At 42.3% G+C, this 51,695-nt stretch carries 54 protein-coding genes and 2 tRNA genes (1 of these 56 running past the window's edge); 16 read left to right on the top strand and 40 right to left on the bottom strand.

Annotated features, from left to right (window positions below; all coding sequences use genetic code 11):
- Nucleotides 1–285: 285 nt before the first annotated feature.
- Nucleotides 286–1,065: a DUF3667 domain-containing protein gene (locus AC1D0K_RS22700; protein WP_477396251.1), complete on the top strand. Its 780-nt coding sequence runs from the start codon at nucleotides 286–288 to the stop codon at nucleotides 1,063–1,065.
- Between the two features lie 355 nt (nucleotides 1,066–1,420).
- Here AC1D0K_RS22700 and AC1D0K_RS22695 read toward each other — a convergent pair whose 3' ends face one another.
- From AC1D0K_RS22695 to AC1D0K_RS22605, 19 genes are all read right to left on the bottom strand, one after another.
- Complete coding sequence (locus AC1D0K_RS22695) at nucleotides 1,421–4,477, bottom strand: efflux RND transporter permease subunit (RefSeq protein ID WP_477441577.1); 3,057 nt, start codon at nucleotides 4,475–4,477, stop codon at nucleotides 1,421–1,423.
- Between the two features lie 4 nt (nucleotides 4,478–4,481).
- Entirely contained in the window at nucleotides 4,482–5,534 is a 1,053-nt protein-coding gene (locus AC1D0K_RS22690; RefSeq protein WP_477396255.1) for an efflux RND transporter periplasmic adaptor subunit, read from the bottom strand.
- 10 nt (nucleotides 5,535–5,544) lie between these two features.
- Complete coding sequence (locus tag AC1D0K_RS22685; protein WP_477396257.1) at nucleotides 5,545–6,906, bottom strand: TolC family protein; 1,362 nt, start codon at nucleotides 6,904–6,906, stop codon at nucleotides 5,545–5,547.
- 56 nt (nucleotides 6,907–6,962) lie between these two features.
- Nucleotides 6,963–7,571 carry a TetR/AcrR family transcriptional regulator gene (locus tag AC1D0K_RS22680; protein ID WP_477396259.1) on the bottom strand — a complete coding sequence of 203 codons (609 nt, stop codon included), beginning with the start codon at nucleotides 7,569–7,571 and terminating at the stop codon, nucleotides 6,963–6,965.
- 71 nt (nucleotides 7,572–7,642) lie between these two features.
- A complete protein-coding gene (locus AC1D0K_RS22675; RefSeq protein ID WP_477396261.1) occupies nucleotides 7,643–8,404 on the bottom strand; it encodes an SDR family NAD(P)-dependent oxidoreductase in 762 nt (253 codons plus the stop codon).
- A gap of 290 nt (nucleotides 8,405–8,694) precedes the next feature.
- A complete protein-coding gene (locus tag AC1D0K_RS22670; RefSeq protein ID WP_477396263.1) occupies nucleotides 8,695–8,841 on the bottom strand; it encodes an SDR family oxidoreductase in 147 nt (48 codons plus the stop codon).
- Nucleotides 8,838–9,035 carry an SDR family oxidoreductase gene (locus tag AC1D0K_RS22665; RefSeq protein WP_477396264.1) on the bottom strand — a complete coding sequence of 66 codons (198 nt, stop codon included), beginning with the start codon at nucleotides 9,033–9,035 and terminating at the stop codon, nucleotides 8,838–8,840. Before AC1D0K_RS22665 ends, AC1D0K_RS22670 begins: the two co-directional genes overlap by 4 nt.
- 889 nt (nucleotides 9,036–9,924) lie before the next feature.
- Nucleotides 9,925–10,278 carry a response regulator gene (locus tag AC1D0K_RS22660; RefSeq protein ID WP_477396266.1) on the bottom strand — a complete coding sequence of 118 codons (354 nt, stop codon included), beginning with the start codon at nucleotides 10,276–10,278 and terminating at the stop codon, nucleotides 9,925–9,927.
- A 25-nt stretch (nucleotides 10,279–10,303) separates the two neighbouring features.
- Nucleotides 10,304–11,500, bottom strand: a complete 1,197-nt coding sequence (locus AC1D0K_RS22655) for an ATP-binding protein (RefSeq protein ID WP_477396268.1) — start codon at nucleotides 11,498–11,500, stop codon at nucleotides 10,304–10,306.
- The gene (locus AC1D0K_RS22650; protein WP_477396270.1) at nucleotides 11,497–12,507 is read right to left on the bottom strand and encodes a PP2C family protein-serine/threonine phosphatase; all 1,011 of its coding nucleotides are present in this window, start codon (nucleotides 12,505–12,507) and stop codon (nucleotides 11,497–11,499) included. Before AC1D0K_RS22650 ends, AC1D0K_RS22655 begins: the two co-directional genes overlap by 4 nt.
- On the bottom strand, nucleotides 12,500–12,913 hold the full coding sequence (locus AC1D0K_RS22645) for an anti-sigma regulatory factor (protein WP_477396272.1): 414 nt from the start codon (nucleotides 12,911–12,913) through the stop codon (nucleotides 12,500–12,502). The genes AC1D0K_RS22650 and AC1D0K_RS22645 overlap by 8 nt, the downstream gene beginning before the upstream one ends.
- On the bottom strand, nucleotides 12,894–13,304 hold the full coding sequence (locus tag AC1D0K_RS22640; RefSeq protein ID WP_477396274.1) for an STAS domain-containing protein: 411 nt from the start codon (nucleotides 13,302–13,304) through the stop codon (nucleotides 12,894–12,896). Before AC1D0K_RS22640 ends, AC1D0K_RS22645 begins: the two co-directional genes overlap by 20 nt.
- Before the next feature lie 12 nt (nucleotides 13,305–13,316).
- Nucleotides 13,317–14,180: an STAS domain-containing protein gene (locus AC1D0K_RS22635; RefSeq protein WP_477396276.1), complete on the bottom strand. Its 864-nt coding sequence runs from the start codon at nucleotides 14,178–14,180 to the stop codon at nucleotides 13,317–13,319.
- Between the two features lie 236 nt (nucleotides 14,181–14,416).
- Nucleotides 14,417–14,656, bottom strand: coding sequence for a hypothetical protein (locus AC1D0K_RS22630; protein ID WP_477396278.1), 240 nt, complete (start codon nucleotides 14,654–14,656; stop codon nucleotides 14,417–14,419).
- A 298-nt stretch (nucleotides 14,657–14,954) separates the two neighbouring features.
- Entirely contained in the window at nucleotides 14,955–15,701 is a 747-nt protein-coding gene (locus tag AC1D0K_RS22625; protein ID WP_477396280.1) for a DUF72 domain-containing protein, read from the bottom strand.
- Entirely contained in the window at nucleotides 15,694–16,539 is an 846-nt protein-coding gene (locus AC1D0K_RS22620; RefSeq protein WP_477396282.1) for an SDR family oxidoreductase, read from the bottom strand. The genes AC1D0K_RS22625 and AC1D0K_RS22620 overlap by 8 nt, the downstream gene beginning before the upstream one ends.
- Nucleotides 16,540–16,701: 162 nt before the next feature.
- On the bottom strand, nucleotides 16,702–17,865 hold the full coding sequence (locus tag AC1D0K_RS22615; protein ID WP_477396284.1) for a DUF892 family protein: 1,164 nt from the start codon (nucleotides 17,863–17,865) through the stop codon (nucleotides 16,702–16,704).
- A 40-nt stretch (nucleotides 17,866–17,905) separates the two neighbouring features.
- A complete protein-coding gene (locus AC1D0K_RS22610; protein WP_477396286.1) occupies nucleotides 17,906–18,067 on the bottom strand; it encodes a hypothetical protein in 162 nt (53 codons plus the stop codon).
- 7 nt (nucleotides 18,068–18,074) lie between these two features.
- A complete protein-coding gene (locus AC1D0K_RS22605; protein WP_477396288.1) occupies nucleotides 18,075–19,016 on the bottom strand; it encodes a manganese catalase family protein in 942 nt (313 codons plus the stop codon).
- A gap of 172 nt (nucleotides 19,017–19,188) precedes the next feature.
- Here AC1D0K_RS22605 and AC1D0K_RS22600 point away from each other — a divergent pair, with 172 nt between their 5' ends.
- From AC1D0K_RS22600 to AC1D0K_RS22585, 4 genes are all read left to right on the top strand, one after another.
- On the top strand, nucleotides 19,189–21,399 hold the full coding sequence (locus AC1D0K_RS22600; protein ID WP_477396290.1) for a hypothetical protein: 2,211 nt from the start codon (nucleotides 19,189–19,191) through the stop codon (nucleotides 21,397–21,399).
- Nucleotides 21,396–21,542, top strand: coding sequence for a hypothetical protein (locus AC1D0K_RS22595; protein WP_477396292.1), 147 nt, complete (start codon nucleotides 21,396–21,398; stop codon nucleotides 21,540–21,542). The genes AC1D0K_RS22600 and AC1D0K_RS22595 overlap by 4 nt, the downstream gene beginning before the upstream one ends.
- 61 nt (nucleotides 21,543–21,603) lie before the next feature.
- Nucleotides 21,604–22,059 (top strand): low affinity iron permease family protein, encoded by a 456-nt coding sequence (locus AC1D0K_RS22590; RefSeq protein WP_477396294.1) that lies wholly within the window; start codon nucleotides 21,604–21,606, stop codon nucleotides 22,057–22,059.
- A gap of 5 nt (nucleotides 22,060–22,064) precedes the next feature.
- Nucleotides 22,065–23,270 (top strand): DUF2252 domain-containing protein, encoded by a 1,206-nt coding sequence (locus AC1D0K_RS22585; protein WP_477396296.1) that lies wholly within the window; start codon nucleotides 22,065–22,067, stop codon nucleotides 23,268–23,270.
- 1,038 nt (nucleotides 23,271–24,308) lie between these two features.
- On the opposite strand, the gene AC1D0K_RS22580 is transcribed toward AC1D0K_RS22585, so the two are convergent.
- Complete coding sequence (locus AC1D0K_RS22580) at nucleotides 24,309–24,485, bottom strand: histone H1 (protein WP_477396298.1); 177 nt, start codon at nucleotides 24,483–24,485, stop codon at nucleotides 24,309–24,311.
- Between the two features lie 235 nt (nucleotides 24,486–24,720).
- Between AC1D0K_RS22580 and AC1D0K_RS22575 the strand changes: the two genes are divergently transcribed.
- From AC1D0K_RS22575 to AC1D0K_RS22565, 3 genes are all read left to right on the top strand, one after another.
- On the top strand, nucleotides 24,721–25,365 hold the full coding sequence (locus AC1D0K_RS22575) for a hypothetical protein (RefSeq protein WP_477396300.1): 645 nt from the start codon (nucleotides 24,721–24,723) through the stop codon (nucleotides 25,363–25,365).
- 68 nt (nucleotides 25,366–25,433) lie between these two features.
- A complete protein-coding gene (locus tag AC1D0K_RS22570; RefSeq protein WP_477396302.1) occupies nucleotides 25,434–25,715 on the top strand; it encodes a hypothetical protein in 282 nt (93 codons plus the stop codon).
- 6 nt (nucleotides 25,716–25,721) lie between these two features.
- Entirely contained in the window at nucleotides 25,722–26,705 is a 984-nt protein-coding gene (locus AC1D0K_RS22565) for a recombinase zinc ribbon domain-containing protein (RefSeq protein WP_477441573.1), read from the top strand.
- A gap of 714 nt (nucleotides 26,706–27,419) precedes the next feature.
- On the opposite strand, the gene AC1D0K_RS22560 is transcribed toward AC1D0K_RS22565, so the two are convergent.
- Both AC1D0K_RS22560 and AC1D0K_RS22555 read right to left on the bottom strand, forming a co-directional pair.
- Entirely contained in the window at nucleotides 27,420–30,410 is a 2,991-nt protein-coding gene (locus tag AC1D0K_RS22560; RefSeq protein WP_477395264.1) for a hypothetical protein, read from the bottom strand.
- Between the two features lie 131 nt (nucleotides 30,411–30,541).
- A complete protein-coding gene (locus tag AC1D0K_RS22555) occupies nucleotides 30,542–30,835 on the bottom strand; it encodes a hypothetical protein (protein WP_477395261.1) in 294 nt (97 codons plus the stop codon).
- Nucleotides 30,836–30,996: 161 nt separating this feature from the next.
- On the opposite strand from AC1D0K_RS22555, the gene AC1D0K_RS22550 reads away from it, so the two are divergent.
- The gene (locus AC1D0K_RS22550) at nucleotides 30,997–31,773 is read left to right on the top strand and encodes a transposase (RefSeq protein WP_477395259.1); all 777 of its coding nucleotides are present in this window, start codon (nucleotides 30,997–30,999) and stop codon (nucleotides 31,771–31,773) included.
- 353 nt (nucleotides 31,774–32,126) lie between these two features.
- Here the strand turns inward: AC1D0K_RS22550 and AC1D0K_RS22545 are convergent, their stop codons facing one another.
- From AC1D0K_RS22545 to AC1D0K_RS22535, 3 genes are all read right to left on the bottom strand, one after another.
- Nucleotides 32,127–32,957 carry a carboxypeptidase-like regulatory domain-containing protein gene (locus AC1D0K_RS22545; RefSeq protein WP_477395257.1) on the bottom strand — a complete coding sequence of 277 codons (831 nt, stop codon included), beginning with the start codon at nucleotides 32,955–32,957 and terminating at the stop codon, nucleotides 32,127–32,129.
- Between the two features lie 688 nt (nucleotides 32,958–33,645).
- Nucleotides 33,646–34,383 carry an IS110 family RNA-guided transposase gene (locus AC1D0K_RS22540; RefSeq protein ID WP_477395268.1) on the bottom strand — a complete coding sequence of 246 codons (738 nt, stop codon included), beginning with the start codon at nucleotides 34,381–34,383 and terminating at the stop codon, nucleotides 33,646–33,648.
- Complete coding sequence (locus tag AC1D0K_RS22535; RefSeq protein ID WP_477395270.1) at nucleotides 34,346–34,708, bottom strand: hypothetical protein; 363 nt, start codon at nucleotides 34,706–34,708, stop codon at nucleotides 34,346–34,348. Before AC1D0K_RS22535 ends, AC1D0K_RS22540 begins: the two co-directional genes overlap by 38 nt.
- Before the next feature lie 450 nt (nucleotides 34,709–35,158).
- Between AC1D0K_RS22535 and AC1D0K_RS22530 the strand changes: the two genes are divergently transcribed.
- Together AC1D0K_RS22530 and AC1D0K_RS22525 are read left to right on the top strand one after the other, a co-directional pair.
- Complete coding sequence (locus AC1D0K_RS22530) at nucleotides 35,159–35,959, top strand: hypothetical protein (RefSeq protein WP_477395255.1); 801 nt, start codon at nucleotides 35,159–35,161, stop codon at nucleotides 35,957–35,959.
- The gene (locus AC1D0K_RS22525) at nucleotides 35,950–36,567 is read left to right on the top strand and encodes a hypothetical protein (RefSeq protein WP_477395253.1); all 618 of its coding nucleotides are present in this window, start codon (nucleotides 35,950–35,952) and stop codon (nucleotides 36,565–36,567) included. The genes AC1D0K_RS22530 and AC1D0K_RS22525 overlap by 10 nt, the downstream gene beginning before the upstream one ends.
- Before the next feature lie 27 nt (nucleotides 36,568–36,594).
- Here the strand turns inward: AC1D0K_RS22525 and AC1D0K_RS22520 are convergent, their stop codons facing one another.
- Entirely contained in the window at nucleotides 36,595–37,404 is an 810-nt protein-coding gene (locus tag AC1D0K_RS22520) for a TIGR02391 family protein (protein WP_477395251.1), read from the bottom strand.
- Nucleotides 37,397–37,951, bottom strand: a complete 555-nt coding sequence (locus tag AC1D0K_RS22515) for a hypothetical protein (RefSeq protein WP_477395249.1) — start codon at nucleotides 37,949–37,951, stop codon at nucleotides 37,397–37,399. The genes AC1D0K_RS22520 and AC1D0K_RS22515 overlap by 8 nt, the downstream gene beginning before the upstream one ends.
- Nucleotides 37,952–38,208: 257 nt before the next feature.
- On the opposite strand from AC1D0K_RS22515, the gene AC1D0K_RS22510 reads away from it, so the two are divergent.
- Entirely contained in the window at nucleotides 38,209–39,162 is a 954-nt protein-coding gene (locus AC1D0K_RS22510; protein WP_477395247.1) for a hypothetical protein, read from the top strand.
- Between the two features lie 464 nt (nucleotides 39,163–39,626).
- Here the strand turns inward: AC1D0K_RS22510 and AC1D0K_RS22505 are convergent, their stop codons facing one another.
- From AC1D0K_RS22505 to AC1D0K_RS22485, 5 genes are all read right to left on the bottom strand, one after another.
- Nucleotides 39,627–40,238 (bottom strand): hypothetical protein, encoded by a 612-nt coding sequence (locus tag AC1D0K_RS22505; protein WP_477395245.1) that lies wholly within the window; start codon nucleotides 40,236–40,238, stop codon nucleotides 39,627–39,629.
- 39 nt (nucleotides 40,239–40,277) lie between these two features.
- Nucleotides 40,278–41,258: a relaxase/mobilization nuclease domain-containing protein gene (locus AC1D0K_RS22500; protein WP_477395243.1), complete on the bottom strand. Its 981-nt coding sequence runs from the start codon at nucleotides 41,256–41,258 to the stop codon at nucleotides 40,278–40,280.
- A complete protein-coding gene (locus tag AC1D0K_RS22495; RefSeq protein ID WP_477395241.1) occupies nucleotides 41,248–41,625 on the bottom strand; it encodes a MobC family plasmid mobilization relaxosome protein in 378 nt (125 codons plus the stop codon). The genes AC1D0K_RS22500 and AC1D0K_RS22495 overlap by 11 nt, the downstream gene beginning before the upstream one ends.
- A gap of 224 nt (nucleotides 41,626–41,849) precedes the next feature.
- The gene (locus tag AC1D0K_RS22490) at nucleotides 41,850–41,990 is read right to left on the bottom strand and encodes a hypothetical protein (protein ID WP_477463104.1); all 141 of its coding nucleotides are present in this window, start codon (nucleotides 41,988–41,990) and stop codon (nucleotides 41,850–41,852) included.
- A gap of 167 nt (nucleotides 41,991–42,157) precedes the next feature.
- Nucleotides 42,158–42,427, bottom strand: coding sequence for a helix-turn-helix domain-containing protein (locus tag AC1D0K_RS22485; RefSeq protein ID WP_477395238.1), 270 nt, complete (start codon nucleotides 42,425–42,427; stop codon nucleotides 42,158–42,160).
- A 309-nt stretch (nucleotides 42,428–42,736) separates the two neighbouring features.
- Between AC1D0K_RS22485 and AC1D0K_RS22480 the strand changes: the two genes are divergently transcribed.
- Complete coding sequence (locus AC1D0K_RS22480) at nucleotides 42,737–43,438, top strand: hypothetical protein (protein WP_477395236.1); 702 nt, start codon at nucleotides 42,737–42,739, stop codon at nucleotides 43,436–43,438.
- 17 nt (nucleotides 43,439–43,455) lie between these two features.
- On the opposite strand, the gene AC1D0K_RS22475 is transcribed toward AC1D0K_RS22480, so the two are convergent.
- From AC1D0K_RS22475 to AC1D0K_RS22450, 6 genes are all read right to left on the bottom strand, one after another.
- Entirely contained in the window at nucleotides 43,456–44,118 is a 663-nt protein-coding gene (locus tag AC1D0K_RS22475) for a hypothetical protein (RefSeq protein WP_477395234.1), read from the bottom strand.
- A gap of 2 nt (nucleotides 44,119–44,120) precedes the next feature.
- Nucleotides 44,121–44,390 carry a hypothetical protein gene (locus tag AC1D0K_RS22470; RefSeq protein ID WP_477395232.1) on the bottom strand — a complete coding sequence of 90 codons (270 nt, stop codon included), beginning with the start codon at nucleotides 44,388–44,390 and terminating at the stop codon, nucleotides 44,121–44,123.
- Nucleotides 44,391–44,497: 107 nt separating this feature from the next.
- A complete protein-coding gene (locus AC1D0K_RS22465) occupies nucleotides 44,498–45,727 on the bottom strand; it encodes a site-specific integrase (RefSeq protein ID WP_477395231.1) in 1,230 nt (409 codons plus the stop codon).
- A 244-nt stretch (nucleotides 45,728–45,971) separates the two neighbouring features.
- Nucleotides 45,972–46,056: transfer RNA gene (locus AC1D0K_RS22460), tRNA-Leu, on the bottom strand.
- Nucleotides 46,057–46,107: 51 nt separating this feature from the next.
- A tRNA-Gly gene (locus AC1D0K_RS22455) sits at nucleotides 46,108–46,180 on the bottom strand.
- A 123-nt stretch (nucleotides 46,181–46,303) separates the two neighbouring features.
- Nucleotides 46,304–46,786 (bottom strand): regulatory protein RecX, encoded by a 483-nt coding sequence (locus tag AC1D0K_RS22450; protein ID WP_295715028.1) that lies wholly within the window; start codon nucleotides 46,784–46,786, stop codon nucleotides 46,304–46,306.
- 62 nt (nucleotides 46,787–46,848) lie between these two features.
- On the opposite strand from AC1D0K_RS22450, the gene AC1D0K_RS22445 reads away from it, so the two are divergent.
- Nucleotides 46,849–49,314, top strand: a complete 2,466-nt coding sequence (locus AC1D0K_RS22445) for a bifunctional UDP-N-acetylmuramoyl-tripeptide:D-alanyl-D-alanine ligase/alanine racemase (protein WP_477395228.1) — start codon at nucleotides 46,849–46,851, stop codon at nucleotides 49,312–49,314.
- A 210-nt stretch (nucleotides 49,315–49,524) separates the two neighbouring features.
- On the opposite strand, the gene AC1D0K_RS22440 is transcribed toward AC1D0K_RS22445, so the two are convergent.
- Nucleotides 49,525–49,722 (bottom strand): hypothetical protein, encoded by a 198-nt coding sequence (locus AC1D0K_RS22440; protein ID WP_477395226.1) that lies wholly within the window; start codon nucleotides 49,720–49,722, stop codon nucleotides 49,525–49,527.
- A gap of 128 nt (nucleotides 49,723–49,850) precedes the next feature.
- On the opposite strand from AC1D0K_RS22440, the gene AC1D0K_RS22435 reads away from it, so the two are divergent.
- The gene (locus tag AC1D0K_RS22435) at nucleotides 49,851–49,979 is read left to right on the top strand and encodes a hypothetical protein (protein WP_477395224.1); all 129 of its coding nucleotides are present in this window, start codon (nucleotides 49,851–49,853) and stop codon (nucleotides 49,977–49,979) included.
- 1,115 nt (nucleotides 49,980–51,094) lie between these two features.
- Nucleotides 51,095–51,685, top strand: coding sequence for a DUF502 domain-containing protein (locus AC1D0K_RS22430; RefSeq protein ID WP_477431613.1), 591 nt, complete (start codon nucleotides 51,095–51,097; stop codon nucleotides 51,683–51,685).
- Here AC1D0K_RS22430 and AC1D0K_RS22425 read toward each other — a convergent pair.
- A protein-coding gene (locus AC1D0K_RS22425) for a TCR/Tet family MFS transporter (RefSeq protein ID WP_477395220.1) crosses the window boundary here: on the bottom strand, nucleotides 51,682–51,695 show its end. Its footprint extends 1,225 nt past the window's final position; the window shows 14 of its 1,239 coding nt (coding positions 1,226–1,239); the start codon falls outside the window, past its right edge; its stop codon occupies nucleotides 51,682–51,684. The genes AC1D0K_RS22430 and AC1D0K_RS22425 overlap by 4 nt on opposite strands.

The raw sequence follows: 51,695 nt of genomic DNA, 5'->3' as shown, positions 1-51,695 counted from the left end.
CGATAAGGCCGCGGCGATGATTATCGAGGGGATGGAGCAAAACCGTTACCGGGTGTTGGTGGGCAAGGATGCTAAAATGCTGGACCTCCTTTATCGCTTGAACCCTGCGTATGCGGCAGGACTGATCGCAAAGAAAATGGGTGCATTACTTTCTTGAAAACAAAGATAATTCATATTCGATCATTGAATACAAAGGACCTGTGCTTACCGGATGTGACCATTGATTAACTGGATACAAAATTGTAAGTTTAAGTATTGTTAATGGACAACTATTAAAGAAAGCAAATGGGTAAAATGTTGAAAAAACCTGCTCATAAAGTAAATGCTACTATCATTTGCAAAAATTGCGGTAGCGAGGTGTCTGGCAATTTTTGCGGTAATTGCGGTCAATCTGCAAAAACCCATAAACTGAACATGCATTTTATCATCCATGATCTGCAACATGGACTGTTTCATTTTGATAAAGGGATTTTGTACACTACTAAGCAGCTCTTGACCAGACCCGGCCACACCATCCGAGAATTTTTAGATGGAAAAAGAGTCAGGCATTTTCAACCGCTGTCCTATGTTATTGTGCTTGCCACTTTTTATGGATTACTCTATCATTACTTAATTTTCGACCACCTTCACGCGAGTCTAATTGAGCCCAAGGACGATATAACCGGGGCTTCCGGGAAAATCATTACCTGGATAACTGAGCATTTTGCTTTTGACGGTCTAATCCTGATCATAACCAGCACCTTGGTTTCCTATGTCATTTTTAAGAAACGGAAATATGATCTTGCAGAACACCTCGTTTTGAATACATACTTAATGGGATTGTTTTTAATTGTTAGCCTACTCGTTTTCCCCATTGTTTATATTTTCGGTATCGCGGTAACTCTCCAATATGGCATAGTTCAACAGTTTTTTTTATTCATTTTAATGTGCTGGTGTTATTCCCAATTCTTCAACAATACTTCGAGAGGTAAAATAATCGGCCTCACTTTGGGTGCCTTTTTTATTGTTTCGCTTCTAAATTTGGCTATTGGATATTTTGCCGGTTGGATTGTAACGCAATTTTAGCGGTAGAAATAAAAAATGAAGTATTGCAAAACCTACGATTTAAGATTTATAAAAATGGCTTCAATTGTTCATTTGATTTTGTGGCAAAGTAACTCCTCAAGGGCATTGGTCCTCGGAATTTCATTTGAGACTTCTGCCAAAATCTGCAAACTAATAAGTAAATGGTTCGATTTTAGTCCTGCTGGGGCTCAAGGTAGATAGGAGAACCCTATGGAATTCGAACCGTCATTAAGCAACTTTCAATTCGCTTAAAATCCTTAATTGCACTACTAAATGGTTCGAATTATGTCCAGTCTGGGGAGCAAAAAATAGTTCGGTAGTAATCTTCATCCATCTTAAAATGAATTAGCTAAGCCTACTCCTCATCACTTTCCAGATGGGGCGGTATTAGTTTATACATTACCGGCGTTACGATCCTCGATAGTATAGTAGAACTGATCAGCCCACCGATCAATACAATTGCTAACGGCGCGATAAGGGGGTTAGGGTTCAGCGCGATGGGCAGTAGTCCACATATCGCCGTTATAGAAGTGAGCACAACCGGCAGAAAGCGGGTTTCGCCTGCCATACTGATCGCCTCATCTATGCTATGACCTTTCAAGCGTAACTGGTTGGTAAAATCTACCAGCAACAGTGAGTTCTTAACCTGTATGCCCGATAGTCCGATGAAACCGATGATGGATACCAATGACATGGGGTTGCCTGTGAAGAGCAGGAATACCACGCCGCCAAGAACTCCCAGGGGTATAATCGAAAGCACAATGATAATCCCTTTGAACGTTTTGAACTGCAGCAGCAATACCCCGATAAAAAGGAAGGTACTCAAAATAATCACCGACAGAAAGTTGCCTCCTAATGCATCGCCTTCCGATTCTGCTTCTCCGGATAGCTTGTAATAATAGCCCGGCGGCATTTTCAATTTGTTCAGTTGCGGAACGATGTCTTTCAGGACATCATTGGCCAAAACGCCTTCTTTAGTAAGGGATGTTACTTTTGCAAAACGTGATTTGTTGAAATGGTTGATAGCCGTGGGCGATGTCTCAAAGGCAATGGTGGTGATCTGATCAACCAGTACAGGGGTGCCCTGTACATTGTTCACATACAGGTCTTTTAAAGCATCCAGGTTAGAGAATTTATCCCTTGGAAGTGTGATTACAACGTTGCGCGAATCGCCCCGGTCATCAATATAGTCCCCGACAGTTAATCCCGCTACGGCCATTCGTATCACTTTGTCTATGTCACTGGTAAGTACCCCTAATGTTCTGGCCTTTTCTTTATCAATTTTTATTTTAACATCCGATTTATAGGAATTCAGTTCATTGTTGACGAAAAAAGTTCCTGGATGTTTTTTCAAAAGTTCTTCCACTTTAAACGAAAGAGAACGCAAGGTATCCTGGTTCTCTCCAAATACCCTGACTACTATATTAGCTTCAATAGGCGTCCCTTGCTCAAAGTCTTTAACTTCTATTCTTGCATATGGAAAATCCTTAAACTTTTTCCTCAACTGCTTGATCAGGTCAGTTTTTTCCTTGGGTTTAGCCTCTTCATCCAGTTGCACAAATACTTGGGCAAAATCAGGTTTCACATCCTGCTGATGAACATTGTAATAGATCTGGGGGTTGCCTTTGCCTATATTTGAGGTGTAATAAACGATCTCCTTGTGCTTCTTCAATTCACCCTCTACCAATCTGGTCACCCTGTCACTTTCGGGAATATCGGCCTGAAGTGGTAATTTGATATTGATCAAAAACATTGGTTTTTCGGAAGTTGGGAAGAGCTTGAATCCGGTTAAAGTGAACAGGAAAAAGGCAAGTCCGCTTAAGGCTAATGATATCCCGATAGTGGCTTTAGGCCATTTTAAGGCAAGTGGCATCACCCTGGAGTAGGATCTGGTCAGGAACCTTTGCAGGTGCTTTAAAAAGAAATTGCCTTCGCCATGGGTATGCGTTTTTAACATCCGGCTACCCAGGAAAGGAACCAATGTTAAAGCGACGATCATGGATGCCAAAACGCTGGTCATGACGGCCATGGGCAGGCTGCGGATAAATTCACCGGCCATATCTGGTAAAAAGGCCAGGGGTAAAAATGCGATAACCAATGTGGCCGTACAGCCAATAACTGCGATACCGATCTGTTGTGTTCCTTTGAATATGGCAACCGTTCGCGAATGACCTTCTCTGAGCCAGCGTTCAATATTTTCTACCACCACAATACTGTCATCCACCAGCAATCCTAAAGCCACTACAAGGCCGACGATACTCAGTTGGTTTAACGAAAAGCCCAGTAAGTTCATGGCAATGAGTCCCAGGGCTAAGGAGAGCGGGATGGAGATCATTACGATGAGCGACGCCCTGAAGCCTAATGGAAGCAGGGTAATAACCACAAGCAAGATGGCCAATCCGAAGTCAAACTCCAAATGGCCCAAACGTTCGGCTACCATATTGGCCTGGTCGAAGTTTTTGACCATGTGGATATTCTCCGGCAGGGTTTTGCCAAACGCTTCCAGTACCGGTAAATATTCTTTTTGAACGCTGGCTATGTTCACATTGTCCTTCATGGCCGCCGTAACCAGCACGCAACGATGCCCGTTTATCCGTGTGATGTGGTTTACCGTGCCGTCCTTATAGCTTACCGTGGCCACATCTTTCAAATAAATGATTTTGCCATTCGCATTATAAATAACCGTATTGGCCACATCTTCAATGTTCTTGAATTTACCGCTGGTTTTAACGTTAAAGATCTTGCTGTCAAGATTGATGCTCCCCCCGGGAATATCTGCAGCCTCGCTTTGCAAACTACCCATGACCACGTTAAGCGGAATCTTGAGTTGCGCGAGCTTATCCAATTGCATATCGATGCGGATCTCCTGCTCGGGCATACCAAAGTATTTCACCTCTTTCAGGTTGGTAATTTTCTCTAACTGTGTTTTTAAGATGTCTGCTTCATCCCGCAATATTTTTCCGGAAGCATTGTCTGACACCAGGGCCACCTGTATTACCTTTACGTCTGACGAGGAAACCTTTTCTGTTTTGATCAGGTAAATATCCTTGGGAAGTTCGCTGTTTTTCAAAGCATTGATTTCGGTGGATATTTCCTGGTATTTATTGTCCACATCTACACCGTATTTAAACTTAGGCTGGATAACCGCTACGCCGTCTTCTACGGTTGTGAGGATCTTTTCAATGTTCTCCAGTCCATAGATCTTGTTTTCGATGGGTTTTACGACCTGTTCTTCCATATCCTTGGGACTGGTACCAGGATAGATGACCGTGATGATATACTGCGGAGGATGGGTGGTCGGATCTTCCGAACGGGGCATGGTGAACAGCGTCAGCACACCGACAACTGCTACCAAAAGAAATATGACCAGGGTGAACTGATAATTCTTAACAGCAAAATTTGTGATCTTCATGGCCTTACTTAATGATTTTAATAAAAGACTGTTCGTTGAGGTAGGCGCTGTTGGAAACGACGATCTGGTCTATACCTTCCAGTTTATCCTTGAGGTACACGTTTTCGTTATCAAACTTCAGGATGGTAACCGGTACTCTTTTTACCCTGGTTGCGCTAATTGTAGTGAATACAAAACCTTTATTGCCGTCAGCTTCCACGAGGGAGGCGTATGGGATAACCATGACACTTTCATCCTGATGGGTGGCTATTTCCGCTTTCCCAAACATGCCAACCGCTGGCTTTATGCCGTTTAATTGCAGTTTCAGTTCAATCTGGAACGAGCCAAGTTCACGATCGGCCGCTTGCGATTTACGGAACACAGTGGCATCAAAGGTTTGACCCGCATAACCGTCGAGCGTTACTTTGGCGGTTTGTCCGGGCTTGATGATAGCCCATTCGCGATCGGTCACACCCACTTTAAGCGAATAACTGTTTCGCTGTTCGGTAGAGTTGGTCAGCAGCACCGGCGTCCCTCCGGCAATAACCTCGCCTTCGTTGGCTATTTTCTTGCTTACAAAACCGTCGGAAGCGGCATATATTTTAGAATAGCGCTCATTAAAAGCGGTTGCTTCTCTTGCCTTTTTAGCTACATCTAATCCCGTTTTGGTGTTCTGCAATTGTTCTAAGGTATAAACGCTGTCTTTGTAAAGATTCAATGCCCGGCTATAGTCACGTTGCGCCTTTTCTACACCCAAACTGGACTGGGCTAAACCAGCTGAAATTTCTGTAGAATTGAGTGTTGCCAGCAATTGCCCCTGTTTAAAGAACTGGCCTTCCTGTACCAAGATACGGCTGATCACGCCGCCTATCTTAAAGGCATATTTGGCTTCATCCTCGGTACTGACCAGGCCTGTAGCAGTAATCTGATCGGGTACGCCCAACGTAGACACCGGGGCAATTTTAACCGGTATGATATCCGGTTCCCCTATTGGATTTCCTTCCTTGTGTTTTTCTTTGCAGGAAGCCATTATGATTAACGCTGCTATGATAATGCTGAATAATTGTAAGTTTTTCATGATCTTATTTTTATTGAATGGTGAAACTGGCATTGGCGCGTTCGATCGCGGCGTCTGCGATCCAGGTGTCGTAAAGGGCAATATTGGCGTGAAGCTGGGCATCGATCCATTGGTTCTGGGCATCCAAAAGCTCAATGTAAATGGCCGTTCCCTGTTTGTATAACTTCAGCATATCTCCGTAATAGGTCTGGCTGGTTTTTAATTGGGACTGTGCCGCCTCGTATTGCGCGATAGCGCTTTGCATACCGGCCTGACGAACCTTGAGTTCCGTAAGTAGTTGCTGTTGTACATAATCGGTCTGTGAGGCCAGTGCATCGCGGTCGGCAAGGGTCTGCTTTACCCGGTAATTGTTTTTGCCAGAAGAAAACAGGTTCCATTCCAGGGAAACGCCGAATAAATAATAACGGCTTTGACTATTGAATTTCCAATCAAAAGCCTGCGAACCCAGATCGATAAAGGTTCCCAACTTAGGGATGATATAAGATCTGGCCAGCCCGGTCAAGTTGCCGTTGATATCTTTAGCTATCCTTAGTTTGGACAATTCTTCCCTGCCGCTCACACTGTTTCCCATAGGTTGTTCCCCAGCGGGAAGTGCCTTCATGTCATCCAAAAGGACGCTGTCTGTAAGCGGACGGTTAAGCAGGAAGTTAAAATAGTAACGTGCTGATTCTGCTGTTTTCCTGGCACCAATAAGCGAAGCATTGATCCTGGATACTTCATTCTGGCTCCTAAGCACAACGGTCCGGTTTACTTTACTGTTGTCATACAGTTTGGTATTGATCCTTTGACCTTCTTCAACCAGGCGGAGAGAGGATTGATAGATATCGGTAGCATTAACGGCTTTCAGATAATTGTAATAGGCCGTTTTGATCTCTTTGACCAGTTCTCGTTTGTAGAGCAATACCTCAGTTTTTTGCAGATCAACCTGTTGCTGCTTGATACACTTGTTGTATATCAGTTCTGCATTCAGAATGGGCAGCGTGGTGCGAAACTTAGCATCGTAAAAATTATCCGGATTGATCAGGATGTGCTGGTTTTGCAGCTGCGGAAATGAATTGCTCCCCGTCAGTTTGTTCAGTGTAGCATAGGCACCGTTAAGCAGATCGCCGGCAGGGAAATCTATCGTGCGTCCGCCATCGGCTTTGGTATAGGTCGTTGAAAAAGTTACGTCAGGCAGAAACATGCTTTTCGCTTCCTTCAGCGCGTAAATGTTTTTTTCGAGTACAAAGTTTTGTTGCTTGATACTCTCATTAGAAGCAAGGCCTTGCCGGATATACTCGTCCAGCCTGCCTTGGGCTTTTGCAATGGGTGCAGCCAGTAAGGCTGACCATAAAAGCAAAAGTTGATAGAATGTTTGATTTTGAAATTTCATATTTGATCATTGATTTAATTTTAAACAGTGTTCAATAATATTAAAAAAAAAAGGAGTTAGCTTTTTTCAAGCAGCTTAACAAAGCACTCGTAACCATGCTCCATCAGTTCTTCATTGGTCTTGTTCATAAAGTTGGTGGTACGGTCCTTGCAGAACAGAGCACAAATGCCATGAACTGCAGACAGGAACATGAAAGTCAAATACTCCGCGTCCATATCTTTGAACCTCCCTTTCTGCTGGCATTCCTTTACAACGCCCAGCAATTGGCTGATCGCTTCCTGGGCGATCTGAAATCCACCGGACTGTGGATTTTTGACAGGCTCTTCAACGATAAACATCAAGTTGTAATAATCTTTATTTTCCTGTGCGAATTGAATGAAAATACGTCCCACAGCTTTTAAACGCTCAAACGGATCAGCTACCTTGTCCAGTACTTTTAACTGGTTAAGCAGCAGCCGGAAGCCTTCTTTATGTAATTCGTGAAAGATCTCGCTCTTATCTTTAAAATAAAAATAGAGTGAACCCTGGCTGTAATTGATCTCAGCTGCGATATTGCGCATGCTGGTTTTGTCATAGCCCTTTTCTAAAAATATCTTACGCGCACCGTTAAGGATGCGTTTATGCATTTCCTGCTTCTCTTCCAGTTTTCGTTCTGCTATGCCCATTTTTAGATGATGATAAGATACAAATATATGATCGCCACTCGTGTAGCCAAATTTCGGATTGTTGTTTCTGCTTAATTCTGCATTCCGGGGCTGATCTTGCCCATAATGCTCACCGCGGCCTTTCTGTTCAATAACTTGAAACCGAATAGCATGAACCGGTTTTTCCAACCCTGGACCACCCTTGGTTTCTGCCTTTTTTGCAACGCTCTTATAAGTTCAATAGCAACATCTTTTACAGAAGAAACTACGAACTCGGGAAAGTCGCTCGTCTGCTTGCCCGCATGCGCATGAAAGTCTGAGTTGGCCGCGCCTGGATTAAAGCCCATTACGTAAATGCCTTGGGGCTTGAACTCAAGCCATAACGACTCCGAGAAATTGGCGACAAAACTCTTGGTGGCTGCATAAACGGAACCGCCAGGTAGCGAAGAATGAGCCAACAGCGAGCCGATATTGACCAGCGCATCCCCCTTTACAGCTTTCTGTAAAAAGCTATAAGATAAGGTTACCAAAGCTTGCATATTGAGCTGCATGGTGGCCAGCTGGTCATCCAGCGGGATATTCGTAAACTTGCCGTAAGTACCTGTACCTGCATTGTTGATGAGAACATCGTACTTTTCAGTTCCGAGATGCGCTGTTAGCTTTTGCAGATCTTCCGTGTTGTTCAGATCAGCAACCAGGATAGTGTGGCCGCTACCATTTAAACTGCTTAACGCCTGTTCGAGGCGGTCCCTGTTACGGGCTATCAGCGTTACATGGTAATGCTGTTGAGCCAGCTGCCGGGCTGTTTCGAGCCCGATGCCTCCACTGGCGCCTGTGATCAATGCTTTTTTCATGATGGTTGGATTTAAATTTAAACCGGGACAAATTTATTGAACAGTGTTCAATAAAACAAAGGTACTCATCTTTCATTTTAAAAGCTGACATTAAAAACAGATTTGCCAAAACATGCTGCTCCCCGACAGATATTAGGTATTCTACTTTTCAATTGTTTTCGAAGAATACCATTTATACGAAATTTCATAATGTGGGGCACTTAGGCTTTGAGCTTTAAATTAGACTTCATTACAGCAAACAACCCATTCAATCCTAGTCGAATGGGTTGTTTTAATTTATCTGAAGTTTATTATACTCTAAATCCGCCAGAAACTTCTATTCGTTGCGCATTAATCCATTTGGAATCATCTGAACAAAGGAATGCTACCACACTTCCAATATCATCCGGCAAACCAACTCTTCCTAAAGGTGTTTCTGATGCTAAGAATTTATTCAAATCGGAAATATCACGGACAGCCCCGCCTCCAAAATGTGTTCAATGGGACCAGGAGCAATGGAATTGACCCTTATTTTTCTGCTTCCCAATTCCAAAGCCTGATATTTTGATAATGAATCGATCGCCGCCTTCATAGGGCCGTAAGCGGAATATCCTTCAAATGAAAATCTTGCCAAACCCGAAGACGTGTTCACAATAGTACTTCCGTCCTTTGGATCTGCACTTGTTAATTTACAATCTATTCGTGTTTTGATTGGCTGTTTTAGCTGGGCATTGTTTCTGATACTTAGACTTCCATTTAATAATAAAAGCCCTGATAATTCAGGGCTTTTTATTTACATAAAATGTACGTATCGGCTAAATTCAGCCATTTAAACGTATAATTAATGATTTTAGTTTAATAACACCAGAACATTGACTCAATGTCATCCTTAATTTCAAATGGTATACTTTCATTCGTGATGTGAACACTACATATTGGACTGTCAAAAATTGTAACACATTCCACAATTTTTAGATTATTTTGGGTGAAATAATCTGTGTGTTTTTTTTAATCGCTGTTAAATACCTTACAGCAAAATTGAGTTGATTTGCTCGTGACATTTTCATTGATTTTAAAAAAAGAAGTTTAGGAATACATTCATCAATAGTCAATTAAAAAGGGCTAATTTTTCTTTTGAAACTAATAAATCACAATTTTCTAAAATTGTTTTAACACTTCAAAATGTTTTTTTTATTCGATAAAAACCTATCTCGTTACTAATTTACGATTGCTCAAATAAGTTAATATTTTCTTTTTTAAATTGAATTCTGCTATAAAAACCTGGCGGATTGGAAAGGCCATGCAAGGAAATTCTTTCCGTCTGAGATTATTGCAAATTTTTGGACCGGTAATGAGCCGTTCGGCTACTTTTATTTTTTACTATATCTGCCGGCTGTCCCTGAGCTACGATCTTCCCTCCATCTTCGCCACCACCCCGCCGGCGATCGATTACCCAATCACTGGCTGCGGTCACCTGGATATCATGCTCAACAAAGATTACTGCATTACCATAATAGTTTGCAGATGAATGAAGTTTAAAGCTATTCAGTAAATTTAAGGGCTTTGAGCACAATTTCTTTCAGTGCATCCAAATCAAATGGCTTTGAAAAAACAAAATCGGCACCCGCTGTAACGGCCAGCGTTTTAATATCGGCGTTGGCAGAGAAGTAGATAACAGGAATAGCTTTTAAAGCTTCCGCCGCTTTGAGATTTTGGGTCGCAACAATGCCACCTTCATCAGGTATCCAGTTATCCATCAGAATAACGTTGGGCATAAAAGCCGATACTCTTTGGATAAGATCACTGCAATCATAATAGGTTTGCACCTGCCAGCCTTCTTCCCTAAGTACGAAACTACAGATAGTAAGAATATCTTCGTCATCGTCAAAGATCATGATTTTGTACCCGTCATTATTCATTTTAAGAAGTTACTAAAGGTATCGTGAAATAGAAAGTGGAGCCGTGGCCTTCGGCGCTTTCCACCCAGATCTTGCCTAGATGGTCGGTTACGATTTTAGAGGTAATATATAAACCCATTCCCAGGCCGGTATGGCTTGTCAGCACATCCTTGGCCCTGTAGAATTTTTCAAAAACAGATGCCGTGGTTTCGGCAGTCATACCGCGGCCCTGATCGGTAATGCTCACGGTTACATGTCCCTCATCTGCCAGCGACGTACTGATCGAAATGCGCGTATTTCGGTCGGAATATTTACCAGCATTGCCCAACAGATTGGCAAGTACTTGTTCCATGCGCAATTCATCAATCATAATTTCTGCATCGGCAGAAAAATTAATAATAAATTCATGATGAGGCATGATATGCTGCATCACGGCTACCTGCCTTTGCAGGAAATCATTAAGACTAACAGGCAACATTTGGTATTGCAGGTTGCCATTTTCTATCTTTGAAATATCCAACAATTGCTGCACCAGAGACAGTAGCTTATTGGACTGCAGATCTATTTTAGCCAGCAGCCCACGTAAATGATCGCTGACTGGCTCCTTTGCCGCTTTAGCCATTTGTGTATAAGCCTTAAGCACCGTCATCGGTGTTTTAAGTTCATGGCTGGCGATAGAAATGAATTCTGTCTTCTTTTCATCTACTAATTTGGAACGGCGCAGCTCTTCATCTTTTTCCGAAGCAAGCCGATGCAAGGTGGCATTACGCTGTTTAATATCTTCATAAGCGTTTAATGGCTGTTCTTCTTCAAACTGCTTTTTTAGGATACTAATCTTAATGGGATCTAGTTTTAAAGAACGCGGCAGGCCGAGTTTCATCGTGATTATATTGACCGATTCTGTCTCAGATAAATTAAATTCAGGAACCAGCTTTTGGGCATAATAAAACCCCGCATCTGCATTGGTGAAACGAATATCCTTATCAAAGGACACCGAAGCCATCAGGCTGTAGCGTGTCTTCACCTGCTCCAGACCAATTTCCAATAGACCACCATCAGTGTGCTCGATAACCGTGCGGGCTATTTCTGACACCGCAGTAGCAAAGGTAGTTTGGGTAGCAACGGTTAATCCCAACCGCTCGGCGGCCCTCATGGACTTTTTATGAGCCAGCACCAGGTCCATCTCATTTTCCAATGAGATTAATACTACTTTGATCATTTTATTTTCGCGATTACGACCGACATGTCATCATTACGGCGGGCATGGTCTTTATATATAGCTGCCGCTAAGATAGTTAAATCATATTTATACATAAGCGGATAACGGGTCATTTCAATGCGGGTTTTGATTCCATCTGAGCAAAGCATCACCTGGTTAAACTCCTCTGCGGCATATTCCTGGTCATTCATGGTGTTTGGAATGTTGTGGCCCACGATACCATTGTAGGACATTTGGTTTTTAAAATTTACCGGCCCGAACATGCGCGCTGCAATATTGCCCACCCCAGCCGATGTCCAGATCTTGCGCGCAAAGTCATAGCTAACAATATTAATAACCGCTCCCCTGGTTTTTTTAATGGCGCTATGGATAAAGCGGATCGTTTCTGTAGGGCTATAATCCGGGAATGTTTTAAATGCCTTAGCCGCTTCATTAACGGCCAAATTGGCTTCCGGGCCGTGCCCCAGACCATCGGCAAGCATCATTTTCAAGTATTTATCCGTTGTTTTATAAACAAAGCCATCACCGCTGGTTTTTTCACCCGGCTTATAGACCACGATGGGGCGCATTACCACTTCGTTTTTTGCTTTAATTTTTTCGGGGTCACTATATACCCGGCTCAATACAATAGTGCCCCAACCAATCTGCGAATACAATTCAAACGTGTCCGACATTCTTTTCATACCGCCCAGCCCGTGGCCAAGAGTATTGGAGGTAGAAACACCATCCTGCATCATTTTAGCGGGATTGATCATCCCAGGTCCGTTATCAATGCTGATCAGTTCCACATACGGGTTGCCGCCATTGGGAAAAACTCCTATTAAAAGCTCACCGTCATCGCTATATTTGAAGAGATTGGAGGTCATTTCCGCAACGATCAGGTCAAGCTCATTGATCCTGGCCGGCGCGATGCCGCCGTCGGTGGCCATTCGGTGGATTTCTTTTTTTATCAATGAAAAATAACTCCGGTCATCCGCCGTAAAACTTACATGAGTTGCATCAACCATTCGCCCATTTTAAAATCGTAATCACTGTACCTTCTCCCATCTTGCTTTTAATTTCAAATTCGTTTACCAATCTTTTGGTCCCGGGCAAGCCCAAACCTAAACTTTTCCCGGTAGAGAATCCATCTCTCATGGCAGCGGCTATATCGGGAATCCCCGGGCCACGGTCTAAGAAAGTTAAACGGACGCCATTATTACGACCGCTGGACACCACTTCAACGATACAAACACCGCCGTCGGCGTAACGCATCATATTACGAACCAATTCGCTACAGGCAGTTAGCAAACGCGTTTGGTTAACCAATCCCATTTTAATCCTTACTGCTGTTTCCTTCACGCGGTTTTTTAAAAAGACCACGTCCTGCTCTTTTAATACCTGGATGGTATCTTTACTCAGTGATAAGGTCATCGTTGGTCTGGTCTTGGTCTGCGTCCTCTTCGGTCTCATTGATCATGGATTTCAGCAAATTCATACCTTTTTCCATATCCAAAGCGGTGTGCACGCCCTTCAGCGGCAAGCCCAGCTCAATTAATGTGATAGCAACTGCGGGTTGCATGCCTACGACAACTGTTTCAGCATCCAGTATTTTCGACATACTGGCAATATTGCCGATAATGCGACCCATAAAGGAATCTACTATGGACACCGCCGAAATATCAATCAATACACCCTTTGCACTGGTTTTATTGACCATTTGAACCAGGTCGGCTTCCAGATTCAGCGCCAGCCGGTCATAAAGGTCAACCTGAATCGACACCAGTAAAAAGGCGCCCATCCGGAGAATAGGAATTTTATCCATTAACTTGGTTCATTAATATTTTGTAGCTGTACTGATCTTTTTTACCTCCAGGCGCATCACCTTAAACGAATAGGCCAGCGCACTGGCTAAAGTTGCCTTGGTAATAATATTGGAAAGATCGATACCCAAATGCACAACTGTCTGCGCGATTTCAGGGCGAATACCACTGATGATACATTCCGCGCCCATTAAACGCGTAGCGCTTACCGTCTTTATTAAATGCTGAGCTACCAGCGAGTCCACTGCCGGTACGCCTGAAATATCTAATATGGCAATGCTTGACCCGGTTTCCACGATTTCCTGTAACAGGTTTTCCATAACCACCTGGGTACGGGCGCTATCTAAAGTACCTATAATTGGCAACGCTAAAATGCCATCCCAAACACGGATCACAGGCGTAGAGATCTCGGTGATCTCATCAGTTTGACGCAGGATTACTTCTTCGCGGCCTTTAATAAAAGTTTCAAAAGTCACCACGCTCAGGTTGTCCATGATGCGGTTGATCTTTTGACTTTCTTTAAAAAGCTTCATCGGGTCTTCCGGGATTTCCTGTTGTAAAACGTCCAGGATAGCCTCTTTCAGTGTGAATACAAAATTCCCTGTTTCGCGGGGGCTAAAACCCTGGCGCGCCCGCGTAATAGCTATACCTCCTAAGATTTCAATCACCGGGCTCCATTCATCTGAATCAAGATTAATGAAATTTTCTGTTGATAAATTATTGACCAGGGCGGTAATTAATTCCTCGGATTGGCTGCGCAATTCGTCGTTACTGATCAGGTCTTCACGCAGGCCTTCGTCAGCTAACTGGTTCTTCATCCAGAGTTCCAGGATGTTTTTTTTCTTATTTTTTAACAATTGATGTGTTTTTAGTGACATGGATGAAGTATACAGGTTAAATATATAAATATACGCTTGCTATACGATCCAAACTTGGCAAGTTGAAAGATTTTGTAAGGTAATCAAACAGTTCAATATTAGAAATGTTTTAATTTAATATTAAAAATTATTTCAGGCGGAATCTTGAATTCATTCAGAAACGCCAAATGTCCCCAGTTGAGTGTTCAGCACTTTTTTCATTATTTTAAGTTGTAAATTACATACTGATTGATGAATTATGGCTGCTGGTGGTGTACAAAATCGCCCAGTTTACTTATATCAGTTTTGTGTTTCTTCATTATCTTCTTTTTAGCCCTTAAGTAGTCCTGGGCATGGTCTAGCCTGTAAGCTTCAGCCTCTGCGGCACGTTTTCCGCGTAAATAAAACCAAATTCCGGCCCCTGCAGCCAATGCCCCAGTGATGGCAGCCGCGATGTAAAGCATTGTGTTGTCTTTTTTGTTAAAAGGATTTTTCATAGTCGATATTTTAAAGGTCAACAAGCGGCAACCCTTTTAGTTGTTGATTTATTTAAAAAGACAATTGTTTAGGTATGAGTTAATGTCATTGTCGCGCGCTCTTGTTAATCAGGAACTTTAGATCAAAAAAAACTTGCGTAACGGAATTATCCTGGGAGCACTAAGCGGGGCTTTCGCCGTAGGCCTATGGAAAGTAACCCTGAAAGCGCACCCTGCGCCGCCCTCGATAGATTTTACGAATTATTAAATTTAACTGGTGCCGGCTCATATCATTTTCACAGTGTGTGCCAAGCTACCCTCAAGGTTGCTGGACGAGGTTGTTTAGCGTGGTTAGGTTCTGCACAGCGTCACCCATCGTATTATTAAAATAAGCATAAACCGTTTTGCCTTCTTCCTGCCATTCGCTGATATAAGTACTGTATTCGGTTAATACATCGTCGGGGTAACTTCCTCGGTATTTTCCGCCTGGACCATGAAAACGGAGGTATATCGTATCGCCTGTGACATAATGTAACGGGGTGGCAGAAGCCGGGATATCCTGTAGGACAATACTAAGGTTACTTGACATAGCGAATTGGAGTATTTTTTCTGTATACCAGGAAGCATGGCGAAACTCCAGCGCTATTTTCCATGTCTCTTCAGGATCGGCCTTCTTCACACTGCTAATCAAATACTGTAGCTGCGGCATTAGGTTACCCTTTGCTGACGGCGGAAGCTGAACAAGCAAACAGCCTTTACGGTTTCCGGCGCTATTGATTGCCTCCATAAAGCGGATGATATCAGCCGGGTTAAATTCCAAGCCTTTTTCATGGGTTATCCCGCGCCAAAGCTTGAAGGTGAACCGAAAACCATCCGGCACGTCTTCCGCCCATTTACCAACTGTTTTAGCTTGGGGTATTTTATAAAATGACGAATTGATTTCAATACTGTTAAACAGGGAAGCATAATAACACAACCTGCTTTTTTCTTTAAAAGCTGGAGGATAATGTGTTTTGTTGGGCACAGGTAACACCAGGCCGCTTGTGCCGGCATAATAATTACCCATTAACTACTTCACCTCCATTTACATGGATGACCTGGCCGGTGATAAACGAGGCATCGTCAGAAGCAAGAAAAACATAGGCCGGACCCAGTTCAGATGGTTGCCCTGCTCTTTTCATGGCCGTTTCTGATCCAAATTCCTTAATCTTTTCTTTATCAAATGTAGCTACGATGAGTGGTGTCCAAACCGGGCCGGGTGCCACAGCGTTTACTCTGATCTTCTTTTTTACAATATTGGTGGCTAATGACCGGGTGAAAGAGGTGATTGCGCCTTTAGTGGAGGAATAATCAATTAGGTTTGGCGAAGATCGATAGGCGGTCACCGATGTTGTATTGATGATACTATCGCCGGGCCTCATAAATTCCAGCGCTTCGTTGGCAAAATAAAAATAAGCGAAGATGTTTGTGCTGAAGGTATCCTTCAGTTGTTTTTCATCGATATTTTTCGGGTCTTTTTGTGGTATCTGCATGCCCGCATTGTTAACAAGTATATTGAGTTTGCCCCATTTCTTAATAGTTTGCTGTACAGCCTTTTTGCAAAAGGAAGCTTTTTTAACATCGCCTCTTACTAACAGGCATTGTCTGCCTTCTGCTTCAACCAACTTTTGAGTTTCTTCAGCGTCAATATCTTCGTTCAGGTAAACAATTACAATATCTGCGCCTTCGCGTGCGAAATGAACGCTGACGGCGCGGCCGATGCCGCTGTCGCCACCGGTAATCAGGGCCACCTTGTCTTTCAGTTTTCCTGAACCCTGGTAGCTGGCTTTGATGTATTCCGGTGCCGGATTCATTTTGGCTTCAATGCCAGGCTGCCGGTTTTGTTTCTTTGGTGTCTTTGCCATAGCATTGCTTTTATAATATAACTATGCTTATTCCATATAGTTTCACTTATAGTTAAAACCGAATTTCGTAAGGCAGCGGTTAAAGAGGAAACGCCGGGTATTTCATAAAAAAAGGGCCGCTTAATTTTAAGCGGCCCAAACTACAATATCACCCTTATCATCTTAATCTTCTGCCGGTTCGGTGCTGGCCTCATAATTAGCCTGGCTCTCGGCAATCTCTGTTAATTTTGCATCTGCTGTTTTTTCTTCATCCAGCGTCAATACAAACAATTCAGCAATTTCATAATAGCCCAATGTTTTAGCCAGTGCGATCATGCCACCGTAGGAAGCTATTTCGTAGTGCTCTGCTTTCTGACCGGCAAAGATCAGTCCTACATCACGTTGGGCAGTTCCTTCCGCTGTAGCGCCGATGATCTCATCACCTTCGTCCACAATACCCGACATCGCTTCGCACTTCCTGCTTTCGGGCTCCAGGCCCAGGATCGCGAAAGCTTGTTCAAGACGTTGAACATGGGTTTCCGTTTCCGACAAATGCATTTCAAAAGCACTCTTCAGTTCAACGGAAGTTGCTGCTTCGGCCATATCCGGCAGCGTATCCACCAATTCCCGTTCGGCCCAAAGCAGGTCTTTTAGTTCATTCACAAAAAACTCCATTAGTTTGGAATTACCTCCCCCAGTTTCCTGCCATTCCTCTTCCTGTTCGATACTTTCCGGTTCCGGCGCATAAGCAGCCTGGTTTGGGTATTCACCTGCGGCGCCTTCGTATGATGGCTGCGCAACAAATTTGTTGGTAGCTGTTGGGTAACCAGGTTTTTCGCTCGTGGCTAATCCGGTATCGTCAGTGTCATAGTCATCATTGTCATCAGATGCCTCCACCTGGTCGCGTAAAGATCTAATAAGATCATGACTATCAATAATACCTTGCTGCTGCCTTTGTAAAATCTGTGTCAATTCGGAATCAAGATCATTCTCCGGATCCAGCGCATCGCGGTAAGCACTTTTAGCAGCATCTTCGCCACGCTCACACTCGTTCAGTACGGCTAATAGATCATGGCCTGTAAAAGTGGCTTTGATATCTATCCAGGCGCGGTGCAGGTCGCCAGAGGTACTGGTGCCATCGGCTGGTTCGATGCCATATTGCTGCGCAATAGCGGTCAGATCCGTTGCGTATTGCTGGCTTTCGCCGGCCAATTTGCTAAAAACGGAGATCAGGCCGTTGTCATTGTTTTCCAGGTCGGTGCCCGCTTTTTCAAAACCGGCTACGCGATCATTATTGATCTTGATGAGGTCATTGATCACATCGATCGATTTTTCAGATATTTCCATAGGTATAGTTATTATTTGTTGATGTTAAATTTACAGGCTATCAGCCCGCGCTGTTGTTATCCTCCAGTTCAGCGTACAGGACAGCCTGCGTTTTTCCATTGTCGAGTTTCACTACGATGCTATCGCCGATTGCATACACAACCTCGCCTTCACCTTCCTGTGAAAGCACACGCTGCCCTTTAAAGAACAAGTGCTCATCCATTGTTTAATTATTTAGCCACTGGTACAAAATTGCTCCATTGCGCAACACCTTTGGGTTCCGCATCTTTTACTTCTGCACTTTTTACGGCACTCATTTCTTTGTCCAGTTTATCCTTGGCTTTTAATTCTTTGCTGAAATCCTGCGGCAGTTTAGTTTGCCCTTCGGTTTCTTCCACTTGGGTTAAAGGGTTTTCCACAAAGATCCATTCCTTACCCATGCCCGGCATTTCACCTTCGTTCCAGGGGCCGCGCACGGCGCCATCTGAAAGGTTAAAAGCCTGTTGCGTAAAACGCGGATCGGCAGCCAATACGCCGGGCGGGAAATTAGGCTGGATGGTTTCCAGCGCCGCCTCGAACATTTTATAGTGCGCTACTTCGCGCGTCATCAGGAAAGACAACGTTTCGTGGATATAGGGGTCATCGGTAAATTTCATGAGGTGTTCATAAACCAGCTTGGCACGCGATTCGGAAGCCAGGTTACTGCGCAGGTCCACGGTCAGGTCGCCATTGGAGTGGATGTACGATGCGCACCAGGGAATGCCTTGACTATTGCGAGGCGTTACCCCACCGCCGGTAATCATTACAAATTGTGGATTGGCGGCCAGCGCTTCATGGATAATGCTTTCCTTTGCCGCTTTGCCGTTCATCACCTGCATGATCTCGGAGCTGTCGGCGGCATTTTTAAGTTCGCCGTTGACGCCTTTCAACAGCATCTGAATTGTTGCACCAACGATTTCCAGGTGACTGAATTCCTCGGTGGCGATATCCATCAGCATGTCATATTTATCGGGGTGCGGGACTTTCGCGCCGAACGCCTGGGTGAAATATTGCATGGCCGCAGCCAGCTCACCATTTTCGCCGCCGAATTGCTCCAATAAGAGGTTGGCAAAACGCGGATCAGGGCGGGATACCCTTGCATTGAATTGTAAGTCCTTGACGTGGTGAAACATAAGTTGAGTTTTAATGTATGTTTATTGTACAACTACTGAGTTTGTATTTAGTTTCTAATTAAAAAAATAATTAATTGAGAAAGTTATAAAACAAAATAGTGGCGCTTTAAGTTGATATCATACCTTTTTTCGCTATCCGCGGCGTTCACGGAGTAAGTATTATTTTTTTAAGATGCATGCATGCTCACCATGGCTTTTAACTGTTAACGCAAAACTGAACAGTGCTAACCTGGCCGCTCTTTATGAACAGGAAGCGGCGGGCTATTCCTTTAAAATTTATTTGATCGACGACTCCTGCTGGCTTGTGGCGGCATGGCCCCAAGGCAGCAGGATTGCATTCCGCCTAGCTTATTCGCCAAATGACAGCCTGGAATTAAAGAAGGTCTGGAAGAAAAATCAAAATATAACTTTCCGGATTAAGTCGATCATGGGTGAATACGAAGCTGTAGTGCAATTGCCAGCCGCGGATAATCCTGTACTTCGATTAACTACGACACTGAAAGCAGATTCCTCGCTTTTATTTCCTTACTGGCCGAGGGACATTGTGCCGCTTGGCGCAGCAGGCAGCGACTTAATGGCCGAGGGTGAGATCAAGGTCAGCCAGGTGGGTACCCGTTCGGGGCAACTTTATTTTAGCTTTAGCAGGCCAAAGGCAGGCTCAGTGCTTTACCTGCAGAACCTGACTGCCCTCGCGGATTATAACCAACAGACCGAAACTTCGGCCGGTGAAACTGTAGGCGGCGAATGGCCGGAAATCGGTTTTGCCTTGCCGCCAACGTTAAAGAATAAAGCACTGGAAGCGGGAAAAAAATACATTCTGAGTGACGCTTTTATCGCGCTTTCGGAAGAAGTACCGGGGAATGAACCGGCAATGATACGACAATACCTTGACCTGCTGGCGACCGTATATCTGCAATTGCCAAAACCAAATACCACTTATCAACACTGGCCGGTGATACTGCAAAAAGGCCTGACCGATCTGGAGAAAAGCCCCGGCAGCTGGAGCCAGGTTGATGGTCATCATTATCTCAATGCATATGTATGTGACTATGAAACGCCGCCCGAGATCATGGTTCAGCTTGCGGTGCTGCTTCCCTTACTTGACTATGTGGAATGGAGCAGTGCGGAATTGATCATGATGAAAAAAATAAAAGAAGGCCTATCCGCATTCTACGACGGGGAGCTTCAAACGATCATGCGCTGGCATCCAAAGGTAGCAGACACCATGGAAGGCGAGGAGGAACACAAGAAACCCATGGTTATGGATTCCTGGTATTTACAACACCCGTTGCTAAACCTTTCCCGGCTGGCGCTGAAAGGCGATAAGATTGCGGAAAAGCTGTTTCTCGACTCTCTTGACTTTGCCATTAGAGTTGCCCACCATTTTGATTATAAGTGGCCTGTATTTTATAAAATGGATACGCTGGAAGTGTTGAAAGCTGAAACCCAGCCCGGCAAAGGGGGAGAAAAGGATGTACCCGGTCTTTACGCTCATGTCATGCTGCAGGCCTGGGAGTTGACCGGGAATAAACGTTACCTGGCAGAAGCGGAAAAAGCAGCCCAGCGGCTACGTGGCCTGGGCTTTGAACTTTTCTATCAGGCCAACAATACTTCATTTTCAGCAGGGGCGCTACTGCGACTATATAAAATTACGAGAAAAGAGATTTACAGGGAGTTGAGTTATCTTTGTCTGGCTAATGTTTTTAAAAACGTCCGGCTGTGGGATTGTAATTATGGTTACGGCAAAAACTTCCCTTCCTTCTTTGCCTTGTTCCCGCTCAATGATGCGCCTTATACCGCCGCTTACGAGGAGCAGGAGGTCTTTTGTGCCTTTCATGATTACCTGCGCAACGCCGAAGGGGAGGAGATTCTGCCATCGTTACGATTGCTTTTAGCGGAATATATCCGTTTTCTGGTTGATAGGGCGGTTTATTATTATCCGACCATGCTGCCGAAAGAAATGCTGTCGGAGGAAGTCAAGACTGGTGAGGTTGATCCAAATCTCTGGATCGCGCTGGAGGATCTGCACGATGGCTGGGAAAAATCCGGCGAAGTTGGCCAGGAAGTCTACGGCGCGGGTAATGCCTTTGGCATTCTGCCGCGGCATTATATGCAGGTTGAAGACCAGTCTTTTATGATTTATACAGATTACCCGACGTACGGATTCTCGCCGAAAAAGCATCGCCCGGCTAAATTTAAACTCGCGGGTGACGGTAGGTTAAACAGCGTCCTGATGCTGGTTAAAACAGATAAAGGTAAAATGCCGGAATTTACGGTAAGGATGAATGCCCAAAAGGAAAGTTTAAAAGGAAAAAAAACTAAAGAAGGACACCTGGAATTTACTGTTCCAGGCGATAGCGAAATTCATATTGACTGGAAATGAAAATTGAAAAATTCTATAATCAGGCCTATGACAGGTTAAAGGAGGATCTGAGTGTAACTTCTGGAGCAGACAGCTTTACTTTGGTGATCAATGTTTTGGTCAACGCCCATGGCTTCGAAGATGCCAAACTCAAATTACAGTAAGCAATATTGCAGGACCTCAAAGACGCAGAAATAAAAATAGGAGGATCATAGATCAACGAATATGAAGAAGAAAGTTAATTTATTTGAGCGGTTCTCGAACTGGGCGACAACCGCTACCGGAAGTTCGGCGGCATTTATTATTGCCGCAGCCGTTGTAGTCATTTGGGCGGTCAGCGGCCCTTTGTTTCATTATTCCGAAACCTGGCAGCTCGTGATTAATACGGGTACGACAATTATCACCTTTCTGATGGTCTTCCTAATCCAAAAATCGCAAAACAAGGATTCCAAGGCGATCCATTTGAAGCTGAACGAGCTGTTGGCCTCGCATGAAGGTACCAGTAACCGCATTGTCGACATTGAAAATTTAACCGAAGATGAATTGGATAAGCTCCACCGCTTTTACGCGCAACTTTCGGCCTTGGCGGAAAAAGAGGATGATATTACCTGCACGCATTCGATCGATGCGGCGGAGGAAAATCAGCGAGGGAAGTCTGCCACAAGAAACCTAAAACCTTAATGGGCATGGAATTAATTGACCTGTTCGAACGCCTAATCGCGTTTAACACCGGCTTACTGCCGGATATGCTGGAATTGAAATACGAGGCCATGGCCGAGAATGCCTTTCGGTTCTTCCGGGGCACTTGTCATTTGTTTTACGAGGATCTGGCCGCTGCTGAAGCACTGCCACTCTCTCCGCTTGCCTGGATCTGCGGTGATCTGCATATTGAGAATTTTGGCAGTTACAAAGGAGATAATAAACTGGTTTATTTTGACTTAAATGATTTTGACGAAGCCCTATTGGCACCGGCTACCTATGAGCTAGCGCGGATGGTCAGCAGTATTTTTATCGCTTTTGACAACCTGGCTATCGAACCCAAAAAAGCTCAAAAGATGGCGCAACTCTACCTGAAAACCTATTCGGCCACACTGGCTAAAGGAAAGGCGATTAGTATAGAGCCGCGAACGGCCAAAGGCATCGTAAGTAATTTCTTACAGGCGGCTACCCATATCGACAAGAAAACCCTGCTTAAAAAACGTACGGTTAGTAAAAAGAGACACATCATGTTGTCACTGGAGGATGAGCGACATTTTAAGCTGGACAAGAAACTGAGGACTGAACTCCGGGCGCATATCAACGAATGGATTAAGACCAGCAGCGATGGTCCTTATAATTATGAAGTGATCAGCGCCGTTTTCCGGTTGGCCGGTACAGGTAGTGTAGGAGTTAAACGCTACCTGTTCCTACTGAAAAGTACTAATACAAAAAATAAGTATTTGTTGCTGGATATGAAGCAGGCCCGTACGTCTTCGATATTGCCTTATACTACCGTACAGCAACTGCAATGGGAAAGCGAGGCCGCGCGGGTGATTGGAGTGCAGCAGCGGATGCAGAACGTATCGGCAGCGCTGCTCAGCACAACATTATTCCGTGAGGAATCATATATCATCCAGGAATTACAGCCCGTGAAGGATACGATTAAATTCAAACTGCTGAAGGACGATTACCGTGATATGTACCAGGTCATCGACGATATGGCGGCACTGACCGCTTCCGCCCAGCTCCGCAGCGGCGGTATTCAGGGCTCTGCGGTCATTGACGAATTAATGGCCTTTGGTCTGGACCAGGGATGGCAAGAAGCCGTGAGCGAATACGCCCGCAAATATGCTATCAAGGTTAAACGCTATTATAAAAGTTATTTGAAAGGCTATCGAAAGGGCAAACTATGAAAAAGCAAACAACCTTCATGGCCATGATCGAATGCCCGAAATGTACCGGGTTAAGGACTATATCATTATCCAGCCAGTTATACTTCAGCTATTTCAGTTAATGAACTTTACATTAAAAACGACAGATGCGGAGAACCCTGTCATATGGCTTCGGGGAATACCGAGATCGGACCTGACTGACGTCATTCGCAACCACGTACAGGGGGGCCAGGAAGGCGAACAGAATCTTTGAAATAAGTTAAAAAAACGAGGTCGAATATTTTTGTATTTGACTAATATTTTTAGTAAGTTTAACTATTGAAATGTTACGAAAACCGCTGTTTATTTTATTTTTTCCTGCTTTATTTCAACTGGAGCGTTGTTAGGAGCCCTGCATGCTAAGAACCCATTTCCGGCATTCGCTATAGCATTTGGAATCTGGGCACTATTTGTATGGGGTTATAACAGGCGCTCTAAGAAAGAAACTGAAAGGCGATCCAGAGAAAGATTATTTGAAGATTATATGCGCCATAGGATCAGGAATGACCAGCGTTAATTTTCATAGTAAATTAAAAACAATTGCCAATTCATTTCGTTAAGTGAGTCGGTAAGCATTTCTGCTTACCTTGTGATAAAGTTTAGGTGAAGGTCCCCAGGCAGCGAGTGCGAGGGGACTTTCGTATTTAAAGCATTTCTGATCCTTGATATTTCAATTCGATCGATATTGTACCATCTTTTTATCTTTGCAGAATATGAGTTTACCTTTGCGCATCACATTTGAAGATATTGATTATACTTACAAAGTATTAAGTAAGGGATCAATAGGGAAACCACACAAATAAAAATCAGTCTTTTTAGCGAAGAGTTTACTTTGATTCGTAATCAACTCAATGATTGGGTTGCCGAAGAAACAACCATTGGAGATAATCAGGGCCTTTTAAAGGCCATTGGCCGTTCGCTGGCATCGCGTTACAGGCTTAAATAATACCCGGATTTGCCAAAACAATAAAGTCCCTGTCAATTTTGACAGAGACTTTCCCAAAACATTTTTAATTTTAATTATTGTGCGTTCTTTTTTTCTGTTACTTCTTTGCGGATATCAGTAGCCAATACCTTTAATTCCTGCATTACATTACGTAAGCGGGTACCTGCAGCTTTATTGCCTTTGTCATAAAAACTTGTAGCATCTGCTTCTGCTGCCGCTATCACTTCTTTTAATTTCTCGAATTTTTCCATTGTATTAATTTTTTAAAAGGCGCAAATCTAATATTTATCTTCTGGAAAAAGATTGTGCCGATAGGACGGCTGTTCCTCTTTTCTGAAAATTATAAAGGCCATTTTGTTTTTTTAAGAATCGTAAAGGAAGCAGCTGCTTTTCAATTTTAGAGAAGGTAACTAAGTTGCGATCCACACGATTCCCTTTCTTTACCCCCTGTTCCCAGAGAGAGCGACCGAATTCAATATCCTTTTAATGCTATGCCTGTTTGATATTTACATGGTCGGTAACAAACGGATCTGTGATTACGTGATCGAGGCAATACATCTGCATCTTTATCGTATTTCGCCGGCCAATGCCCGTTTTATATTCCTGGCTTATCTGCGCTATTATCCACAATTCCGAGCATTCAGTGGTAGACAGGCACGCAGCCGAGCGCGCAATCAGCCGCACCGCCAATCACAGGCGGGACTGGTGCAGGAGTTTATCCGCAAATATGAAAAGGAGGTCGCCAGCTTATCGAAGGATGAGCTAAGCTTGGAAACTCTGGACCGTTCCAAGCTGGAACCGGCAGACTGGGAAACTGGGTTTAGTTTTGTCCCGGTTGATATGCAAGACCCCTTTCTCATGGCCTATAGCCTGATGGCAGTACCGGAGATCGTTAAAGAGTTAATGGTTCCCCGGCGTTCAGGAACCCGGCCGGATAATTGGGATTACCATATGGAACATCGCTTTTTTACGCTGTACAGTCATTTCCTGCTTTATCGCACCGAAGCAGATATTCCCAAATTTTTCGCACCCGTACTAGCCAATTTTAACGTCTCTAGTGAAATAGCCGATCTTTTGGGTGAACTGATCGGCGCCCAGATCCGGGTGGATAATTACGACGGAGTACAGTGATGCTAGCTGTGTATCTTTCAATACCCGAAGCTGAAAATAGCAGAAGGGCATTAAATACATCAAACGGTATGCGAAGAGCAAAGTTGCTTGGAAGATATCCCAACAAAGCACCGCTTGGTTTTATCAATTATACTGGATTAGACGGTAAGAAATACATTATTCCTGCGCAACCTGAAGCAGATATTATTAAATGGGCTTTTAAGCAGCTTGCGAAAAATTCATTTAAGATAGAAGTAGTAAGAAGAATGGCTTGCGCTAAAGGGTTAAGATGTTCGAGATCTGGTTTTTGGAAGCTTGTACGAAATCCAGTATATTGTGGACTTATTCCTTTGTCTGTGATAGGACAATAACCTGATTTGATAAAAGCTGTTCATGAGCCGTTAATCTCTGAATCCTTGTTTAATGAAGTCCAGGCTATAATCAATACCAAGCGGAAGATCACATGTAAATCCGATGAGTTAAGTAATGCATTTTTTCTTAGGAGGTTTTTAATTTGTCCAGTTTGTGGAGGAAAGCTCACTGGAAGTTTCTCTAAAGGGTCTACAAAAAAGCATTCTTATTATCATTGTTCGAAAGGTTGTAGGACAAGGATAAAATCGGAACTGGTAAATAACAGCTATAACGAGAGATTGCAGGAATTGCGTCTTTTAGATGGATCGGTCGGATTGTTTGATCTTGTTTTGGAGGATGAGAATATTGGTGTTCAAAGGATTGAATATCTGCAAGACCGCAGGTTATTAATAAAACAACTTGAAGAACAGCGGTTGGTGATTTCGAAGGCAAGAAAATTGTTTGTAGCTGATAGGGTGAAATTTGATGACTTTAAAGAACTTAAGATAGAAAGCCTGGCAATTTGTAACAATGTAGGAGTAGAGTTGAACAGTAATGCATCTAAATTAAAATTACTTCGGGAACAATTAAAAGTAGAAGGAAGATCTATCAATCAGATATTTCACAACTTTTTAAACCTAGACATATTGGATAAGAAGTATATCGTGAGTATGATTCCGCCAACAACTATTAATATTACTACTGGAACTGTATCGATACAAATTAATAGTGTTTTGGCAAATATATTGTCTTTTAAAAAGCCGAACGCAACATTTGAAGGGATGGCTCTGGATAGGGGAATGAAAAGTTATAGAGAAAGAAAAGTTCCGACAAGACGGGCGATTTCGATCCTGATAAAAAATGGTATTCAATTAGATGAAAGCGAAGCCGTGGTGGTTTTAGATTTTCTATATCGCATGGCAAAAACATATAATTTCACTAATACCCCAAATAACAAGATCCTTAAGTGGATATCGAACCAGCAAAAAACAGGGCAGGAGATATCTTAAACTTGCTTTTTAGACTACATTTCAAAAAGGTATAACAAATATTTACGGAAAAATCGAACCGTTACAGAAAGTGGTGTAACGGTTTGATTAGTAAATTTTTATGGGTATAAAAAAAGGAAACAACGACCATGTGTTGTTTCCTTAAGTACTCAGAGCGGGAATCGAACCCGCTTTGTAAGTCCTTAAATTATAATAAGTTACAAATCCTTAAGAGATCATTCAACGATTTATACAACCCGGTATTTAGCCATTAATCGCTGTATCACAAATATACAAAACGGTTGATCTTAAGAGAAATTCAAAATGATTTTAATTATAAAAAACTGAATGATAGGTTCGAACCATATCCAATGATTGCAATATGTAGGAGGACAATAGTTGCCGGAGGGAGTTTGTACACCCCTTATACAATTCTGATATTCAATATTCTGTGTGGATTTAATTTCTTACTCACCGAAATACTCACCACTTTTTAAATACAGATTGATTGCAAATCTTATACTATAAAGGTACGAAAACTCATCTGTATCTTCAAAATTTGAACTACATTGTAGCAATAGCAATTAGCTCTTTAGAAATGTTAAAACATTTGCAAAAACGGAAATCCCCCGGCTCATAATTACTTTTGCCTTTTGCATACTGCTATTGGAGAGGCGGAAAGTTTTTGCAGCATTTTATACGAGTATAAACGGGTATATTCGATTAATAGAGCGTTCAATTTGTCAGGATCTTTCGTTCTAATTTTAAAAGATTAATATTGAAGGCGATATCGTCAAAAGTATTATTCTCTGAATTTTTAGCATCAGCATCGAGTTTAGCATGTATATATTCCGTCAAATGCTGAGTCCTTACTTCCAAATAAACTAACGGGTCAAATTCAGAATAAGAGTTGTAACCATCTTTCAAGTTATTTATAGAATTATCAATAATTTTAACACACGAATTCGTGCATAATATTTGAGACTTTCCGGTCAAGTATCTTAGCAAATCCTCGTCAGTTGAGAGATCATTAGGAAAGGCAATCTTGCAGTATTCGTAAATCAACTGGTAATAGAGATCAAGGGAAGCTTTAGCGTTGCTACCAATTGGATTGGTCGAAACATTTAAGAAATCACGCTCAAGTTCAGTCATATAAGCTGTTGCTCTTGCTTGAAATGCTTTCTTAAAATACTTAGTTTGTAATTTATTCCAATTCGCGGTGTCCCTAACAATCGCGCCATCTTTTAATCCGTGGTTAAATGTTCTTTGCACAAAAGCGCTTATAGTCTTAAAGTTTTCTTTAAAGACAGTTTCGGGATCTTTATCATATAACTTGTTGCCGAATCTTATGTATTTAAAATCAGACGTTATTTGATGAGTGGCTGAATCGTGCCAATAGCGCTGGTAGGAGATATTATATGCCCGAAATGGAAATTCTCCGTCTCCATAATCATATTTGTAAATTAAAAATGGTGTTGAAATACCATCGGCAGTTACATAGGAAAAATTAAATCCAAAGTCGAGATCCTCAGTCCAGTCTTGTTCACCATCACAATAATCTACCCCTGTGCCAGGTCCGGCCACGTTGCTGTGTGAAACTTTAGTAAATTTATAGGACCAACCCTGCCAACCAGATTTGACTTTCGTAAAATCTAATCGAATTGTCCCCAATCCAAGTGTTTGCGGAATAAAGTCCACTGTATCTAAGTATTTATAAAAGGTGGTATCATCATTCTTAAACGACTTTCCATTAACTGCCAGGTCCACATGTGTGATAGCAGGAAAACTTGTCCCTTTGTGAGCAAACGGAGTGACGGAATTAAATTCGTTTGCGACGATTTGATTACAGGTTGGCCAGTAAATATTATCTATGAACTTTTTTGCATTATCTTTATATGCTTTCAATAACGCATCGATAATTTTATAATTTGGATGAGTGCCTGTTGAATCTTTATAGGATTTTAAACTTGTTTGAAAATCCAAAATGGCCTGCCCTTGCGCAATATAATTATCCAATAGCGCTATGTTTACCTTACGTTTAGCTATTTTCGGAAAGTCGTTGACCAATTTTAAAAGTGCACTGGTTGACGTCATCCATATACCGGGATCGGGCAGCGTGGCGGCTTGATTGGTTGCAACGACCTTTGTTCGTAGAATATCTTTAAATAGATTGATGGGCAATTCATTGTCGCACCGTCGGCTAAAATTGTCGTAAAGATCGGTATTGGTGAACGTCAAGGCATCGTTCATCATCGTACTATATTGCAGCGAACGACCAACTCCGTTTCCGAGCGTCAGTAGATAACTTGTAAATTGATCATTGGTCATTGTTCCATCTTTTATAACATCCTTATAACTGAAGATTTCCGAACATGTCGTAAGTAAATTATCTTTAAAGCTTTGATCCAAGCGATTCATGATGCTTTTATCCATGCTATATAGCTTGGTTTGTAAAGCTGCCTGGCTAACTGAAAGATTAGAAAGGATTTCCGCATTGACGATTTGCTGCTTTTGTAAAGCATCAAAACCTTTGATCATGGTTGAATAAATCGTATCTAACTTTTCATCAACGATATCAAACCGTTTATTCATGTGAACATATAGTGTATCAACCATCTTCGCGAGCCCATTAATCTGCTCCATGATTTGTTGTTCCGGTGTAGGTCCAGAAGAGAAATAGCTAAAAATGTTGATCACTGCGGCTACTATGTCGCCAGATAAAATAATTGAGCTTACCGACTTGCCTCCGTTACCGAATTTAGATGCAACCTGATCAAACTTGTCAATTGCCGATGCGACTTGAATCGCGTTATTTCCAAGGACCGTAATGTCGTTAGCTAATTTTTTATTGCCAAAAGCAAACGCCAGGCCGGAAAAAATATTGATCGCGGCAGACGCAGTTTGCAATTTAATGTTGTCGATTTGTGCTTGATTTTCAATTTCCTGTTGAGTCGCCTGATTTTGCAGAGCCCTAGTAATAAGTTCATTATTTTGTCGTTCACTTTCGTTGAGCTCGTTTAGTTTATTAGAAAACTGAGTAACCAAATCGCCTTCCATTAGCTGATTAGCCTCGATCTTTTGCAACATATCCTTAGTATACACTTGGTTGGCAAAGTCGGGATTATGAGTCATGAGTTGCTCGACATTTTCGAATGGCGAAGCATTGAAGCTGGCGCCGGTCGCAGCATTTAGCACAGTGCCAAAGCTTAAGTTCGTTTGCGAAAGTTTCCAGGCGTCATCCAATACCAAGTTTGTGGCATAAACGCCAAGATTATATCCGTTCAATTGGTTTGAAAAGTAATTATCCGTTGCATTATTGGTTAGGCGCGTATATAAATCGGACCCACTTCTATACAAAAATGATAGCGCTGCAGCTCCAACACCAATTGATTTAAAGGGTTTCGGAAGACCTACAGCAGAAACACCAACGGCAATATCGTTTAAATACGAAGAAATGTCGTTATACTTTTTACCCCCATTGACTGAAATGAGCTGTTGATCAAAATCAGTCAATTTTGCTTCGGCCGCAGACACTGACATTCGCGGGTTATCTTGAAATAGAGTCAAGAGATACCAGGTCTTTAGAATGGATCCATAATCGCCATTTCTTTGGGTATTATATTTTGAAAGTTCGCGAAAATTAATTTCATCAACAGAAGTAAGCGTTTGTTGAGAAAAGCATGGAATTGACATCAGCATTAGTGCTGAAATTAGCAATGACTTCATAGTATAATTAACGCCAATTTTTAAAAAGCGCTATTGGCTTGATCAGGCTAAATATAAGAAAAACAAACACTTATTAGACTAAGCCAACTAAAATTGCCATTTTATCCAGAATTGTGTGATGTAGTATAGGCCTATTGCTTCATTTTAATTGTATTCAAATTCACCAGCAACGTGTCCGCCGCCGGTTGAAACTGTTCCCGCAACACCTCTTCTACTTCATAGGGCCCGATTTGCGCGAAGAAACGCAAAAAAGGAGCATATGGTAAACGAATTAAAAAGCTATCAGGTTTTCCACTAAGGATGCAATAATCCTGATATAACTGTTGAACAAGCTTTGATGTCACAATTAGTGATGTATTCTCAACCGTTTCATTTATCTTAAAAAACAACAAAATTAATCTCATTACTCCACCTAATGCAGACATGGATAAACTGCTAAAATCATGGGGTTACTAAATTATTTATCAGCAGTATCCAGTGTAATCTTATAAGTCACCACATTAGTAAATAAACGATATTGAGAAAACGGTATATTTGATATGAATAAGCTGCCCGAACCATACACAAACTGCTATTCACAAATTAAATGTCACTGGAAAAAACAACTGGTGAAGTATCCGCAATAGTCGGCTACTTTTTTCAATATGAGATTTTTGCCACAGAAATATACAACCACCTATTATCAAATCAGTTAGAATGGGTAGAATTTGCAAGCCAGGAAGCAGGCAAACTTGATGACGTGTTAATTGGCACCAAAGATACCATCATTGCCTATCAAACTAAACAAATTGGTTCATCGAGTTTTAGTTACCGAGAGTTTACCAATGCTGATCCGGAGAGTGTTTTTCAAGGTATTTTCAAGGGATGGAAGAAAATTTCAGACACCTATCCAAGCAAAAAAATTGATGCGAGATTTATTACCACACAAAATATTTCTGAAGACGATTCAATAAGTGGGTACACAGGGCCATCCAAACCGTCTTTTGAAAAATTTGTAAGAAATTTTTGGAAACCAATACAGAGCGGCACTTACGACAGTCAATCAATACCAGTGGTATGGCAACCGGTATTCGATGAATTAGTCAAATCTGCTCCTTTTGAACACCAGTCTGGCACGAGTATAAAAGGAAGAACACGAGTCAGTAGTTTATCCAACAAGCAGCTAAAAAAATTAATCCACATGGTGGCTATATGTGCTTGCGCATATAATCCAGAGATGAAAAGCTATTATAAAAGAAGAGTGAGCGAGGGGAAAAATAAGATGAGTACGCTAAATGTTATACGCAATAAGATCATTTCCAGAATGTTTGCTGTTGTCAATCGCGGCTCGGGCTATGTAGATCTGATGAAATATGCAGCTTAGGGCTTATCATCTAAACTCTTAAACAACTCCCTTATTTTGGACGGGTTCTGTCAAGGGCAGCGAAGGGCGGGCTTGTGCGGCTGCGCTGTTCATACACCCTTGACGGGTTCCGGCCAAAATGAGAATTTTGTTGTCGAGTTAAGATGAAAATAACCATAAAAGAAGCCTTTGAGGTTATATATCTCTAAAAAAGCAAAATGAATGTCCCCGTTTGTGTATAAGCTTAGTGATAATGAACAAAAGCTACCTTACGTTTGCGGTAAGATGATAGCTTTTGAGGACGCTAATCGTTAAGTAATTCTTAGCGGGAAGAAGCTTTATTAATTAGAGATCAAGCTTATTGGTAAATTTATTTAATAATTGGTTTTAACACTAAGTCCAATTCCTGTCCCTTTTCTTGTCCAGGCAGATTGACTGGCCTGCCTGAAATAGGTATGGCCAAAAACAGCGGCTGCGATAGCAAGCTTGGCATTGGTTGCTGGCTGAGCTTCTATCCATTCCAGGGTCAATAGGACATCATTGTTCAGATAAAGAATATATTTAGAAAGATCGAATGTCATTTTACCCGTTTGGTAGTCCTCGATATTGATAAAGATATTTTCGCTTAATATGTTATTGCCAGGCTTATCGTTGACGAGTTTATACAAATTCATTCGAAAGACTAAATGCTTGAAAGGGTTTTGAATGATTAAAAAGCTAAGACTTTGCAAACTAGTTTCCGGGTGCTTGATTGGTATAATAATGCCGGCCTGTGAACCAACCCCGCTGGCATCGAAGCCCAGACCAAATAACTTTGAATCCTTTTCGTAACCAACGATTTTCACATGCACCTTTTTAGAAACGATAGATACTTGTTTGAGCTGATTTACCGATTTTTTTAATGAAATTGTCAATGGCCCATCTTTTAATCTTTCTTTGAGGTCACTAATCAAAAAAGCCTCGTTCCTGTAACCAATACTTGAGAATTTCAAAGTATCATTATTGGTAACTTTATTATCCAAAGTAATACTAAATGCACCAACAGCATTTGAAACCGTACCATTAGGCGTACTGGTTACTCCGATGCTAACATACGGGACAGGCTTATGATCGTCATCATCGACCACAACACCAGTTAGCTTGTTTTGGGCGTAAGCATGAAGACCTTGTATTAAAAAAACTGTTATCCATATATACCTCTTCATAATTAATTGTTTAATAGTATTTTATAAAACATTCAAAACAGCGTCTATCAAAGATGATTTATATCTGTCGTAGATTTTAGCGCAATAATGTTATTTTTTGTTAAATAAACTCTCTGATATAGTTATAACTTTTTCAATCCTAACCAACAATTAATTGTGATTAAAAAACTTATAAATAACTTGTAAAAGTCTTAGAATACGAAGCACTGCTAAAAAACAAATTAGAATGCTTCGCTTGTATAGCCTCCTATGTAAAGCGTAGTATATAAAAATGGTTATTTTTTTATTTTATTCAATGGTTTTTATTTTTTTCTTTTGCCAGCTTTCCAGTAAAGGCAATAGGGTTCACTGGCAGTAATTATTGCCTTTATTAAAAGATCACCCCATGTTTCTCAGCCTCCTATTTGCGATCATCCTTAAGAAGCCGCCAGCATTAATTATGGGTTTGTATAAAAGGCGCTGCCTACTTGACTTTGCAGACTATTTAAGTTAAGCCGCAGGCTACACATTGCAGTCACCTCTATGTTTTGTGCAATAACCTGGTCTTATAACTGCCGGGTACACATTGCAGTCGCCCTTTTTCTTTTTGAGTACAAACGGGAAATCCTTTATTGTTGTTATTGTTTGTCGTGTTAGTATGTGTGTAAACTCGAAGAGTTTTCCATATACTAACACGTATACGCCATATTTAACTCGCTTCAATAGAGTTCTCCTTTAACCCGATTTTATATCCTTCTCCTGTTTTGATTACATGCCAGACTCTACGTAAAAGTTTATGTGCCACCTTGATAATAATTTTATTGGGTTGTTTGCCTTTATGGCTGCGATAATAATCTTGCATGGTAGGATCTCTTCTTACAGAAACCCAGGCACTTTCTACCAAATAGCTACGAAGCAGACTTTTGCTTCGATATGTCAACCCTCTTACTTGCACCGTTTCACCACTACTATAAATACTCGGAATTAAACCAACATAACTGGCGAGCTGGTCAAATTTTTTAAACCTTCTGATATTTCCTAATTCAGCCAGGATGCCGATTGCTATAGTGGGCCCTATTCCCGGAATAGTCATCAATAATTGATAATCTTCAGCATAGTTAGTACAAGCATATTTTCTGAGTTCGGTATTCAGGGCAAGCCATTCCTGGCGTACAAAATCTAAATGCCTTAGTTTGCTCTGCATACTTGAATGGCCCGATGAGTGCTTCCATTCCAACCTATTAAGCCAAGCTGTCAATTCCATTGTCCATCTCGGCGTATCGTACTGCAAAGGGATTTTGATGCCGTAGTAAAGTAGTTCAGCTTTGATTTGGCTTTTTAATTTGCGTATGACTTTGGTTAGGTTATCCTTTTGCCTGAAAAGGCTCCTTAACTGCTCCTGCTGTTCATCAGGTACATATATGCCCGTAAGATGGCCAGAGTGCAATTGCTTGCTTGGCAAGGTGACGGCAATCTAACCTATCACTCTTTTGATCTTTATTCTTTGCGCTTTGTGGTATATCTGATGGGTTGAGAACTTTAACGTGCCAGCCAGCCTGGCTTAATTGCCGATAGGGGAAAAATCCGCAACAAGATGCTTCATAACAGCATTCGACAGGATAACCCTGAAAGTGTTGGTTCACGTAATCTATTAAGATACCCGGATCGGACGTCATATTAAATGTTTTGTGATCAAAAAGATCCGTCCTGATACTCACTGACCAGTTCTTCTTATGGACATCAATGCCGATAAATAATTGTGGAGTTTGCATAAGCTTATGTTTTTATTGCTAAATTATTGAACAACGCTTTAACATATATGCTTTACTTTTCATCTGCCGGTCGGTAACTTTGCCGGATGCGGTGAAATGGGATTATTGATATTGCGGGAGGGGGAGGCAGGTGTGTTATGAGGGACGAATTTCACTCCTGCCAGCGGCAGCAAGGCTGACGGCGCAATGAAACCCGGCGCGATAGCGCGAGGTGCAATGAAGCCGCCTGCCGTAACTGCATGGTTCCAACGGGTGTACGTGTCGTTTTGCTTTTTCAGCAGCAAGGCCGGACGATTAACTTAATCGCCCGACTTGCTACATCGGCTTTCTCCATCGGATTCAATTATCAGAACGGAGAGGATCCTATCGCAGGACTGGCCAAACAACGTTATTGGCAACTGGCATTGCGATTTCAATTTTGATGGTATATTAGCGATCTCTTAATAAAACATGCTACAAGCCATTAACGCCAATAAAGCCGGACGAAATATATCGAGTAGTGAGATGCATTGGCGCAAGCTGTTCAAGGCTTCGGAAGATTCCCTAACCTCGACAATCATCGGCCTGCTGCTTTACCTGCCACTGGAGCTTGGCTGGCATATTCTCACCGAAGCCTGTTATGACCCTGGATTACCGCAGCCGGCACGCATTCTTTCACGCGAGTTTTGGCCGTTATGGAACAGCGCCGGGACGCGGAACAGCAGGTTTGTAGAACCGGACGTTTTTATCCGGACGCCGGGTTTTGACCTAATCATTGAAGCCAAGCGTTACGATTATGACCAGCATTCTGCTTTACAATGGCAGACGGAATTCCGGGCCTATTTGAATGAATACGCCGAAGACGCACGTCCGGTGTTTCTTCTGGCCCTGGGAGGTATCAGCTCTGAACAAACCGTGGTGCTGACTGATGGAGAAGACCGTATGCCAATATTCATGTGCAGGTGGGAACGCTTGCTTAAAAGCTGTAGAAATGCGCTCGCGCAGCTCAATCATTCCCGGCATATTCTGCAGGCTTCCGCTTCGGCAATCAGTATTTTAGAAGACCTGTTACTGGGATTCAGCATTCACGGTTATATGACCGCTGACTGGTTCGAAGACACTTCTTTTAAAGATTTAACGATACGCCACGCTTCGCTACAAGTACTGACAAACCTACGTCCATTAAAAATTTATAATAATTATTTTGAGGATATCCTGAGCGCTTCAATCAAACCTCACCATATTTCAAATCTTGACCACCCATGGAGCTAAACAACTTGAATACTGATTTTGACAATGTATTTTTAGATGTCCGGCGCGCTTACCGATTGCTGTATCTATACCAGCGCCGCGTGATGGATCTGATGAAATTTATCGGCAACCATCTGGGCCTTCGTTATGGCGGCGGCTGGTGCCAATACAGCGGCGCCACGCCAAGAAACGGTAAAGGCTCACTCGATAACTGGGCCTGGGATTGGCTGAATATGTACCAGTATGAATTTAATTTTGCGTCCAGGGTTATCGACGGCAAAGAAATCCGCTTCTCTGTTTTTTTGATCAGCGATACCGCGTTCTTCGACGCTGGTCTGGAAGATGAATGCGATCTCAAGGCTTATCCACCGGCAGAAAATGCGGATACCCGGCTGGTTGTTTTAGCCGGTAAAGATGCCCGGCACGGCGACTTTGAGGATTTCCGGGAGAACAATAAAAAAGATGCAACGGATTATGTACGCGTCAATGATAAGGGTACGGTCATTGTGCGCTCCTTCCCGCTGAAACAATTTGTTAACGGCAAGCTGGCTGAACAGGCCATTCTTGCCTATACGGGCTTTTGCACCGCTAACGGAATCCCGGAACTTAGTCATGTTCCAGGTCATTAGCGGTTAAAATACTGGTTTACGGCTGTTTTACCTGATCATATGCGAACGATCCAGTTTTCGGTGGCATAGTGAAGCGATCGTCATGATCTCGAGGGCGTCCTGCTCGGTCATCAGCCAGGTGGTTTTTAAAGCGTGCGCTGTTGTATTCCGGAACATGCCGAAGAAGCCAATCAGCAGGTTTGCAAAGCCTTTATGCTCACTGATATCCGTTTCACTCGTAAAATTATTAATAATGAGGATGGGATTGGCAGTCGCAAAAGCTTCCTGAACCAAGGGGGCGCCATCAGTCGTCAGATGAGCTAAGTAACGCAGCCTTTCGGCAACGCCTTTGGTTGTTTCAAACACGGCATGAAAATAATTGTCGGCCAAAAGTTCCGCTGTGCAATATTTGAACAGATCACCATGCACGTCCCGGTCTTTGAGTTTTTGCAGCAGCGAATTTGCACGCTTTTGTGCATCATCAATCGTTTTCGATATGGTCGTGTTTCTGAATTTGCCGTCCAGGCCAAGTTGGAGGCCAATAAATGAAAAAGAACGGTTTACACCGGTTACCACTTCTGAAAAATAATCAGCTCCGAAGTTGACGAACCGGGAGGGATGGAGCGCCAGCTGGACAAACCGAAGCATATCGTTGGAATTACCGGTATGTGCCTGTTTGTTGGACAGTGCATGGTATAAACGCTTCCACTTGGTTATATCAGGGGTGGGATTGATGATTCTGCAATCCTGTAAATACTTGTTGATATCTGTACCGGACAGCCCCTGGGGAATGTCGCCGATGCTCCTGCAAATGGCTTCCAGTATTTGCGGCGGTGTAGGATCGAATATCTTAGCCATTTTTCCCCCAGTCTACTTTTACCGATGAACCCACGAAAAAACCGTTCATCAGGTCATTGACGAAATCATCATAATCGCTGAATACTTTCTTGAGTTGTTCAAAATCCGCGGCGCTGGCTGCATGGATATGCGCGTGCTCCTTGGGATGCACCAGCTCGTCGCGTTTGGTTTTGAGGGCAAGCAGCGCTTCCAGTTTGGTAGCAAAATAGTGCTGCTGCACTGCTTCTTTTTGCCAGGTCCTGGCGATCTGTTTATAGGTCTGCTTCAGCTTAGGGATCAGCGCATGTTTCCGGTCATCATAGCCCGGATAACCATCCAGCGCGTTCAAACTGGAAATATCGGCTTCTATCAGCGAAAACAAACTTCTCAGGCTGGCTCGGTACAAGGCATCAAAGCTTTCTTTGGATGACTGATGTGTTTCGGTCAGGCGTAGCAATTCCATATAATCTTTTCTGATCACATTGTGGATCGTCTGGAACTTACGCATCACCTGCGCGGCCTGCATCATTTCTTCGAACGAGTCGTACGTTTTTACATGTTCTCCCATAATTCAAGCAAAGTAAAATGACAGCTGCGCAGTCTATTTGCGCAGTATCAACTTTATAAAAATACATTAAAATCACCGTTCCAGCCACTTCGCTCTCGCTCAGCCGCTTCACGGGAGCTGCATCCCCTTTGCTTTTGGCCGTCCATTCGTCCGTCCAAAAGCAAAGGCAATTGACAACGCCGCTTATCGTCATCGCACCATTCAATAAATGATGAGGACTATGCGCAACATTTTCATTTTAAACTATTTTTGCAACAATGAAATTTAACTTAGGTTACCATATTTACAGCACCGAGGGCATCCTGTTCAACGCCGGCGACATCAAACAAGAGGAAGCCGCAGAGGTAATGAAGTCTAACAAATATCAAATCTATCTGGTGACCAAACGGAAGAAGTATTTTTTTGACCGCTGCGAACAGCTGGCAGACCACAATGTATCGTGGTTTTATTATTTAGACGGGAACCATGATAAGCAGTGGCTTGAGCGAAAACATGAAAAAGAGGTGCTGATCAAAAAGTCCGATGTGCCTGGATATACGACATATATCGAGCGTGGTGATGCCTACGATATCAGAAATTTCGATATGATTTCTAAAGTCTTTGCATACCGGGCGTTGACGGGGGATGCATCGCCATATGGTGATCAGGTGCCTGAATGGAACACCGATCTTGAGATCGTTTACATCGGCCAGTCTTTTGGGAATATGCGCAACCGCCTTGAAAAACATGAAAAGATCAAGGAAGTTGCTTTGCAGGTGATTGAAGAAAACAGTAACGAGGAAATTCTTGTATTATGTTTTGCTGTACAGTGTACTGATAATGTTTCGGCATTTGTAATGGCCTCCACGAACATCGATGTTTTGGAGGAAAGCTTCAATACGATGAGAAAGAAAGCGGGGAAGCGCGTCTCCGCACAGCAAAAAGTCACCTTATTTGAAGCCAGCCTGATCAAACATTTTCAGCCTTTATATAACACGGAATATAAGGTTTCGTTCCCGGGATCGGGCTACACCTCCTACGACCAGATCTATCAAACGGATTTCGATTACCTCAGTATGGGGATAGCGGTTCCGGAAGATTTTAACGTCCGGATCTATTCCAGGCATGCGAACCAACCCGCATTTGCGCATGGCGGACACTTTCCATTGCAAACACAGCATGATAAACAATCACTTTTTGACTTTCTTTACCAACAAAGTAAATCATCATAGCAATTTAGTTCAACTGATTGTGTTGATCGGTAGGATTATCATAGTAATGGGGTTTGGGTGAAGATTTTATAGTTAGTGAAGTATTATATGAGCCACATCGCTTTATATTTATCCTTGCACAGGCCGTAGCAAACCTTTAATTTAAACAATGAAAATTTCTTACATTTACTTAAACAACCGTTTCTATCATGAGTACAGCTACCGACGCGCCGAAAAATATCCAACAGGAAAATTGTCAAGGGCCGCTGCGATAGCCGCGGTTTATTATACCCTTGACTGTTTCCCTGTGTCGCTAACTTTGTGATTGTGGTGTTGTGGTTTTTTTATGTGCGGCTGGAAGACAGGCGTGTATGAGGAACGAATACTTGCCTGTGTGCGGCAGCAAGGCTGTCTGCGAAAGGGAACCCGGCGCGTAGCGCGTGGTGTAATGCAGTAACCTGCCGCAGCTGCATGGCCTGGCTATCCTAATTACGTTGCTTATTTGCCTTTACCTTTTCCAGCTTTCGCTTAGCCTCTTTTTGATCTTTTTCTGCCTGTGCGGCTACCGCTTCAGCAGCAATAATAGCCTGCTGTTGGGCCATTGCTTTTTCAGCCTTGTCTATAAAGCCCTTTGGATCTTCCGCCAACCTTGTGTCAATGGTCTTAGCTACCTCAGGATAAAGTGCCCTCACCAGCCAGAAATTGTAGGCTTCGCGATTCAAGCGGTCATTTTGATGATAGAAATATAACGCCGTACCGACTGATTCGGCCGTTATTATAAAACAAACCACCAGGCCAATGATCAAATTTTTTGACCAAGCACCTAAGTGGTGACTGTTTTTCACGCGAATGACTTTCGGTACCGTCGCTACAACATCTTTTAATTCATCGATCTGCTGCTGTATTTTTCGATCGTCATATCGGTTGTTAGCCGTTTCAATCCGTGCTGAAATCGTTTCCAATGTGCCCCGATATTGTTCCATAAAGCTTTTTAGAAACTCTGCTACACTGGTCTCCATAACATTGACCCTACCGGCAAAACCCTGGATGAGTTCTTCCATAATATTTACCTTCTCTTCTAATTCTTCATTTTGCATAACAAATCGCTTTAAAGTTAATCCTGATTTATAATTCGTTTACCTGCTTATTCCCTGTGACTGGGAATGTTCCGCTTCATGCTTCTTCCGTTTTCTCCGGGCGATATCTGCGTCACCCATTGGATCGGACGGTCCAGCGACAAATTGTGGCTCCAGCAATACTTCCAATATACCTTTGCCAGCGCTGGGGTTATGGCTGTATTCCGCCTGAACGCTCTGCCGGAGTGATTCACGCAGCTGGTTAGCCACAAATGGCTGATTGGCTTCCCTTGCCGCATGATACTGCTGTACCTGCTGGTTCCGGTTTAAAGTCGCATCTATCCTGGCAAAGCTCAAACTCCGGTCAACATCGGAACCTTTCATTTTGATATTGCCTTTTTCAAAGGATATACCTTGTACTTCATTGGTACCGTTACGGAATTTATAAGCAATAGTAATTCCCTGCCTGGCAAGCTGGGCCTCCAATTGTTTCCAAGTGGTGGCTGATTTCATACTTGCTTTGATAGCATCGTATAATTCGTACCGGATCTTTTCTTTGCCCTTTAAAGCCTGGCGATTAACCAGGTCTTTGCCTTCGCCCAAATGGTAACCGTATTTGATGGTGATCTCCTTGCAAGCCTTGACATTCTTAGCGAAGTTGTTTTTGTCACTAATAGTCTTGCCGTTATTGTCCACCCTGTTATAGATCAAATGGAGATGCGGATGAGCGCGGTCGCTGTGGCGAACAATTATATACTGTGTATCCCGGATGCCTACTTTCTCCATATACTCTTTCGCCCGTTCCACCAAAATATCATCGCTTAATTTGAGCAGGTCTTCTTTGCTCCAGCTGAGTACCAGGTGCCCAACTGCTTTGCCTAACTCCGGCCGCATTTTACGTTGCAGGTTGAAATCCTGAATCATAGCGTTAGCATTCTGCATTCGTACACCTTCGACAGATAATACTTTAGCTTCCGGCTTATTCACCACATAACGGACACAGCCGCCAAAGCTTCTCCCGGTGATTGATTTACCCATCATGGCCGCTGAGTTTTGTGATTAATTCTTCCACCTGTTTAAGTATGGTCTGGCATTTCATAGCAAGTGTAAACAGGCCTTTCACATGGGCCAGGTGAGTCAGCTGGTTAAGGTTATTTGCTACCCCTGCCAGTAACCTGAACCAACTGGCTTCTTCTGGGGTAAATCGCGGAAAAACCTTGGCGCTTTTAGCAGCTCTGCGAAACCATTCACTAGGCTTTAGCCCGGCATTTTTGGCACGCCCCTCGATCAGGATTCTTTCTGTTGGGGTTAGGCGTACCATTAAAAAGTCACTCCGCCTGATCGTCTTTTTTGGTCTGCCGGGTGTCCGGACTTTCGTTATTGTCTTATTTTCAGTAGTTGCTGTCATGTGTTCATTCCGTTTTTTGATGCTTTAAAAATCGACCAACGGGAGCGAGTTCCGAATCACCCCAGCGGGGTGGATTCGGGTTTTTGTGTAGCAAAAACATTAACTCGCTCTTTGCTGTCGTATAAAAAGGCCGCCAAATATTTGTATTTCTATAAGGCTGTGCATACCGCAAAGCGGTATGCACTTCTTCACTTTGTAAAGCCATGCTTTTTTTGCAAAAATTATCAACCTAATTTGTCCGGCCACCATACCAGGCTGCCAAGCCGGGGATGATAAGATGGTTGGTAACGGATGTATCCGTATTCATCCAGTTCTCGGATACATTTGTGATAGGTAGCAATGGAAGCGATACGGCTGTAGGCCATCAACGTCTTGCGGGTGATAGCGAATGGACTGACGAAGCCGCTCCGCTGCCAACATATGAACAGTGCTGTAAATAGGCTAACATGAGTAGCCACCAGTCGGCCATCGCCACCCATGCGCTTGATCCATTTGCTGTAAGCCGCCGTTTTACTATGGACATCGGCACCGCTCATTTTTCACCTCCTTCCAATAGCTTGTGGATGTCTTCGAGCTTGTAGTACATCATGCCACCGATCTTAGTATAGCGGAGTGTACCATTAATTCGCAAGTTTTGTAAGGTGCCCGGCGAAACGTTTAGCAGCTTGCGAACCTCTGCACTTTTTAGCCATTGTTTGGTTGTCCCGCTACTTGCGGGGGTTATGATCGTTCTGATCTCACTGAGTAGTTCATTTTTGAACTGCCTTAAGTCTTCTCGGGTGATTAATTCAATTGCTGTCATACCTTTTATTTTAACTGGTTAAATATTATACTGCTGACACAGTCTGCGACAACAGGTGGTTATTAGGGCATTGATTTATACGCTCAACGCCCGCGTCAAATACAAATATAAAACATGTTATGATAAAATATAATATGTCATAACTTTTACATATCTTTACATTTGTTATCGAAACCAACGGTTTAACCGCATTTGGTAGCATTTACTATCTTTAAATAATTTGGAGTGCGGATGGAAGGAGCCAAAGGGTACCAAAAAGCATTAAAAAATATTTTTAATAATTTTTCCTTTTTTAAGGAACGAGGACATATGAACAAGATCACTTATAAGACCTATTACAATACCCGCTTAAAAGAGGTGGACTTTCACGGTGCGCTTACGCATCCTTTATATGTCATGATTACCTATGAGCGGCAGACCATTTACTTTAAAAGCTATTATTTCGGCCTGTTCTCCCAGCCCCGGTTTTTCTTAGAAGTGCCGGGTGTGGGGGCGAAAGGACCGGATATAGAACTGGCTATCAAAAAAGAAAACGAGGTGATCGCTTTCATTATAGAAAAACATAGGGATGATTTCTCACTGGAAACGTTCAAGGCGGCCTATGCCTATTACAGCGTCGATCTTTGCGAATTGTCGGAAAGAGGCTTTCGGGATTACCTCTACACTTTCTTTTGGGATGACGGCTCCCCTTTTTTAGGTGATTTGGTAAAGCATGGTGCCGGGCATGTCGTGGCTTACGATCTCGTACGGGACTTTAGAAGAAATTTTCAGAAAGAGCGCTATGATAAACTGGTTAATAACGCTTTTGATTATTCTCCGCCTTACCTGCCTTTATACGGCTTTATGTCGGAAAGAAAACGTTGGCCGGAGCTTTGCCTGACCATGATGGAATGGCAAAGTATCGAGGTTACCCTGGCATTTAAAAGCTACCTTGAAAAGGTTTACCCGGAAGCGGATGGTTTGGAATTGGTAAAGGAGGTCAATGGCCTCCCTTATTCTAAATGGGCATAAACCTCGGTTCTTACAGTTTAGCGCCGGGGACCACGACGATATTCATTGTCGTCGTCTCGTTCCGGCATGCGAGGATTGAATTGCTTTACAATTGACGAGACAACAGGTTTAGCCCACTTAGGTAAATCATTACTGACAAAAACAACTTGTCGGTTCTGTACGCTTAGTAATGACTTTAGTTCGTATAAATTTTCACTGGCATCAATGAATTCCAGGTTGTCGAAACGATCCGCGAAGTATTCAAAGTTTTTTAATCCTTCGATATAATTATAATGGATGCTACCTGTGTCCACAAAATGACCGCCTCCCTTTACTCGTGCACTCACACGATCCATGGATTGCTTAACATCGCCCAGGCCGATATAAACTATGCTGGCAACATAGTCGTTTTCCTTGAACCGGTTTACGGTATTCATCAGTCCGGCATCCCTGAAATTTGTTTCTACCGTAAAATCTGTTTTGTTGTTTAATGCTTCCAGTATACAGTCCAGAAAATATTGCTCAACTGCGTAAGAAACGCTTTCGCCTGGCAGGCCGGGATAACGTGCTTCAATCCTTGCAGCCTCTTTGTCGGCATCAAAGATAAATGCACCGGCAGCAGATATATCTTTTGAAAAGGTAGATTTACCTGCACCGTTCGGCCCCGCTACGATTAGTAGTTGCGGGTTATTCAATGTCATAACTAAAGGCTTTTGATCAGATGTGCTGCACCTTTATCATCTATTCGTACCAGCTCTTTTCTATCGCGATACTCATGTACCATGTAACTGGTATCGGGACAAACGGCCTTATCGAAGTAAGTGAGGTAGCCGTTTCTATTGAATGTTTCACGCTTAACGGCGTCAGCGGTTGGACGAAGCCTGTCGGCTAGTTCCTGTGACGATAACTCAAATATCGATTTGGAACGTACGTCTTTTATTGTGCTGCGCATGATCTGTTGTAATGTTGTCATACAAAATTAACTAAAATAATTATCTATTTCAAAGGTTTTGAAGCGGTATAAGGATGTCCAATTGTCTTAGCGTTTTTTAATTATTGTAAATGCTGGTTATTTTAATATTAACCTATCTGCCTGCGTTTGGTAATTAGCTGGTTAATATCATCGCTCACTTTATTATCAGTCAATTTGGCATAATGTTGCGTCTGTTTAATGGATGAGTGTCCCAGGATTTTTGAAACAGTTTCTATAGGCACGCCATGATTCAGTGTAACCGTGGTAGCAAATGTATGCCTGGCGATATGGAATGTGAGCGGTTTATCTATGTCGCAGGTATCTGCTATTTCTTTCAGATAGGAGTTCATCTTTTGGTTGCTTAAAATAGGAAGGAGCAATCCGCTTACAATGCATTTGGGATGTTCTTTATATTTTTCAACAACGGCTAAGGCCTCTGGCATTAGTGGCATTCTGGTCGCAGCGCCAGTTTTCTGCCGAGTTGTAAAGATCCATAGACTTTTATCGATGCCTATATGAAGTTCATAAGTCCGTAGTTTTTGAACATCCGCGTAAGAGAGACCGGTGTAGCAACTAAAAATGAAAATATCCCTTACTCTCTGTAGGCGCTCGTTTTTAAGGTTTTTTGTGGCTATGATGTTTAATTCGTGCTCAGTTAACGCAAGGCGCTGAACCAGCTTTTTAGTGAATTTGAAATTTGCGAATGGATCTGACTGTAACCATTTGTTTTTAACGGCAATTAAAACAATCTTTTTAAAATTTGACAGATATTTCATGGTCGAATTATGGTTGCACTTTTGAATGCCTTTTAACCAGAAATCAAATTCAGTTATCGTTTCATGATCCAATTTTCTGATGTCAAGGTCCTCTGCGCTGTATTTCCATTTTAGGAAGCTCTTTGTATGCTCCAGCGTTGTCGCGTATCGCTTGATGGTATTGCTCGCAAATTCCGTCCCCTCAAGTGCTTTCAACTGTTGGTTATGCTTATTGAATACCTCAATGATTGTTCTTTTTTCCTCGTCCGTCCCTGTCATGTTTCTTTTTATTGCCTCTGATGTTAATTCCTTGTCGGCCTCCATAAGTCGCCGCTTGGCTTGGTAAACCTGCTGCATGAGCGCATCCAGGAAAGCGTTTAATTCCCTGATGGCTTCTTTGTTACCAATAGATCGGCCCATCTTCGCATTCCAGGAAGAGGTGTGACATTTTCTTTTGGTAGATAGTTCACTGGACTTACCATCAACTGTAATTCTTAGGTAAATAGGATAAATACCGTTTGGGCTGTTTTTGGGTTTGCGCATAAAGAACATTAATCCGAAGCTTTTTTCTAACATAATCATTCAATAAAAAGGTTAAACAAATGTCGATTTTGTTGGCTTTTTTATCAAGATGTTTGGATTTTGAATATCTTGATATACAGTTGATTGTAAGCTTTTCGTTGAACGATTTTCTTTGCTCTCACGAGTTCAACGAATCGTTCAACTAAAACATGCGCTTGAATGAATCTTTTGGAGGGGTTTTAAATAAAAAAGCCCCTAAATCATTGATTTAAGGGCTTTTTGAAGCGTTTGACATCAGCTTCAGTACTCAGAGCGGGAATCGAACCCGCACTCCGTTTACGGGAACAGGATTTTAAGTCCTGCGTGTCTACCAGTTCCACCATCTGAGCAGGTGATTAACCTTTTAAAAATAAAACCCTTCTTTTAACAGAAGGGCTTTGAGCGAAAGACGAGATTCGAACTCGCGACCCCGACCTTGGCAAGGTCGTGCTCTACCAACTGAGCTACTTTCGCGTTGGTGCTTCCCTGCTTTGAGTTGCTTTGCGGTTAACCGTGTGCCTATCTCGTTTGCGGGAGTGCAAATATAGACAGAAAAGTAAACTCTGCAAGCAAAATTCTTACTTTTTTTCAAATAGTTTATAACTCACTGGCTTTCAAAACGTCAGAGATGAGGTCGGTCTCATATCCCCGGCTCATGGCATACTGTTGAAGCTTGTATCTGCGTTTTAGGTGATTTTTCTCGGTAAGGGTGTTCGCTTTTCTATCTAATAACTTGGTTAAGGCCGCCATGTAGTCATCTGCATCAATAGTTAAAAGCGCTTTTTTTATTAATATCTCGGGTACCCGTTTTAATTTAAGGCCTTGTTTTATCTTTATTTTGCCCCAGGCTTTCTGGTTAAATTTACCTTTGGTATATGCTTTAGCAAATCTGTCCTCGTTTAAAAAGTTGCCTTCTATCAGCTGGCTTATTATTTGCTCCACGGCATCGGGCCATAATCCCCATTCATAAAGCCTGTCGCGTACTTCCTGTTGTGATCGTTCCTGGTAGGCACAAAAATGCTCGGCTTTAGCCAAAGCTACCTTAGGGTCGGTGATCTTGATTTTTTTAGGGGCATCCATCTGAAAACCAAAATTCGGTAAAAAATCTTCTATTGTTAGATTAATATAAGCAAATTCGTACCATGTTTAGCAACCAATACTCCATAACGCAGGTAAAGCAAATTATTAATGCCGAGGGTAATATTGTAAAACAATATACCATTAGTATATTGTTTACCGATAGCCGAAGGATAAATAACCCTGCCGAGGGGCTGTTTTTTGCTTTAAGCGGCAGGCGCAACGGGCATGAATTTGTTGCCGAGGCCTATGCCAGCGGCGTACGTAATTTTGTGGTGGAGCATGGCCCGGAGTTTAACCTGCCCGATGCTAATTTTTTGATAGTGGCCGATCCCTTAAGCGCTTTGCAAGCTTTATCGGCCTATCATCGTAACAAATTTAACTTGCAGGTTATAGGCATAACCGGTAGCAACGGCAAAACCATAGTGAAGGAATGGCTATACCAGTTACTGGTAGCCGATAAAAATATTGTACGCAATCCTAAAAGTTATAACTCTCAAATTGGAGTACCGCTTTCGGTATGGCAGATTAATAGCCATAACAATCTTGGCATTTTTGAGGCCGGTATATCTACCATTAATGAAATGGATAAACTGGAGGCAATCATTAAACCCCAGATAGGTGTACTAACCCACATCGGTACCGCGCATGATGAGGGTTTCAGCAGTCCCCGGCAAAAGGTATTGGAAAAGCTCCGGTTGTTTAAAAACAGCAATAAGCTTATTTATAATTATGACCAGCTCATAGATTACCAGGATGATATTACAGCTAAAGAAACCTTTACCTGGAGCCGTAAATTTAGCCAGGCCGATTTGTATGTATTTAGCGAGACGGCGATATCAAAAAACTATTACCTGCGGGCTTACTACCAAAGCAAAGAAATAGAATGCCTGATCCCTTTTTCTGACCAGGCATCCATTGAAAACGCTATTGTTTGCTGGGCAACCATGCTGGCCCTGGGTTATACCGCGGTTGAAGCTGATAAAAGAATAGAGCGCCTTAGCCCGGTTAGCATGCGCCTGGAGCTAAAGAACGGAGTAAACAACTGTTCGGTAATTGATGACTCCTACAATTCCGATCTGCAATCTCTTGAAATTGCGCTTAACTTTTTAGGGCAGCAAAATCAGCATCAAAAAAAGACCTTGATCCTGTCTGATATCTATCAGTCTGGTTTATCACAGGATGTTTTGTATCGCCAGGTGGCTGATCTTATCAGCAATAAAGAGGTTGATAAATTTATTGGAGTGGGTGAGGCGTTGATGGCCCATCAAAGCTTTTTCAATATTGCCGAACAGCACTTTTTTGAGGACACTCCAGCGATGTTGCTGCAATTAAAGCAACTTAATTTTAAGGAAGAAACTATCCTGATAAAAGGCTCGCGCAGTTTTGAATTTGAGCGCATTAGCCGTGCACTGGCGCAAAAGGCTCACGAAACGGTGTTGGAGATTAACCTGAATACATTGCTTAGTAATCTTAATTTTTATAAAACTAAAATAAAGCCGGGTGTAAAGGTAATGGCCATGGTGAAGGCATTTAGCTATGGCAGCGGCACTTTTGAGGTGGCCAATATGTTGCAATACAACAAGGTTGATTACTTGGCTGTGGCCTATATTGATGAAGGTGTTGCCCTGCGGCAGGCCGGGATTAATTTACCGGTGATGGTACTTAACCCCGAAGCCACTGCATTTGATAAGTTAACGGAGTATAAGCTGGAGCCGGTAATTTATAGTTTTGGCTTGCTTGATGATTTTGTAGAATACGCGTTAGCCCGAAATATTATAAATTACCCGGTACACATTAAAATAGATACCGGCATGCATAGGCTGGGTTTCGAAAATCATGAGATTGAAACCCTTTGCGATTTGTTGGAAGAGAACCGTTATGTGCATATTCAGTCGGTATTTTCACATCTTGTAGCGAGCGAGGCTGCCATACACGATGAATTTACCCAAACCCAGATAAAGCGCTTTGAAAAAGCGTTTAAAGAGATTGAGAAAACGCTGCGTTATAAGGTGATTAAACACTTATGTAATACAGCGGGCATCATTCGGTGGCCTGCGGCGCAATATGATATGGTTAGGCTGGGGATTGGCTTATACGGAATAGATTCGGCCGTACCTGCTGCGGATAATGCCTTACAGCCTATTGCCAGTTTAAAAACAAGTATAGCCCAGGTTAAAAAAATTAAAGGCGGGGATACCATTAGCTATAGCAGGAGCGGTATGCTGGCAAAAGATGGTAAAATAGCTACCGTACGTATTGGTTATGCCGATGGCTATCTGCGCGCATTTGGAAACGGGATAGGTAAAATGCTGGTAAAAGGCAGTTTGGTGCCAACCATTGGTAACATTACAATGGATATGTGTATGCTTGATGTAACCGGCCTTGATGTAAAGGAAGGCGATGAGGTAATTATATTTGATGGGCAACACCAGCGCATAGAGGAACTGGCCAGGCAAATAGGCACCATCCCTTATGAAATATTAACTAATGTTTCGCAACGGGTAAAAAGAGTATACTTTTACGAGTAGGCATTGAACGCGCTTTAAAGGCGATTTTTATAAAAAATGGACAAAAACATTGCTGTGTTTGTGTTAAGAATATATGGTAAATTTTACATTCAAACCCGCAAACTGATAATATCAGTTATGATGAACATCCTTATTCATCAAGTTTTGGAAATGAGTTTTTCTAATTTTTTGTTTTAAGAAAGTCGACGCATGGAAGCATTTGGGAAATATTTAGTCCTCTACGGGGAGTTTTTTTTTGATATCATTCAATAATTCTATTGGAATATCGTCCTTAATAATTTTAATCGTCATTTGTTCATTCCACTCAATTTTAACGATATCCATAATTGTTTTTTTTATGGAATCTAAATATTCAGAGTGGGTTTCTTGAACGGATATTAAGGCATTGAAAATTTCTGTCCTTGTCATTAATTAATTAGAATAATTTGTACAAACGATAATAGTTGCATCTACCAACTAATTTAAGGCTTAAATCGTTGTAAATTTTTCACATTCCTTTACCATTTTTTTGACTTTTTGAGCCTATTTTCCGGTTAATGAGAATAGATGCTGCCGGAAGGGATTTAATATACAAACAGGAAAGGGTAAGGCTTAAAGTCTATTACGATGTTGCCGAAGTAGCAACAATTGGGGTAGGTTATGACTTATTACCCGGCAATTGGTAAGTAAGGACGTTGAAATTGGGGATACAATCAGTTTAGAGCATTGCGATTCAATGTTTACCGCTATGGTAAATTCAATTATTGAATGAAACTAAAAAAGGAGGTTAAATAAAAAAGCCCTTTTTAAGTGGCTTTGCTTAAAATAAATAACTCTCACGTTATTTTATAGTACTCTTTATATAACTTAAACGGTAAGATTTTACGATTATTCAACCGACTTTGTTAACGGTACTTTTAAAAAACAGGTTGGTTTGAACCAAAACCAACCTGTCAGAAATATGGATTTAATCAATAGTTGGTTTTTGTACGTAAACCTGCTGCAGGTTTGTTACGTAATTCGGCATAAAAAAGGGGTTCACACTCGCTGTTTACCCCTTACTATTGATTAAAATGCCAATATTCCCATATAGGCACGAAATATTTGCAATAATTGTGCCAGTGTAATTAATAGTTAAATATTTCATTTGTTTAAACTTGGTATGGGAATCATCGTTTAATGTATTGTTAATGATTCTGGCATTTAATAATTTATTCGAAAATAGGGGTAACGGTGAATTAAAGGTTATCTTACATACTTACCGTTGCTAAACGTTGTTATTATGTCAGATATTAATAATCATACACATAAAGATATCCATTGTCCTAAATGTTCAACCGTATCATATCATAGAGTTTCACGAAGTAATTTAATTAAGTTGTTTTTCTTTTGGTTACCAATTCATAGATATAGCTGCTATAAATGTATGAGCAAATTTTATGTCAGAATCTAAAAAGCTCTAAGATTGATTTAAAGTTGAAATTCATCAAGATTTCACACCTCATTTTGTCCCTTTTGTCTCTTTTTATTTTTTGTCCATTTTTGCCTTTGGAAGCATTAATTTCACTCCGAATCAACCCAAAAACTCCGTTTGTCTCCACAGTAAAAGTTCATTAAATGCGGAGTTTTTACGGTTTTTTTACCCGTTTCTGCGGGGACAAAAACAAGAATATAAAAGGTCAAAAAGGGATAAAATTTGAAAAATAAAAAAGTGCCTCTACGCTCTGGAAACGCACTTTTAAAATATTTTTTTGCCAATTTAAAAGGGTGTACTTTTACGAGTAGAAATAAATAGGGTTTTATGAACAGGTTTGCGCGGGGTTTAGTCACATATTTTGCAAAGGGGCTGTTGGTGGTTGTGCCCATAGGCGCTGCAATTTTTTTGATTTACTGGGGGGTATCAACCATTGATAAGGCTTTGAATTTGAGCGATCTGTTGGTTGATAAATCTGGCAAGCATCTTTATATTCCGGGCCTGGGCATATTAAATGTGATTGTGGTAATCATGGTGGCAGGGATATTGGTTACCAACGTAATTACCGACCCCATAAAACGCTGGTTTAAGCGTTGGTTTAACCGTTTACCCATTTTTGCTTTCCTGTACTCCTCTATAAAAGACCTTACCGAAGCCTTTGTGGGCGAAGAAAAGAAATTTAACGAGCCTGTTTTGGTTGAAGTAAATGAATTCGGTCTTAAAAAAATCGGATTTCTTGTTCAAAAAGATCTCGCGGTTTTGGGCTTGCCCGGCGAGGTTGCCGTGTATTTTCCATACTCTTATTCTTTTGCTGGCCAGGTTATTATTATTGATGCCAGCAAGGTAAAGCCAATTGACAAAAGTGCCGCCGATATTATGAAATTCGTGATCTCGGGCGGGGTAAGCGGGCTGGATTAAACCGCTTTTG

It is taken from the genome of Mucilaginibacter sp. P1_A3, from assembly GCF_056406855.1.
The sequence above is the reverse complement of the archived record's forward strand: the minus strand, read 5'-3'. Positions and strand labels throughout refer to the sequence as shown.

Excerpts from the sequence above, each read along its gene's own strand:
- AC1D0K_RS22675 (WP_477396261.1), bottom strand. The coding sequence starts at position 8,404 with ATGAAAAAAGCATTGATCACAGGCGCCAGTGGAGGCATCGGGCTCGAA.
- AC1D0K_RS22600 (WP_477396290.1), top strand. The coding sequence starts at position 19,189 with ATGCATGCATGCTCACCATGGCTTTTAACTGTTAACGCAAAACTGAAC.
- AC1D0K_RS22445 (WP_477395228.1), top strand. The coding sequence starts at position 46,849 with ATGTTTAGCAACCAATACTCCATAACGCAGGTAAAGCAAATTATTAAT.
- AC1D0K_RS22430 (WP_477431613.1), top strand. The coding sequence starts at position 51,095 with ATGAACAGGTTTGCGCGGGGTTTAGTCACATATTTTGCAAAGGGGCTG.
- AC1D0K_RS22505 (WP_477395245.1), bottom strand. The coding sequence starts at position 40,238 with ATGCAAAATGAAGAATTAGAAGAGAAGGTAAATATTATGGAAGAACTC.
- AC1D0K_RS22440 (WP_477395226.1), bottom strand. The coding sequence starts at position 49,722 with ATGACAAGGACAGAAATTTTCAATGCCTTAATATCCGTTCAAGAAACC.
- AC1D0K_RS22615 (WP_477396284.1), bottom strand. The coding sequence starts at position 17,865 with ATGGAAATATCTGAAAAATCGATCGATGTGATCAATGACCTCATCAAG.
- AC1D0K_RS22500 (WP_477395243.1), bottom strand. The coding sequence starts at position 41,258 with ATGATGGGTAAATCAATCACCGGGAGAAGCTTTGGCGGCTGTGTCCGT.
- AC1D0K_RS22555 (WP_477395261.1), bottom strand. The coding sequence starts at position 30,835 with ATGTCTGCATTAGGTGGAGTAATGAGATTAATTTTGTTGTTTTTTAAG.
- AC1D0K_RS22545 (WP_477395257.1), bottom strand. The coding sequence starts at position 32,957 with ATGAAGAGGTATATATGGATAACAGTTTTTTTAATACAAGGTCTTCAT.
- AC1D0K_RS22680 (WP_477396259.1), bottom strand. The coding sequence starts at position 7,571 with ATGGGCATAGCAGAACGAAAACTGGAAGAGAAGCAGGAAATGCATAAA.
- AC1D0K_RS22595 (WP_477396292.1), top strand. The coding sequence starts at position 21,396 with ATGAAAATTGAAAAATTCTATAATCAGGCCTATGACAGGTTAAAGGAG.
- AC1D0K_RS22515 (WP_477395249.1), bottom strand. The coding sequence starts at position 37,951 with ATGGGAGAACATGTAAAAACGTACGACTCGTTCGAAGAAATGATGCAG.
- AC1D0K_RS22630 (WP_477396278.1), bottom strand. The coding sequence starts at position 14,656 with ATGAAAAATCCTTTTAACAAAAAAGACAACACAATGCTTTACATCGCG.
- AC1D0K_RS22690 (WP_477396255.1), bottom strand. The coding sequence starts at position 5,534 with ATGAAAAACTTACAATTATTCAGCATTATCATAGCAGCGTTAATCATA.
- AC1D0K_RS22645 (WP_477396272.1), bottom strand. The coding sequence starts at position 12,913 with ATGACCTTATCACTGAGTAAAGATACCATCCAGGTATTAAAAGAGCAG.
- AC1D0K_RS22685 (WP_477396257.1), bottom strand. The coding sequence starts at position 6,906 with ATGAAATTTCAAAATCAAACATTCTATCAACTTTTGCTTTTATGGTCA.
- AC1D0K_RS22520 (WP_477395251.1), bottom strand. The coding sequence starts at position 37,404 with ATGGCTAAGATATTCGATCCTACACCGCCGCAAATACTGGAAGCCATT.
- AC1D0K_RS22475 (WP_477395234.1), bottom strand. The coding sequence starts at position 44,118 with ATGACATTGAATAACCCGCAACTACTAATCGTAGCGGGGCCGAACGGT.
- AC1D0K_RS22450 (WP_295715028.1), bottom strand. The coding sequence starts at position 46,786 with ATGGATGCCCCTAAAAAAATCAAGATCACCGACCCTAAGGTAGCTTTG.
- AC1D0K_RS22570 (WP_477396302.1), top strand. The coding sequence starts at position 25,434 with ATGCGAAGAGCAAAGTTGCTTGGAAGATATCCCAACAAAGCACCGCTT.
- AC1D0K_RS22510 (WP_477395247.1), top strand. The coding sequence starts at position 38,209 with ATGAAATTTAACTTAGGTTACCATATTTACAGCACCGAGGGCATCCTG.
- AC1D0K_RS22640 (WP_477396274.1), bottom strand. The coding sequence starts at position 13,304 with ATGGATAAAATTCCTATTCTCCGGATGGGCGCCTTTTTACTGGTGTCG.
- AC1D0K_RS22490 (WP_477463104.1), bottom strand. The coding sequence starts at position 41,990 with ATGGCCTACAGCCGTATCGCTTCCATTGCTACCTATCACAAATGTATC.
- AC1D0K_RS22465 (WP_477395231.1), bottom strand. The coding sequence starts at position 45,727 with ATGATTATGTTAGAAAAAAGCTTCGGATTAATGTTCTTTATGCGCAAA.
- AC1D0K_RS22655 (WP_477396268.1), bottom strand. The coding sequence starts at position 11,500 with ATGATCAAAGTAGTATTAATCTCATTGGAAAATGAGATGGACCTGGTG.
- AC1D0K_RS22590 (WP_477396294.1), top strand. The coding sequence starts at position 21,604 with ATGAAGAAGAAAGTTAATTTATTTGAGCGGTTCTCGAACTGGGCGACA.
- AC1D0K_RS22530 (WP_477395255.1), top strand. The coding sequence starts at position 35,159 with ATGCTACAAGCCATTAACGCCAATAAAGCCGGACGAAATATATCGAGT.
- AC1D0K_RS22625 (WP_477396280.1), bottom strand. The coding sequence starts at position 15,701 with ATGGGTAATTATTATGCCGGCACAAGCGGCCTGGTGTTACCTGTGCCC.
- AC1D0K_RS22700 (WP_477396251.1), top strand. The coding sequence starts at position 286 with ATGGGTAAAATGTTGAAAAAACCTGCTCATAAAGTAAATGCTACTATC.
- AC1D0K_RS22535 (WP_477395270.1), bottom strand. The coding sequence starts at position 34,708 with ATGCAAACTCCACAATTATTTATCGGCATTGATGTCCATAAGAAGAAC.
- AC1D0K_RS22485 (WP_477395238.1), bottom strand. The coding sequence starts at position 42,427 with ATGACAGCAATTGAATTAATCACCCGAGAAGACTTAAGGCAGTTCAAA.
- AC1D0K_RS22435 (WP_477395224.1), top strand. The coding sequence starts at position 49,851 with ATGAGAATAGATGCTGCCGGAAGGGATTTAATATACAAACAGGAAAGG.
- AC1D0K_RS22620 (WP_477396282.1), bottom strand. The coding sequence starts at position 16,539 with ATGGCAAAGACACCAAAGAAACAAAACCGGCAGCCTGGCATTGAAGCC.
- AC1D0K_RS22650 (WP_477396270.1), bottom strand. The coding sequence starts at position 12,507 with ATGGTTGATGCAACTCATGTAAGTTTTACGGCGGATGACCGGAGTTAT.
- AC1D0K_RS22480 (WP_477395236.1), top strand. The coding sequence starts at position 42,737 with ATGAACAAGATCACTTATAAGACCTATTACAATACCCGCTTAAAAGAG.
- AC1D0K_RS22580 (WP_477396298.1), bottom strand. The coding sequence starts at position 24,485 with ATGGAAAAATTCGAGAAATTAAAAGAAGTGATAGCGGCAGCAGAAGCA.
- AC1D0K_RS22525 (WP_477395253.1), top strand. The coding sequence starts at position 35,950 with ATGGAGCTAAACAACTTGAATACTGATTTTGACAATGTATTTTTAGAT.
- AC1D0K_RS22605 (WP_477396288.1), bottom strand. The coding sequence starts at position 19,016 with ATGTTTCACCACGTCAAGGACTTACAATTCAATGCAAGGGTATCCCGC.
- AC1D0K_RS22610 (WP_477396286.1), bottom strand. The coding sequence starts at position 18,067 with ATGGATGAGCACTTGTTCTTTAAAGGGCAGCGTGTGCTTTCACAGGAA.
- AC1D0K_RS22470 (WP_477395232.1), bottom strand. The coding sequence starts at position 44,390 with ATGACAACATTACAACAGATCATGCGCAGCACAATAAAAGACGTACGT.
- AC1D0K_RS22575 (WP_477396300.1), top strand. The coding sequence starts at position 24,721 with ATGCTATGCCTGTTTGATATTTACATGGTCGGTAACAAACGGATCTGT.
- AC1D0K_RS22695 (WP_477441577.1), bottom strand. The coding sequence starts at position 4,477 with ATGAAGATCACAAATTTTGCTGTTAAGAATTATCAGTTCACCCTGGTC.
- AC1D0K_RS22585 (WP_477396296.1), top strand. The coding sequence starts at position 22,065 with ATGGAATTAATTGACCTGTTCGAACGCCTAATCGCGTTTAACACCGGC.
- AC1D0K_RS22495 (WP_477395241.1), bottom strand. The coding sequence starts at position 41,625 with ATGACAGCAACTACTGAAAATAAGACAATAACGAAAGTCCGGACACCC.
- AC1D0K_RS22635 (WP_477396276.1), bottom strand. The coding sequence starts at position 14,180 with ATGTCACTAAAAACACATCAATTGTTAAAAAATAAGAAAAAAAACATC.
- AC1D0K_RS22550 (WP_477395259.1), top strand. The coding sequence starts at position 30,997 with ATGTCACTGGAAAAAACAACTGGTGAAGTATCCGCAATAGTCGGCTAC.
- AC1D0K_RS22660 (WP_477396266.1), bottom strand. The coding sequence starts at position 10,278 with ATGATCTTTGACGATGACGAAGATATTCTTACTATCTGTAGTTTCGTA.
- AC1D0K_RS22560 (WP_477395264.1), bottom strand. The coding sequence starts at position 30,410 with ATGAAGTCATTGCTAATTTCAGCACTAATGCTGATGTCAATTCCATGC.